This is a genomic window from Nocardia cyriacigeorgica (genome assembly GCF_005863245.1).
Taxonomy (GTDB): domain Bacteria; phylum Actinomycetota; class Actinomycetes; order Mycobacteriales; family Mycobacteriaceae; genus Nocardia; species Nocardia cyriacigeorgica_C.
Genome location: NZ_VBUT01000002.1, coordinates 228,181 through 285,851, shown reverse-complemented (window position 1 = coordinate 285,851; position 57,671 = coordinate 228,181). Strand labels below are relative to the sequence as shown.

Below are 57,671 nucleotides of genomic sequence, written 5' to 3'. Positions count from 1 at the left end.
CATCACCAGGTAGTTGTGCCCCGCACCGTGCGTGGCCGCGTGCGCGGTGAGCTTTTTGACCACATCCCACTGGTGATAGCGCGGGAAGATGATCGTGCGGCTACCCCGCCCACCGGGACCTTTCGATTCGTGGGTGTGCACGAACCGTTCCAGCAGGTCCAGCCAGTTGTCCGGATGCCAGATCTGCTCCCACAGATAGGAGGTCGCATGCTTGCCCTCGACCGTCGGCGCCGGGTTACCCGCACCGCCGGCCCTCCCCGGCCCCTCCGAACCAGTATTGAACGGCAGAAACCGGGTCTTCTTCCCCTTCAACTGGGTCGCGACGAACACCAGATGCGGATCGACCGCGAAGTTCGCGATCACTCGCCGGGTGAAGATCAGCTCACTAGGATCGCGTTCGCTGCGGTACTGCTCCTTCGCATGCTCCACCGTCTGCCCGGTCAGCGGATTCTTCAACTCGGCCGTCGCGACCGGAATGCCGTTGAGCAGCAACGCCAGATCGAGCCGATTCTTCGCATCGGCTTGCTTTGTCGCGTACGGCAACTCGCGCACGACCGTCAACCGATTCGCGTGGTAGTCCCGCAGATCATCCGGCGAAGTCACCAGATTCGGCTTGAAATACGCCAGCCGGATCCGCACCCCCCGGTCCTTGACCCCCGACCGCAGGGTCTCGATCAACCCCTTGAGCCCGATCTGCTGATCCACCGCCCTGGCGAACCCCAACTCGGCGGCACGCTGATCGCCTCCATAGAAGGAGACCAGCTCATCCCACTCCTGCTGCTGCGTCGCACCGATGAAGGCGAGCAATTCGCCCAGATCCAAGCCGAGCTCAGGCTTGTACTCGTGCGGATTGCCTTTGTACCAGCCGTTGGCGCGCATGGCGGCGACGATGGAGTCGCCGAAGGTGAGTTCGTCGTGGACCGGGCTCATTGCGGTTATACCCCCTGGGTTGTGTTTCGGCCGCTGGCGGTTGTTACGTCGAATTGGCCGGTTACGGCGGCGGTGATGAGAGCCTGGCGGCGTTCAGCAAGGAGAGCCATCTGCCTGTCGAGAGCACTCTTAAGTAGGTCTCCATTATTCGTTACAGAGTCCATCTCCCTAGCGATCGATCGCTGAACCTGCGGCGGCGGACAAGGAACCGCGAGATCTAGGAGAGTTCCGATGTTCACGCGCGTAAACGTGCTTCCCACCTGCAATGAATTGAGCTGGGGCTTCACAACGACATTAAGCACGTAAGTCAGGTATAACTGATCTTGTTCATCGCTCGTTATTCGGCAAACATCTTGACCCATCGTAAATGGCGCCTCGGTGTCAACATACGATGCTGTCCCCACTGACGCATTTCGGCTGTACACAATATCCCCGCGACGCGCACGACGGAGGTCGTCAGCGAGATCCTCGTAGTCTTCGAGATCGACAAAGCGATGGCAACGCGAAAGATCCAACCGGCCTTCCGATATATCTCCAGGGCTCACAACGGGGTAGCCCGAAGGTACATAGTTTGGCGTCCTGTGCTTGCAGTCGATAATTCGCCATCTACGCTTCAATGACAAGACCTGCCAGTTCGCAGGTATCTCCGGAATCCATGTATTGCCTGATGGTTCGGTCGCGGCACGACCTCCAATCGCGAGATAACGTATAACCCCAAGTATCCGTTCCTCTGCAAGGTCGCGTTGTCTAATGCGTAAAGCGAGCAGCCGGTCGATGCGGGAGGTTTCGGCGTCAAGGAAGTCGGCGATGCGGCGCTGCTCCTCCAGTTCGACCACAGGGAAGCGCAGGGCTGCCACATCCTCAGCTGTTACCGCCCGATAGGTGGAGCCCACAGAAACGGCATCCAGATACTTACGCTGAGAATGCATCCACCACCAAAGGAACCCGGGATGGCAGCTTCTGGCAGTGATTGCATTTAGCCCTCGACCAATCCCAACGGTTTGATTCGAAATATTCAACTCACCAACCGGCGCCCGAACAGACAACAGGATGTCCCCTGCTGAAGCACGTTTTGGCGCGGCATTACACTGGAAGCGAGGCTCCGGATACTGCCTGCCGAATTCGGCGTTACCCTGAAGAAACGGCAGACCATTGGTCAGATCGTCAACGTCGGATGATGATGGAGACTGGCCTGCATTAATCGATGCCACATACTTGAGCGGTACGCTTTTCATTGCGTAACCTCCCCCAACAATTCCTGAATCTCCGCCTCCAACGCCTTCAACTCCGCATCAATCTCCTCCAGCGGACGCGGCGGCGTGTACACGTAGAAGTGTCGGGTGACAGGAATCTCGTACCCGATCTTCGTCTTGCTGTAGTCGATCCACGCGTCGGGTACGTGCGGGAGCACCTCACGGGCGAGGTATTCGTTGACGTCCTCTTCGAGGGGCACGTTCTCGTAATCCCGCAGTTCGGTGTCGGGTTCGGGGGAACCCTTGACGAGTTGCAGCTCACCTTCGGGGTCGCGGACGCCGAGGGCGTCGCGGAAGGCTTTGGCGAAGGGTGCGCCGGTGGGCCAGGGTTCGCCGGCGCCGGCTACCGCGTCCTTGAGCGCGGTGATGGCGTCGGTCTTGGTTTTCCAGGTCGAGCCGACAAGCGGGCGGAGCAGGTCGGTGAAGACGGTGGGGTCGGTGTACTGCTTGCGAACGGGCGCTGAGGCTGCGAGTTGGTCGAGGGCTTCCTCGGTGAGTTCGAAGCGCAGGCGCAGCGGGCGTTCGACGGTGATGCGCTGATAGCCGAAATCGCTGTTGGCGAAAACCTTCACCTTGCTGCGCAGGGGGTGGTCGGGGTCGGCGGCGACGTCGATGGCGTCGCGGTAGAGGCGGGTGATTTCGCCGATTTGTTCGGTGCCGATCCGCTTGCGTTTGTCGCCAAGGGATTTGCGCATCTTCTCCCAGTAGTCGCGGGCGTCGAGCAATACGACTTTGCCTCGATGCTCAGCGGACTTGCGGTTGCTGAGGATCCAGAAGTAGGTGGAGATGCCGGTGTTGTAGAACAGCTGGTCCGGCAGGGCGACAATGGCTTCGAGCCAGTCGTTTTCGATGATCCAGCGGCGGATCTCGGATTCGCCGGACCCGGCGGCGCCGGTGAACAGCGGGGAACCGTTGAAGACGATGGCGATGCGGCTGCCGCCGCCGTCGGTGCCGACGGGCTTCATCTTCGAGATCATGTGCTGCAGGAACAGCAGCGAGCCGTCATTGATACGCGGCAGGCCCGCGCCGAAACGGCCTGCGTCGCCGAGGTTTTTGTGCTCCCATTCGACGGCGTCCTTGACCTTTTTCCACTCCACACCGAACGGCGGATTGGCCAGCAGGTAGTCGGCGCGCAGGTGTTTATGGCCGTCGTCGCTGAACGAGTTACCGAAGACGATATTGTCGGGGTCCTGGTCTTTGATCATCAGGTCCGAACGGCAGATCGCCCACGATTCGGGGTTCAGTTCCTGGCCGTAGACCTCCACGCGCGCATGCGGATTCAGTTCCTTGATGTGTTCCTCGGCGGCACTGAGCATGCCGCCGGTTCCGCAGGCGGGGTCGAGCACTTTGCGCGTCACACCAGGGGTGCCGACCAAGTCGACATCGGGCGCGATCAGCAGGTTCACCATGAGCTCGATGACCTCGCGCGGGGTGAAGTGCTCACCGGCGGTCTCATTGGACTGTTCCGCGAATCGCCGGATCAGCTCCTCGAATACATAACCCATGTTGTGGTTGGGCACCACTTCGGGCCGCAGATCCAAATCAGCGAATTTGCCGATCACCTGATACAGCAGCCCGGCACCGTCGAGCCGCTTGATCTGCTGAGCGAACTCGTACTTCTCCAGCACCTCACGCGCGTTATCGGAGAATCCGCCGACATAGTTCGTCATGTTCTTCGCCACCTGCCCCGGATCGGACAGGATGGACTTCAAGGTCAGCGGCGTGACGTTGTAGAAGCGGACACCGGAAGCTTTCTTCAGGAACGGATCGAGGTCCAGATCGCTGCCCTTGCGCGCCTCCACCACCGCGAGCACTTTCTCCCGCGTCGGCTCCAGCACACACTCCAGCCGTCGCAGCACGGTGAACGGCAGAATCACCTTGCCGTAGTCGGACTGCTTGTAATCCCCACGCAGTAGATCAGCGACCGACCATGCGTGGTTGGCCAGCTCAGTGTGCTTGTTGGTGTTCACTTCCTACCTTTCCGAGATGTCGATTCCGCGGCGTCGGCGGAGTGTTCGTGCGGTTCGAGCGCGCCGACGGTGAGGCCGGCGGTGATCAGTTCGGTCAGTCTGCCCGCGGTGTCGTCGGCGCGGCGAGCCGCGGTGCGCAGTCGGTGCAGCTGCCGGAAGGCCGCGCCGTAGCGTTGTTGTTGCGCCAACGGCAGCAGCGGGATGCGGAGCCGGCTGGGGATGACGCGGACCGTGGTCGCGCCGACCATAGCCGCGGTGTTGTCGGGTCCGGCGGCGAATCCGGCGAGGAACCAGGGATCGACGCGGGTCGGGTCCGGGCGCAGCAGGAAGGTGTTCGGCCCGAGGACGGCCCCGGCGTCGGCGGCATCCGCGACCCTGGTGCCCAGCTGATTGCCGCGCGTACCGCGCAATTGCGGGATCACCACGTCACCGGGTTCGACCACCACTACGGTGCCGGTCCAGTCCGTATCGACTACCGCCGACCCAGCCGTGCCATCGACCAGGTCGCGCCCGGTCAGCACCGGCCTGCCGAGATCCGACTCGGACACCGGCTCGGCGTCCTCACGCGATCGGTAGGTGAGCACCCGCAGCGCCCCGCCCTTGTCGAGGTCGGCGACGGTTGCGGTACGCCATGGCTTCTCCTCGGCACCGGCGAGCTCCGGCAGCTCGTCGAACGCACCGCGCAAGGCCGCGATGTCTCCCGCCAGTTCGAGCACCGTGGTCTCGACCGCATCCACCGTCCGTTCGGCGTCGACCGCGGCGCGGACGTACCGCCCGGGAGTCAGGTCCACATCTTCGTCGAGCACGTCCATCACACGCACCACAGCCGCTACATCGGCGGCAGCAGCCGTTTTGATATCACCGTGGTCGAACGCGCGCCACGACTCGACAGCGGTCTCAGCGAATTCCCGCCACTCACTGGGTGTGGTCACAGCCGATTCGTGGCTGGTGGCGTCGATGAACAGCACGTCGCCGGCACTGTCGCCACCCCCGGGGGCCCGCAATACCCACAGCTGCAATCCCAGTTGGCGGGGCGGCGCCGCACCCGCCGGTAGTCCGACCACCGCACGCAGCGCGCCCTGACGCAGCAGTTCACCGCGGATCCGGCGGCCAGTGGCACGGGAGGCGACCGCTGGCGGCAGCAGCAACACACCCGTTCCCCCTGGTCGCAGATGTGCCAGAGCATGCTGCACCCACGCCAGCTCGGACTCACCACGGGAAGGGACGCCGTACTTCCAGCGCGGATCGAGCGCCAGCTCGTCGGCTCCCCAGTCGCGCTGCTGATATGGCGGATTGCTCAGCACCGCATCCACTTCGAGCCCGGGGAAGGCATCGCTCACCAGGCTGTCGCCGGCGCGGATCGCTACCTCCGCGTCGGGAGCGTTCACCGACAATAAGATGGCGGCTCGTTGCGCTTGCACGGGCAGGATGTCCTGGCCGAAGCAGGCGCCGGCACCGAGGCGCGATGCCACGGCCAGCAAGCGGCCGCTCCCACATGCCGGATCCAGCACTCGGCCGATGGACGCGTCCGCCGCAGGACGGGCGAGCTCCGCCATCAGGTCGGCGACCGCCTCCGGGGTGTAGTAGAGGCCCGTCGTCGGGCTCTCCTCCAACCCGCGCTCGGCCAGCGCCTCCACCGTCTGCGCCACTCCCGCGTCCGCGACCGCGGCGCGCATCGTCCGCAGCAGCTCCGGATCGATGACACCGCTCGCGGAGACGCCGGTGTTCGCCGAGATCGCGCCGAGTTCATCCAGAAGTCGGGGAATGTCGCGCGGCGCGACGTGCGTCCGGAGCACGGTGCGCAGTTCCTGCAGCGGCGAATCCGCCGATTCCACGCCGTGCTCGCGCAACCAGTTCCGGACATCGCCGAGGTCGAAGACCGGCCGCGACTCACTGCCGCCCGCGGGAGGCGGGAAGTCGGGATGCCGCCGGCGCCAGTTACTGACGGTGGCTCGGGTGACACCGGCCAGCCGGGAGATCTCCGCGGCGGTGACCAGTGGGGCGGTGTCTGACATACGCCTCCTCTCGTGTGCAGACAGCTTCACCCATCACTGCGTTAAAGTCAATTATCGAATTGTCGCTTGACAATGTTTTCAGTACTGATCTAGCGTTGCGTTACATCAGCGGAGTCGCCCTGGTCGTCCGCAGGTTCCGAACTAATCACGCTGCGTCACAGGAGGTTTGCCATGCGCCATCGTCGCGACCAGCTCGCCGATCGTGAGCATTGCCGCGGCGCCAGGCGTCGCCTTGCCGCCCGAGACCCACATCCGCCACTACTCTGGCTACGACGCCGAATGGGCCTGCAATGCCGATAAGGCGGCCATGGGCAGCGTGCCCGGGTCGGTCGTGCTGTGCGATCGGCTCAACAGGGGGCGTTATCGGCTGTCGGTGGTGCCGCACGCCGAGATCCCGCTGCACCTGCTGACGCTGATGGCGACCGGAAGCTTCGACGGACTGTCGTAGCCCGCTGACACTTCCCTGACGGCCGCTGCCGTCACTTTTCGCCGACCGCGAGCCCAACCTCTTGGTTCGCGGTCCGATCCCCCTGCTCGGACGAGGTCGAGCCGCACCGTGGCCGGTCTCTCCTCCTCTCCATGCAGCCACCCATACCGGCCAGCCGCCGACCCCACCCCACTGGAGATCATCTGATGACAAAGAACCTGTCCTTCGCGGCTTTCGACGTCGAAACCGCCAACCCGAAATACGGCAGCATCTGTTCGATCGGCGTCGCGATCGTCCGCAACGGCGAACGGGTGAGCACGCAGCAATGGCTGTGCCGGCCACCGGAACCGGTGTCCGCGTTTGCGCCACGCAACATCGGCATCCACAAGATCACGCCCTCGATGGTGGCCGACCAGCCGAGCTTCGGGCAGCGGTGGCAGGAGATCCGCTCGGTCATCGGAGACCTTCCGGTCGTCGCACACAACGCGCAGTTCGACATGGGTGCCGTGCACCAGGCATGCGGGCACAGCCGGGTTCCGGTGCCGACCTGGGTGTACGGGTGCACGAAGGTCTGGGCGAAACGTCAACTCCTGCTGGAGAAGTACCAACTGAAGACCGTCGCCCACGCCCTCGAAGTCCGGCTCGACAACCATCACGATGCCGGCGCCGACGCGACGGCCGCCGCGGACATCGCGATCCGCCTGGCACAGCTCGGCGGCGCGGACGATCTCCCCGGACTCGCCCGCGCCACCCGCACCCAGCTCGGCCATCTCAGCCCGGCAGGCAAGCGCGATTGCCGATGACCATTTCCGGGCCATCACAGGAGGCACCATGCATTCTCTCGAATCCCTGAACTTCTCCGGCAGACGAAATGTGCTGCGCCTCATCGAGAAGTTGGCGGCAATCGAACCCGGTACCGTCGCGACGGCGGCATTCCGTTCGAACATGTACGGACCCCACCTCGTCACCGGAACCATCGTGACGTCCGGAGCGACCGGTGGGTATCTGTTGGGTGGACAGCCGCTCGATACCAGTGGGCAGCAACGGCGTCCGGTTGCCGAGCTCTTCTCGCTCGAGGTGTCGAGCGAACCGCTACCAGGTCGGACCGGCACGTCCGGCTCGACAGTCGATCCGACCCACGGCGACATCGTGACCGCTGTGTTCGACCAGGCGCCCTATGGCTTGTTCACGATCACCGGATTCGCGGTGGCCACACCTGCCGCCGGCGTCTTCGCGACCGGCGGCGGCTGGTTCCTGACCAGTCGCGACCGGCACACCCCTGCCGCGCGGCTCGTCGACATCGAGGTCGTCGCCGAAGCCGGCTCGCACAACGTGCCGATTCCCGCACCGATAGTCCGATGGCCCGAGGCTACGGCGCCTACCGACTGAAACAGGTCGCCTGAACAGATTCGAGGTTCACCATGCGCACACTCGTGCACCTTTTCGCCCTGCTGGCCATCAGCTCCGCCTTCGGCGTCGGCGGCACACAGACCGACGCGTACTGCCCGTGGCATCGCCTCTGATCCGTCGCCCGACCTACCTCGCCGCACACGCCCCGAACCTTATGGAGTCACCATGACCTACCCGACCGGCCCCCAGCCCTACCCGCAACCCTTCCAGCCCCAGCAGCCGCCTCAACGCAAGAAGCGCATCTGGCCGTGGATTCTGATCGGCGCCGTCATCCTGCTGTGCGGCGGCTGCTTCGGGCTCCTCGGGGTCGCGGCCAATGAGGCATCCGACAGCGACGCCACCTTCACCTCCGTCGCGAACCCGGAACCGGGTGAGCCCAGCGAACATGGTCAGCCTGCAGGGCAGGATTCCGACACCGCTCCCGTAGGCGCATCCGTCCGCGACGGCAAGTTCGAATTCACTGTCACCGCAGTGGATCCCCCAGTATCCACCATCGGAGAGAACCCCTACATGCGGAAGACCGCCCAGGGCGAGTACATCCTGGTACACGTCACCGTCACAAATATCGGCGACCGCCCGCAGACTTACTTCAGCAGCAACCAGAAGCTGTTCGACGACCAGGGCCGCCGGTACGAGAACGACACCATGGCCGAGTTGAACGTCAACAACAACCTCTCGACACCGATCAATCCGGGCAACTCGGTGGACGTCACGATCGTCTTCGACGTGCCGGTCGGCACCGTGCCCGCGGCGTTGCAGCTACACGATTCGATGTTCTCGGGCGGGGCGAAGGTCGCCTTGCGATGAATGCGAAAAGACGGTTTCCCTCCGGCGTGCCCCGGCCGAACATGTGCTCCGACGGAGCCGGCCGGCAGGCGCTCGGCCGGCCGAAGGCAGTAGCCGGTAACGAATCCACCTCTCACCGCGGTTCATTACGATGGACAGTCGGGCACGCGGACGCATCGGGTACTTCTCCGCGGCGGCTCGGGGTGGCGCGGGATCTCAGGAGCGAAGGGGCGCAGCGATGACGAATGCGACGGTCGTATTGGCGGCCAACACCAAGTCGATGCCGAAGCTCGATGGCTCGATCAAGAACAAGGTCTACGACTTCTTCGAGAAGGTGCGGGCCGACCACACGGCACCCGGACTGCATATAGAGCCCATCAAAGGCGCCGTCGATACGCGGGTGCGCACCGGCCGGGTCGATCTGAACTTTCGCGCCATCATGTTCCGGATCGACGGCAAACTCGGTGACACCACCTATATCTACCTCGGCACCTGGAACCACGACGTAGCCAACAAGCTGGCCCAGCAATCGACGCTGCGCGTCAATCCGGTCAACGGTGTACTCGAAGGAATCGTCGGTGAGCTGGATGGCCGCGACGATCGCAAGAAGCGGTCCAGGGTGCCCGACCCCACCGGCGAACTGGCCGAGCTGGCTGTCCACTCTCCGGTCGGCTATCTGGCCCATGTCGGGTTCACGATGGCGGAACTGACCGGACGGCTCGGTCTCGACCCGGATCTTGCCGAGCGCGCGCTGGCCGCCCCTGATCAGAACGGCATCCTGGATGTCGCACAGTCGACCGATGTGATCTGGCAGCAGAACGCCCTGCTCGAGCTCTCGGTCGGACGTAGCATCGACGAGATCCGCGACACCCTCGGCTTCACCGAGCGGCCGGTCGACCAGAACCTCGACGACGACGAGCAGGTCCTGGCCGCCCTCGACCACCCGGCGACCAAGATGCAGTTCACCCTGGTCGACGACAACGACGAGCTACGCCGCGTCATCGAAGGCGGCGACTTCGCCGCGTGGCGCACATTCCTGCATCCGAACCAGCGCAAGTTCGTCGAAAAGGATCAGCGTGGCGCGTTCCGTCTCTCCGGGGGTGCGGGCACCGGAAAGACCGTGGTCGCACTGCACCGTGCCCGCCACCTCGCCCGGCTGAATCCCGACGCGAGGATCGTGCTCACCACCTTCAACAAGACGCTGGCGCAGGATCTGCTCGCGAATCTGCGGTTGCTCGATCCGTCGATCACCATCGCGAACCAGCCGGGTAAGCCGGGCGTCTATGTCGCCGGACTGGACAAACTGGCCGCCGCCGTCCTGCGGCAGGGCGGCGATCTGGGCCCGGCTCTGGAGTCTGTCTTCGGCGCGGGTGATACCACCCGGCGGACGAAGCGGGTCTACAACGACGACAATGCCTGGGCGGCAGCGGTCCGCGAGGCGAACACGCCGCTCGACTCGCGGTTGACGCACCCCTCGTTCCTGGCCGGCGAATATCTCGGCGTGGTGCTCGGTAACCGGATCACCACGCTCGAGCAATATCTCAAGGTCCCGCGGGCCGGGCGGGGCGTGCGGCTGTCCCGGCCGCAGCGTTCGGCCGTCTGGCAGGTGATCGAGCAATATCGCAAGCAGAACCGCACCAAGGGTGCGATGACGTTCCCGGAAGCGATGGCCGTCGCCGCCGCCCATCTGCGGAGCGGGATCAACACCGGCGTGCGATATCTCGCCGATCATGTGATCGTCGACGAAGCCCAGGATCTGCACGCCACCCATTGGCAGCTGCTGCGGTCGCTGGTGGCGGATGGACCGAACGACCTGTTCATCGCCGAGGACTCCCATCAGCGCATCTACGGCCAGCCGGTGGTACTGCACCGGCTGGGAATCAATATTCGCGGCGGGCGGTCGAGCCGGCTCACCCTCAACTACCGGACCACCGCGCAGAACCTCCATTTCGCGGTGAGCATTCTCGAGGGCGCCGACTACCACGACTTGGAGGAAGGAGCGGAATCAACCGCCGGCTACACCTCGGCCCGGCTCGGCCCCAATCCACGACTGGTGGAATGCGGTTCCAGTGCACAGGAATTGGATGCCGTGGTCGATCAGGTGGCCCAGTGGCTCGATAAGGACGATATGAGCCCGGGCAGTATCGCGGTCCTGACTCGTGGTCACAAGGAACGCGACAATGTCGTCCGGGCGCTCAACCAGCGCGGAATTGCCGCACAGGTGCTCGATGACGACCCGGCGACACCCGATCATGTTCAGGTACTCACCATGCATCGCGCCAAAGGTATGGAGTTCCGGTGCGTGATCCTGGCCGGCGTGGACCAGGACCATGTGCCGCTGCAGACCGTATTGCGCAACGTTCCCGAGGAGGATCAGGCGGAGGCACATCAGCGGGAACGTTCGCTGCTGTATGTCGCGGCCAGCCGGGCCCGTGATCAGCTCGTCGTCACCTGGTCCGGCCAGCGCTCCACGCTCTTGCGCTGAACTGATCACATATCCGGTTGTACCGGCGCCCGCACATCCGACCGGAACTGTGCGGGCGCCGGTGCCTTTCATTGTCTGGTCAACAACGCGCCGAGCTGGTCGGCGTCGGCCTGCTCGACGGGCACCACGCGGTAGCCGTCCGCAGCCAGCTCGGCATCTCGCTCGACATCGAGACCCTCCACCACAACCACCTTGGCGCCAGGCCACGCGATCTCCACCGGCCAGTAATACTTTCCTGCTTCGGTGCCGACCTCGGGTTCGGGCACGCGGTGTCGGGACAGCTCGGCGAGCAGGCGCCGCACCGCGTCCGACACGAAGACCGCGTTGTCGCCCCACTGTTCGGTGACAGGGGCGGCCTCGGTGTCGACCAGCTCGAGTTGTTCGAAGACCTCCAGGGCGCCGGCCCGCGTAAGCCGGTGATGAAAGCGTTCGTTCCGGAATGTACGCAAGCAGCCGTAGCAGGAGGTTTCGATTCCACATTCACACCGATTCACCCTGTCGGCGGCGACCGGCAGAACGCGTTCGAGTTCTTGGGCGATCTGCTTGGCGGCACCGGCGCCCGCCGGGACCGTATCGAACAGCACGATACTGCGCCGCCCGTCCGCACTCCAGGACAGCGTGCCGTCGATATCGTCTCGGCTGATCTCCAAGGCCTCGGAGGCCCCTTCGAGCAGGGCGTAGAGCGTCGACAGCCACTTCGATTCCGAGTCCTTGTCGTAGCGGAGGAAGTCGGAGAAGGTGAACTCGGCGACGTCGGTTTCGTAGCGGTGCACCAGCGAAACCACCTGAAGTGGTCCGTCACATGGCTTTCCGGTCGCCGGACGCTGATGCGGCTTACCCCTCGTTCGTTCCTTGACATACGGGTCCGCCCACCCACACCAGTCGCACAGCAGGAACCCTCCGCCCGTGCCCTCGCCGATCACAGCGAGCCGGGCCCGGGTACCTGCCCGCGCGTACACTTCCACCCCGCCGGCCGATGACCACGGGAAGACATCGGAACTCTCACCGATGGATTCCACATAGCTGGCACCGAACCAGGATCGCTGCGGCGGTTCGGACCGCACGTCCTGCGGTGTGCGGTCGGCGACGAAGCCGAACTCGGGCAGCACCGCCGTGCGGACGGAACCGAAATCCTGCTGACAATTCGGGCACACGGCCCCCACCTCGAGGACATGCCCGCACTCGAAGTGATTGCATTCCCGGCACACCCGGTACTGCAACTGCTCGAGCTCACGTTTGGGCACCTTGTGCAGGCCTCGCGAGGTCCACAGCTTGCCTCCGGCCACCACTTGATTGCCCGGGGCGTAGTCGTAGATGGCCTGGCTGAGATCTCTGGACAGCTCGAGGCGGGCTCCGAGGTCACCTTCGCAGTGCGCGGTGCGCAGCTCGACGGTATCGACCGGGAATCCATACTTGGGCAGGATGTTCTTGTTGGCGAGATAGCCAAGCAGCTCGCGGCCGCGAATGGTGTTGATCGTATTCTTGAGCTTCGAGCAGGCCGAGTACTGCTGCGCGTCGGCCGCCTCGTCGAGCAACCGCTGAAAGGTCGCGATATCGGCGCGAATATCACGTTCGGCGTCATCGAGCAACGCACACAACGCGTCCACCCAATCATCAGTGCCGATGCCCAGCTCATGGGCTGTGCGGGCGGGCAGCACCGCACGAAGCGCGGTGCGAACCGCCGGAGGCACCGGAGTGAGGAAGGCGCGCACCGCGGCAGCCGCGGAATCTCCCTCGCTGCCGGTCGCGCCGAAGAACGATCCCGCATCACGCCAGGTGCTGCCATCGGCGTCGAAACGCTCACGCAGATATGCGGCCAAGGCCACCGAATGCGCATGCCGGCGCCCGATGCGGGCATTGTCGATCGGGATCCGCGGGATGCGCATCCGACCGGCGATCATCGACTCCGGCTTCTGGAACTTCGACAGATCATGTGAACTGCGTTTGGCATAGGTGACGACCAACGCCGCCGCGGCCGCGCGCCGACCGGCCCGCCCGGCCCGCTGCACATAATTCGCCGTCTTGGGCGGCATGTTCCGCAGCATGACCGATTGCAATTCGCCCACGTCGACACCGAGCTCGAATGTCGTCGAGCATGACAGCACGTTGATCTGGCCGTCGACGAACTGACGCTGCACCTCCGCTGCTTGATCGGCAACCCATTGCGCCGTGTGTTCATGCGCCGACAGCGGCACCAGCTCCAAGGTCCGGTAACTGGTTCGATAGTGGTTGGTGTCGCGGTCGAGATCTGGTATGGCGTATTCCTTCACGGTGCCGTCACAGGCACCGTGCGGACACAGTTGCAGGATGTTGTGCGTGGTCAGCCGGCGGCAGGCCGAACAGCGGTACCACGTGCGCTCCGATCCGGGCAAAATGCGCAGGCAGGCCTGGTCGAGCCGATAGACGGTCCCCCCACCGGCACGATCGTTCTCCGCGGCGAAGAACGTGTGGCACGGGCACGGTTTCAGCAGGAAATCCCAGCACTTGTCGAGCACCGTCTCGGCGTCGACGGCGCTGCCCAGCGCCGCGAGCACCTTACGCACCAGCAGGATTCGATTATTCGTCGTCCCCGGCCGGTGACCGGGACGCCAGCTGATGATCCTACGGGCACGGTCAGAGTTCATCGACCGGATCCGGACAGTGATGTTGCGCGGCTCGAATATCGAGTCTCGAATATCGACGCCGTCGAGCACGGTCATAGCACCCTGCAAGCGGATCGTCTTCACCAATTCTTCGAGCAGGCCCCAGAACTGGTCGCCGCTCAATCCCAGCCCGGTGAACCCGCGGGGAATCTGCGCCTTGCGGCAGCGCACCAACGTCACCGCCATCAGGCCGAGACCTTCCAGCGACTGACGCTGATCCATCGACATGAGTTCGGCCATCACCCAAGGGTTCACTTCGCGCAACTTCGCGACTCGTGTTGCCTGCTCGTCGAAATGCCCGGCAGCCTGGGCGATCGCGCGCGCACCATCGGCCAGGTCCTCGGCAGACAGTGGCTCCCCGCTATATCGGGGATCCTCGAGCGCCCGGAGCAGATACCGGCGGACCAGCATGCGGCCGTAGGTCGCGGCCAAATATGGCGCGGCGAAGGCCGCCGACTGGCGCGAGTCGGAGAACATCAGCAGCTTCCGGCCACCGCCGACGAATTCGGCGGATGCGTCATCGGCAGCCGGCAGATGCTGATACAACGCCGTCGTGATCACCGCGGGCGCGGCATTCGTATCGGTGCGCAGCCTGCGGATCACCTGAGCCGAGCGAGCGCCACATTCGGTGCAGGTGCTCATCACCCGCTGTGCGGCTCGGTGCTCACGAACGTGCAATGCAGGGCCGCCCGGACACCGCGGTGAGCAGCCCGACGCACCACGATCGAGCGCACCGCACCCGGTGCAGAGGGTGCGCCGGCCGGTCCCCCCACCAGATTCCTGATCCGCCGCAAGGGTCGTTTCGTCCTCGTCGATGGTGTCGTCGGTGGCACCATCGGTCAGCACCAGCCATTTGACACTTGAATCCTGTTTGGCCGGCCGGAAGTAATGACGGCCCTCGACCGGCAAGAGCTCGCCGGCCAGGTGCACGGCGCCACATCGTCCACAAGCACCGAACTCGAAGACGGCGCGGCCCGTCTCCGGGTCGACCTCATGCCTGCTGAGCAGTACGCGCGGCCCCTCGTCGGTGAAGCTGACATAGGCACCTTCGGTGGCGCGGACGAACAGATGGTAACGCGCCGACAGCACGGGATTTCCGTCGCTGCCGAAGACCTTGGAGCCGAGGGCTACCAACGCTTCCAGTTTCGGCTTGGCCAGCTGATCGCCGGACCACATCTTGGCTGCCAGCTTCGCCACGTCCACCGGGCCTGCCAGTGCTGCGGCCTTGACATCGGCGATCCGGCGCTCCCGGTGCAGCGCTTCGGCAAGGTCCGCACAACCGGACGCGGTGGTGATCCAGCCGAGATCGGCGTCCGCGTCGGCGAGTTCGAGCAGCTTCTCATCATCGATCGTCCAGGTCGGCGCTTCCCGCCGGCGCAAACGGGTTGCCGTCACCAAGTCCTGGCGGTCGGGATCGTCGTCGACGAACTCGAAATCGGCATCGAAGAGCTTGCGGGCGAACGCGGTCGCCTCCCGGCCCTGCTCTCGCTCAGAAGTGCCCGACAGCGAGGCCGATGTCGCAATGCACTGGACCCCTCGGTCGCGGGCGACGCGATCACGCAATCTGCGCAGCAGCAAGGCCACTTCGCAGCCTTGGGCGCCGTCGTAGACATGCGCCTCGTCGAGCGCGATGAACCGCCAGTTACCGGCATATTCGCCGTCGAAGAGCTCCATATCATGTGGACGCAGGAGCAGATACTCGAGCATCGCGTAGTTGGTGAGCAAGATATGAGGTGGTGACTCGCGCATCTCCTCGCGGCTGAGCAGTTCATTCGGCAGCCGGTCGATGCCCGGATATCTGGTCCGGAATGCCGATTCCGCATCGGCCCGGCGTTCCCTGGTTTCGCCGGTGTACCGGCCGAAGGTGATGCCCGGACTCGCGCGCAGCAGATCGCGCAGACGCTGGAGCTGATCATTGGCGAGCGCATTCATCGGGTACAGCAGCAGCGCCCGTACACCGGGGCCGAGCCGGCCCGCGGCCTGCTGGCCGACCAGCTCATTCAGGATCGGCAGCAGAAAGCTTTCGGTCTTACCGGAACCGGTGCCGGTACTGACGACCAGGTTTCGTCCGGCCACCGCTTTCCGTATCGCCACTTCCTGGTGGCGATACAACGGCCGATCCAACGACAGCGTGGCTGCGAACTCCGCAAAGGACGGATGCAGCACGCCCTCGGTGATGAGCTGTCGCAGCGAGGCGCCCGGCTCGTACGGCGGGGTGAGCTCGAGCAGTGGGCCTTTCGTCAGCAGCGAAGTCTCATCGACCGCTTGGTCGAAGGCCGCCGCGAGAGCGGGATCGCGCGGACCGATCAGTGTTTTCAGATACCGCTTGTAGGCTGCCTCGATATCGGCGGCAGCGGCCAAGGGATCGAGGCGGTCGGTCACGGCTGCACTCCGATCAGGTTATTGTTCAGTTCATAGCTTGCGAGAGCATCGGCGATGAGCACATCCGCCCCGACCATCGCCGGACAGAGTTCAGCCAGCCGCGCCCAAGCCTCGCGCGTCGAATCTGAAACTACCGATGAGGGAAGCAGCCCGCGGGCGGTGAGCCGGGACAGGGTCGCGAGCAGCAGGGATTGCAGTGACATCAGCAGCCAGCGGTGCGTGGTGCAGTCGGCACCGTCCAGTACTTCGTTTCTGGCCTTGACGATGTCGTGCACCCGCGGCGAAGCCCGCCACAGTGGAGTGAACAGCCCGGCCGTGCCGCTTGCGAGCGTCATGCAGTGGGGATCGCTCTGCCAGACCATGCGTTGCGCGAACGCCTCGAACATGGCCGCCTGCCGAGTGCTGTCATCCAGCAGCGCCTCCGGCACGATCTCGAGCTCCTGCTTCATCTCGTCGATCCGCTCCGGTTCGAGCGGGTGCAGCACCACGCTCTGCGCCTCGAACACACCTGTGCGCAGGCCACTCCGATCACCGGTCAGTAGGTTCAGCAAAGTTTGGCCACCCAGATTCCGCAGGATGTCAACCAGCTCCCCGATCGCATCCGGGGACCGCATCTTCACCCAGGGCAGGTCGGCGATATCCATCAGGCACCCCAGCCACGGATTGGAATGGGCCGTGCCGAGCCGGATCGGTGAGCCGAAATCCTGTTCCACCAAGCCGGTTCGGATCAGCAATGCCGGGAAGGATTCCTGGGCGATGGTGCTTCGTTCCAGTGCCTCCAGCGACGACCGCGGATCCGCTAGCAGCGCCCTGACCAGACCTGCCCGGAGTGTCCGCCCCGCATGATCGTCGTCGACCGGGCCTGCCAGTACAGTCCACACATCGGTGAGCGCCGATGACCCGGCCGGTGGATCACCCCGCCCCGCCAGGAATCGCGACAGCTGTTCGCGGGCTGGATCGGGATCGGTCACCCATCCGGGCTGGTCGATATGAACCGCGGTGGAATCGGGGCGCGCCGGCGTCGGCGTCACCGACCAGGGGTCGTCGATGAACACCTGCACCGTCAACGGACCGGCGTCTACCAAGTCCACGGGAAGATCGCCATACCCGTCGGGAGCGATCGGGACGAGTTCCGGTGGCCGCCACGGCGCGGTATCGGCCCAGATGTGGGCGGCGAGATCGTCGGTGCCGCGCACACCGCTGCATGCGAGGCGTCCGCGGTCGATCGCGGCACCGGTGCACAGCAGTGGTGGCCGGATCACGGCCACGATCACTCGATGCGTTGTCTTGTCGGCCGTATCGATCCGAGCCAGCAGCGCGGTGTGCTGAAATCGCCGAGCGGTATCGACGAATGCCCGGGTGGGCACGTGAAAGACGTTTCCCCTGCTGACCTGCGGTTGCTCGATCTGGACCAGCTCGCCGGCCTTGTCGGCCAGCACGATATCGACCTCGACATCGCCCGGCACCCGTACCGCGACGACCGCGTGCTCGGTCAGGTCCTCCGGCGCCAGTACCGTCGCCGCGGTCTGCCAACGGGCCGGCGCACCGACCTCATCGACCCGCATTGCAATATGCGGCGGGCGAACCACCAGCCGCTCCTCCCTGGCACCGGAGCGCACCCGCACTTCGGCTTCCCGGGTAGTTCGATCGAATTCGAGCACGTCCCGGTCCAGCATCAGCGGTGTCAACCCGGCCAGCTCGGTCCGGCTGGGTGTGAGGCCGTCACCTTCCGGCAATCGGAATTCGACCCCGTGGTCCACCGTCAACCCCTCGGCCAGGAACAAGGTATGGCGCAGGTCCGCCCCGAGCGGGCCGCTGACCACCACGTCGAACAGTCCGAGCAGCCCGTTTTCGAGGCCCTCGAACGGGTCGAGCTCGGTCGGCTCGTCAGAAGACTCCCATTCGTCATCGGCCAGCCAGTCACCGGTCTCGGATCTGCGCACCCGGACCCGCCACACCGTGGGTTCGGCGGCGCTGCAAGGTAGCGCGACGGCCGGTCGTTCGCCATATACCGGCAGGCCGCTGCGCGTCATCACCCCGTCGACGGGCTCGGGGAGCTCCAGTTCCGCCGCACCGGTCGGCCGGGTCTGCCGTACCGGTCCAAGCTTCCCGCGCTCGGGCTTCAACCGAACTTCGTCGACTTCGCGTAGATCGCAGACTTGCGCCCGCCATTCCTTCCATCCGGCCGGTGTGCATTCCTCCAGCGCCGGGACAGGACGGCGCCGGCGCACGTCCAGCAGCTCCGCCGCGCGCGGGTAGACGGCGATCACCTCATCGCGCGGCAGGAGCGAATGCGCGGAGATCTGACGACCGGCGCTGTCGAACAGCAGCAGCGGGTTGTCCTTGTCGATCAGCGAGATCCGATGGTGAGCACCTGATTCCGGATGATCCAACACGATCTGACGAACCCGACGAGGGACGGGCACCACCGTGGCGGGCTGGTCGTCCTCGTCGCCGTATCCCCACTGACGTTCGGCATATACCTTCTGCGCATCGCCATCGAAGGACACCAACCACGGAGTTTCCGGAGAATACGCCGGATATGGGATCCCGAGAACGATCGCATCGTCGATGCGTGAATACGAAACAACCGGCCGCCGCTGCCGAGCCACCGCAGCCGGTTCGACCGTCGCGGATCCGAACGGACGCACCTTCAGCCGATCGATCAATTCATCGAGCAACAGGTTCGGCAATCCGGTCGTCGACGTGTCCAGATCGAGGTCGTTGGCCACCTCGGGATGGTCGAGCATATAGGCCGCGAAATCGATGATTCGGTCGATGATATCTACCGCGACCTCGCCGACGTACCGCAGAAAATTGCGCACGGGAACATCGAGCGGGCCGAGCCGATACTCCATTCCCGGCTCGGTCAGCCATTCGAACACCGCGGCACCGCTGGGATCGCGCCCGTGCGCGATATGGTCTTCGATCACATCGACCAGATCGCCCAGGCAGTGCGCCGGTACCCCGGCATGCACCGCCATCACCTGGACATACTGGTGTCTCAGTTCTGGGAACTCCCGGAGGCCGAAATTGCCGAGCAAGGCCCTGAGTTTGGACCGCAGCAGATTTTCGAACTCAGCATCGTGCGGGAGGTCCAGTTCGGCCCAGAATGTGTCCCAGTACTTGTTCTGCTCATAGGCGAGTGCCGCATGCCCGATGAGGGTGACCAGTGTCAACGCCGGGAACCGATCGATGAGTCGCTCGACCCCGAATTGATGCCGGTACCGATGAATCAGCCGGCCGAACAGCTCCCTCGCCCGCTCGATATCCTCCGCGAGTAGGTCCAGCTCGATGAACAGAGATACCCGGCGCAATGCGGTAGCGAGACGGAATTCCTCGTCCTCGGCCTGTTGCCACACGAACGACTCGGGCACCCACCGCCCCCTCCACAACACCGCACCGATGCCACGGTGCCTACTCGACACGACAGCTCATCATCGCACCAGAACCAGCACCGAGACAGCGAATCTCGGCGGTCCATCTGCCGACCCTATCGTCATACCAGGGCGCTAGGCTGCTGTGCAGACCAGGCTGGGGATCAGGAGGTGCCGGAGTGCGGGATCGGCTGTTGCGGCGAATCGTCGAACTGCTCTCGGCGCAGCCGTGGCTCACCGCGCTCCAGCTCGTCACAGCGATCGACGATACGAGCGTTACCCGCAGCGATGTGAACAGCGTTCTGCACCGCCATCGCGACGATCTGTTCGACAAGGACGACAGTCACACGCCCCCGCGCTGGGCGCTGCGCAAGGGTGCCGCCATCGACCCGGTGCCGCAGCCCGATCCGGCCGCGCGGCCCACCTCGGCCGGTAAGCCGGCATATGCCGGTCCACCGCTTCGCGATTGGCAGCGTGCGGCACTCGACGAGTGGAGCGACAGCGGCCATCGCGGGATCATCGAGTCGGTGACCGGATCGGGCAAGACTCTGGTCGGTGTCGCGGCAGCAGGGCGCGCCGTCGAGGCCGGGCACCGCGCAGTCGTCGTCGTATCCGGCTCCGAGGAGCAACACCGCTGGTCGCAGGCCTTACAAGCGGCCTTGCCTGGCCACCGGGTCGCAATGGCGGGCCTCGGCAAGGCGACAGCCGCGGCGGATGTCCTGGTAGGAACCGCTGCCTCGGTAGCCGCGGCACGGGTCGGCCGGGCCGGCGATACCCCGACCACCGTTATCGTCGATGACGTTCACAGTTACGGTCCCGGAACGTACGCCAAAGCACTCGCCGAGCATCATCTGTGGCGGCTGGGACTGACCTCGGCACTCGAGCGCACCGACGATCTCGTCGAATCGGTGCTGGTCCCCTACTTCGGCACGATCATTCCTGGCTGCGACTATGCGCGTGCAGTCGCCGACGGGTTCCTGCCGAAGATCCGCCTGGTTCAGGTCGAGGTGCAGTTGACCGACGACGAGGCCGGCAAGCTGCACAAACTCGAGGCGGAGATCGAGCATGTCACCGACATGCTGGTCGGCAGTTACGGTGCACCCGACCCGCACGACAGTGGTTTCGAGCCCTTCGTTCGGTCTCTGGCCGCCGGCCGCTACACCGCGGCGCAATATGCCAAGAAGTACTTCAACGCCGTTGCCGCGCATACGGCTTTGCTTGCAGAGTGCCAGGCCAAGCTGGACCTGGTGCGTGCGATCCCCGCAGTACTACCGACGAATAGCCAGGCGATCCTGTTCACCGATCGTGCCGCATCAGCCGGCCAAATCGCCCGGGTACTCGAGGAGGGCGGGCTCACCACGGCCACCAGCGGTGTCGGGTCCGCAAAACCTGACCGCGACGCCATCGCGGCCGGCCTACGCGAGGGCGCAGTGCGTGCGCTGGTCGAATCACGTGCCCTGGACGAATCGCTTACCGTGCCGCGAGCGCGGCTGGGCGTGTTCTTGAGTTCGGCTCGTTCGACCGGGCAGATTGTTCAGCGTATGGGCCGGCTGATCAGACCGGATGCCGACCAGCCGATCGTGTTCTTGGTTGCGATTGTCCGAGGCACCCCCGAGGACCCCGCCCAAGGGTCCGCGGGGACGCATCTGCGCCAGCTCTGGCATATCGCCGAGCGGGCGGCTAGAACCGATGAGACACGAGCGATCGATGTCTTGCGCCGTATGCTGTGGCCGGATGAGCCGGCCGCGCCTGTACCCGTAGCGCAGCGATCGGCAGCAGCACCGGCGATGGCTACTGATTCAATTGGTGTGCAGCAGGTTTCGCATCCTCAGCCGGTTCAGACGGCAGACCATGCCTCGACCGCACCGCCCATCGGCGCTGCGTCCACGCAGGATACCGGCGATATGGTCCTGTCCGACGATCTGATCGGCGAGCTCCGCGCACAGGGAGGCATAGCTACCGCCGACGAGCTCGGTGATCTCATCGGTCTCACCGATCCCGACGACATTCTCTCGGCCGTCACCGCAGCCGCCGACCACGGTCGCCTCGACTTCAGCCCGATCGACGGGGCAGGCGAAATGATTCTTTTGTCGGCCGACGCCGGGGGCACACCAGCGCAGCGCCGGGATGCTGCGGCGGCGGTTGCTGAGTGGGCTGTGCACTCCGACGACCCGATCGATGAATTCCACAGCCTCGTCGGCCGATTGGGCTCACTTCGGATCGCACCGCATCGATTGATCCAGATCGCGGCTTTTCTGCGTGGAACAACCCCCACCGCGCTGCTATGACCGCGCGGGGGCGAGGTCCGCGGATAGGTCCCGAGCCAGGGGCCACACAAGTGCGAGCGCAGCGATAGCCCGATCAGTCAGTTGCGGATGACCAATATCCGCCAGCACCGTTTTCATCAGCGCGGCACGGTCGTGCCAGCCGTTCCGTTGTGCACAGTGCGCTGTCATCTCGGCCAGTTCCCTGGCCGGCACCTCCTCGATCGACCGCGCACCCAGAGTTCGCCAGCGGGTCAACGGTTGCTCCGGAAGCCGGTAAGCGAACCGGAGCGGATCGTTGAAGCCGAGCGGGTCGTCGTGGCGGAGCGCGCCGGTTTCGACGGCGCGCCGCAACCCGTCGAGAAGCGCCTTCTGCTGGTCGCCGATGTCGCCATCGCGATTCTCGCGCAGGTAGATCGCGACAATTCGTCCACCGGTGACAGGTCCTTCGACCCCCACCACGCTGACCAGATCGGCGATCAACCGGGAGTAGTCGTCCGTAGTCGATTTCGCGTGGGCGAGCAATCCGGTGAAAGCCTGGTACTCGGTGATCGACGGTGCCGACTCTTCATCGGGTACCTCTGTCAGCGCATCGTCGGCGACGTTTCCGTGCTGCACCGGCATTGCCGGTTGATCGATGGCATCGCCGGTGTCGGCTCCTGGGCGGATGACACCCTCGGCGATCGGCAGCGCAGCATCGCTGACTACCGACGTGGCGACTGATGGTTGCAGCGCTGGCTCCGGCCGATCCGGGAAGTCCGTCGCTCCCAACGGAATAGTGTTCTCATCTGCCGCGGCGTAGTTACCGCGTTCACCGTCCACTCCGTCAGCGGCCGACGCTGTACCGGCTGCCGGCGACGCCGTACCGGCAAGTCTCGACTCGTCGCCGGGCTCGGTGGATCGCTCTGCGGCCGCCACCGGGCTCTCGGCGTGGATGGGCTCCGCCACCGGATCCGGATCATCGGGCAGCGGCTCGATGCTCAGCTCGTCGAGCAGCTGCCACAACGGGGCAAGGCAGGTGTCAGGGTCTGCCGCGAACCTCGATTGGCGAATCCGGAAGAAGGGCCAGCCGCACCGTTCCAGGTCACGCTGTTGAGCGAGGTCCCGATGGAATTGTTCCGCGCCGTTCCAACGGTCGCCCTCGCATTCGATTGCGAGCTTGCGATGGTCACCGATAACGACGAGATCGAGGTCATATCCAGCCGCGTCGTAGTGGGCGCTCACCTGATAGCCCCGGTCGACCAGGCAGTTGTACACCTGCTGCTCGAACAGCGATTCGAACGGCGCGACGATGCGGTCCACGGGCACGGGCTGTGGCCGGGCCGACGCCACAGCTCGATCGGATTGCTGAGTCTCGATGCAGTACTTCAACAGCTGGTATCGCATATCATCCGGATTGGTCAACTGCTCCAGCGTCACCGAGTGGAACAGCCATAGTTGATCTCGTGCCCTGGATACCGCGACGTTGTAGCGCTGCACGGTCTGCTCTCGCGTCTGCGCGACGAGACGGGTATCCGGGCCAGGCGCCTTCACCATCGACAGGAAAATGACGTCGCGTTCGGCGCCCTGGAAATCGGCGGCGTCGCCGCAGCGCAGTTGCCGGCGCGCGATCTCCTCGGGTTGCAGTGTCTGCATCAACCGGTCCCAGATCAGTTTCGCCTGCGCCTGGCCGAGCAACGAGATCACGCCGAAGGACTTGCCCGCATACCGCGGGTTCGCGACACATTCGGCCACCTGCTCGACAATGCGCTCGGCTTCAAGCACATTCACGTTGTTCTTGGTGCTGTCCGCGCCGGCAACGTAGACCGTACGAATGGGTGGCAATCGGTCGGCGCCGTACAGGCGCACGGGTACCAGCCGGATACCCTGTGGTTCGTAGGCGATCTTGTTGCAGAACTCGATGATCTCGGGCACGCACCGGCGATGCTCCACCAGTGGGAGACGACCGGAAAACCGCATCGCCGCCTCGTCGAACAGGCTGCGTTGGGGTATCTCGAACGACGCACGGAACCGATCGTCCGGCAGGTATTGAGCGGCCAGGGCACGCAGCTGGTTCTCATCGACACCGACGGCGGCCGGCGATACCTGCCGGTCGTCGCCGATGACGACGATCCGCGGCGCGAGATACTGCAAGAAGACAGCTTCGAGACCGGCCTGCGACGCCTCGTCGATCACGACGACATCGAACATGTCCTGCTCGATATCGAGCTGTTCGACCACCCGGTAGATCGGCATGATCCAGGCCGGTACGGCCGGTCGGCACCGCGCAAGCGTCTGCTGGATATCCGCCTTCCGCCGTGCCGCATGCTGGCCCTTGCCCTTACCCAGTTTGCGAACCAGCTGCACGTACTGGCGCAGATCCGATCGTGCGGTCAAGGTCAGCCGTCCGACCGCACGCTCCCAGGACCGCGCGACAGCAAGCACCGTGGCTTCGTCCCGCAGCGCGGACTCGACTCGGTCCAGGCGTTGGAAGAGGTTGTTGATCTCCTCATCGGCGTGATCGGTGAGCCAGCCGGCCACCCGTGCCCAATTCCATGCCTGTGGCAGATCGGCGATCCGGCCGGCCCAGCGTTCCTCGCCCGGATCCGCCGCGATCGCGTCCCGAAGCCGCGGCAGCGCACTCATGCGAGCATCGAGCTCGAGGCGCCTGCGGTACCGTTGCCGCAGATCATCGAGTTCGGCCAGCCGGATGTACGCAGCGCGATACCTACTCAGATCGTGGTGCTCGATCGCTGAATAGAGCTCGCGGACGTTCGAGGTGCTGCGCGGATCGTGGTACGCCGTCCCCAGCCGGTGCTGTAGGCGGCGTATCGGTTCCTCGCTCGCCCGCTGTTCGTCCATGGCCGCGACCGCATCGAAGGCGTCCATAAGGGTGCGCACGGTCCGCGGTTCGGACCAGTCCGGCTCGGGCAACCCGAACTCGGTGAGCTTGCGTCCGGCCTGCATGAGCTCAGCACCGAATCGCAGGACCTGACCGAGCTGAGCCAGCCGGTCCCGGTGCCACGCCAGCCTCCCCCGTAACGGACCGCCCGCCGGTGGGGTCAGCCGCTCGTCCCACACTGCGTCCAGCCGGGCGAGCAATCGAGATGCTTCGGCGTACTGCCAGAACATGTCGAGCTGTTCGGCCGAGGTGGGGATGCGGCCGTCGACGCGCACACGTTCGAACAACGGCGCCGCGTCCTTGACCACCCGCGGCGCTGTGAGCCCCATCTTCGGCGAACCGTCGGCGTTCGTTTTGATCTCGCCGTGGGACCGGAGGCGGGCCAGCAGCGCCTCCGCCAGCGAAACCAGCGGCCCCAGATCCTCCCCGGACACAACGACATCGGTCATGCCGAGCTTTGCGACGCACTGTTCAGCCGGGACCAGCAGCTCCCCGAGGTGTTCGGCCCGCGTGTGCCATTCGCCTGCGCTGCCGGCGCGAATATCGGCGACCGCAGCGCGATACCAGGGGTCACGAGCCTGGGACAGGTTCGATCCCGCCTGATCCAACCGGGCCACCAGCGCCCGGAGTTCGCTCCTGGTAGCAGGGGTGAGTTCAACGATTCGCCGTACCAGCTCCGTGCGGCCCACGTGGTCGTATTCCCGGCACCGCTGCGTCGCCGCGCGATGCCGGGCGAACCATTGCTCGACATCTGCCAGCGGCGCTACCTCGCCCACGGTGAGCAACGGCGGTGCGGCAACCTCCGGATCCCGCAGTACATCGTCGACCAGGAGTCGGCGCCACTGATCGATGTCAGAGGGCGCGATCGGCAGCTGCTCGTCCGCACCCGGTGTCACCAACTCTGCCAGCCAACCGTATCGCGACGCATCGTCACGGTGACGCAACACGATCTCGGTCAATGTCCCGGTGTATCCGGCACATTCGTGAAAGGCAACCTCACGCTCTCGCGAACGGAGCAACTGTTGCCTGATCTGCGCGCGCTCCTGGCGCAACGCGGCGATCCGCTGACCGGCCGCCTCGATCGTTCTGCCGGTCCGCGCCCGGTCCTGCTCGTGATCGCTCGCTGCGGCAGAGATCTTCTCCACCGCTGTCTCGAGATCGGTGAACGCATCGCGGGAGGTACCGACCACCGCGACACACAGCGGTTTGATCTCGTCACGGAGTTTGCCGCGCACCTCTTCCAGCGCACGGTCTGTCTGTGCGGTGACCAGGACCCGTTTGCCCTGTGCAAGAAGATGAGTGATCAACGCGGCGGCGGTATGGGTTTTTCCGGTGCCCGGCGGGCCCTGCACGATCGTGTGCGCACTCGTATCGACATGCTCGAGGATGCTCAACTGCTTAGGGTTGAGTTGTATCGGCAGGAACGAGTCGGTGCCGTCCCGGACGATCGCGCCATCGTCGGCGGTGGGCGTCCGCTCCGGAATGTAATCGGGATCAACCAGATTCCGGATGCCCTCGGGCACTTCGCGGTGTTGACGAATCTGCGCGCCAATGGTTTGCAGTACCCGCACGAGCCCTCGCCTGCCACGCTGGCGCAGGATCAGTGCGGGTGCGTACGCGGCCCACGGCTGCGACGACGGTGCCACGACGGCCATATCGTCCTGGTAAGTCGCCGCTGGATCGATGCAGTGGATGAGCCGGCGCACCAGGCTGGCAATGCCCGGCCGATCGAACGGGTCGATGCCGTCATCACGAGCGGAGTCCTGGGCCGCGCGCACCAGGCCCGGTGCGGCGAGTTGAGTGTTCTCCAGGAAATCCAACAGCTCGACAGCCAGACCAGTCGCACTGACCTCGGCGGTTACCATGATCGTGCCCGAATCGGTGTCGAAGTCGACCTTGACCGGCGCAGTGAGGACATGCCGCCGCACTGCGCTGTGATTCTTCGGCTTCCAGCTGAGGCACCCGAGACCGAGCACCGCCTCATGGGTCTCCGACGACCCACTCAGGGCCGTGTACATGTCGTAGAGGCTGTGGTAGAGCTTCGATGCCAGCAGGTCACGACGGGTCTGAGCCGCCCACAGCCGCCACGTCCGGATCCAGCTCTCGAACTGTTCCACCACGTCGGGATGATCGAGGATACTGAGCTCGCGCTCCCCGTCCACGCGCGTTTCCCGCAGATACGGCTCGTTCTCCGGATCATCGAGCCTGCCTGGCTGCAACCATGCTCGCACCGCGCGGTCCACCAGCCGAGGCGGATCTTCCAGGCGCACCTTCTCGACAACCAGGAACGGGGCGCCGGCAGACTCCGGCTGATAACGAATGGCCTGGTGAATCGGCAGTTCCGACAACCAGATCACCGAACCCAGGCCGGCGGCATCATGGGTTCGGGCAGTACCGATATCTTGAACTCGGGTCAGGTACTCGAACAGGTTCGCCGCCCGATTCACCATGCTCGGATCCGATGCCGCAATCGACCTGTCACCCACGCCCCGCACCCACGCCTCCTCGCCAGCCGATAAGCACCCGTCTCCGACGCTATCGTGGCTGCGTTCCGTTCCGCTACACAGCGGACCGCCCAGTACACTGCGACACGGCTGGACGAGACAGGACCTGTTCGCGGGCGACCGACATCCCGTGGACGCATTCAAGGGGTGGGAGGACAGGTTGCCCGAGTTCAAGAGCGAGATCCGTCGCAGCCAGATCGACGGTCTGGCGGCCAAGGTGGCCAAACGAAGCTACCGAAAGTACCTCGAGCGGATGACGCTGCGGCGGGTACGAGGATTCGTCGATTGCGAAGTGACCTTCGACTTCCCGGTGACAGCGCTGGTGGGGCCCAACGGTGGTGGGAAGACAACCGTGCTCGGTGCCGCTGCCCTGGTTTATCGGAGTGTGCCACCGGGACGGTTCTTCGCCAAGAGCGGCAAATACGACTCGAGCATGCAGAATTGGTCGATCGAGTACGAGTTGATCGATCGCAGTCTCAACACTCGCTCTCCGGTCTCGCGTACCGCGAGCTTCAAGCGGCTCAAGTGGAACCGCAACGCCGTCGAACGCGATGTCCGGCTCTTCGGTGTGGACCGGACTCTCCCCGCCACCGAACGTCAGAATCTTCGAAAAGCAACAGCCGGGTCGTTTCTCGCGGTCAAGGAAGAGCAGCTGCCCGTGGACGTCACTACGCACGCCGAGAAGATTCTCGGCAAACCGATCTCCGGGTACCAGCAGCTCTATCTCGATGCCGAGGACCGGGTCAGCATGTTCACCGGGCTGACATACCGCGGTGAAGCGTATTCGGAGTTTCACTTCGGAGCGGGTGAAGCGAGCATCATCCGGATGATCGCAGAGATCGAGGCCGCGCAAGACAATGCGATCGTCTTCATCGAGGAGATCGAGAACGGCCTCCACCCCGTCGCGACCCAGCGAATCGTCGAGTACTTGATCGACGTCGCAGCACGAAAATCATGCCAGGTCATCTTCACCACGCACTCCAACGATGCGCTGGCACCCTTACCTCCGATCGCGATCTGGTCAGCACTCAGTGGCGAAGTGATCCAAGGTAAGCCGGATGTGCGAGCGCTGCGCACGCTCACCGGGCAGATCGACGCACAATTGGCGATCTTCGTCGAAGACTCCTTCGCCGAATCAATGGTGGCGACCGCGCTCCGCACCCATGGTGGTGTCGAAATGGACGCCGTCAAAATCCACGCGATGGGCGGTGCATCACCCGCGGTGAAGATGACCGAGCATCACAATGAGAATCCGACGACCAACTTCCCGGCGGTGTGCCTGCTCGACGGCGATCAAGCCGACCGAGTCGCTCCGGCCAAGCGCATTCACATACTTCCCGGCACGGAGTCGCCGGAAGAGCATGTTTTCCAACGCGTTTCGCAACAACTCGATGAGTTGTCCGCCAAACTCACTGTCGCACTGCATCTCCCCGTCCATCGGCAGGAGGAAGTGAAATCGGTGATCCAGCGACGTGGACTGACCAACCGCGACCGGCATGTGATTTGGGAGCAGATCGGCGAGGATCTCGATTTCACCTCGGGCCACACCGTATCGACCGCGTTTCTGGCAACCTGGGCGCAGGCTTATCCGGAAGAAGTGACTCAGATCGTCACGGCGCTCGGCGATCTGTTGCCCATCCGTGCCGCAGGAACATAGCCCGCGGCCGCGGATCGACTGCGATCACAGACCGTGCATCGACGCCGGCCGGTGGACCGGTGGACCGGTACTCGGACGGCAACCCGGCAGATGACAAGGTGTCAGGTGCGGCAGTAACAGTGGTGGAGGTGTGGTGACATGGCCGACATAGTTCTTGCCCGCATCACGGGCGCCCGGCAACTCAGCACGGCCGCGAAATCCAAGATCTACGACTTTCTGGACCACCTCCGCACCGCTGACGGCTCGGCCGCCGCCAGCTACCTCGAGCAGGTCGACAACGCACGCGACCAGCGGGTCCGGCTCGGCCGGATCGACAGCCACCACAGCGCGATCGTGTTCCGTATCGACCCGGCGGAAGGTAACACCACCTACATCTTCACCGGTGCGTGGAAGCATGAAGACGCAAGAGCGGCGGCCCAGAACTCGATCCTTCGGGTCAACCCGGTATCCGGTGTGCTCGAGTGCGCCGTCGACGGCAGCAGCGTCCGCGCGAATATCTCTGCCCGCCCCGAGTACCGCGATCACGACGCGGTTGAGGTGGCACGGCCACCGACATCGATTCTCACCGGCTTCGGGCACACGGCCGGTGATCTCGTCGACCACCTCGGCCTGGATCGGGCAATCGCGGAGCGTGCGCTCGCCGCTACCGACCACACCACCCTCGCCGATATCGCGCACTCCGCCGGAGTCGAAGCGGGGAGCTGGCAAAGCGATGTTCTACTGGACCTGGCTGCGGGGGGATCGGTCGCCGATATCCGCCAGCGATACCACCTCGGCACGACTGGCGTCGATAACGCGCTGGACGAAGAGCGGCAAATCGTCGCCGCGCTCGACCATCCGACCTCGAAGATGCACTTCGCCTATATCGGCGACGACACCCAGGAATTGCGCCGAGTTATCGAAGAGGGCGACTTCACGGCATGGCGAACCTTCCTGCACCCTGTGCAGCGCCGCTACGCCGAACGGCACTACAACGGCGTTTTCAGACTGTCCGGTGGCGCGGGCACAGGTAAGACCGTGGTGCTGATTCATCGCGCACACCGCCTGTGGAAGCGCAATCCGAACGCGCGCATCCTCTTGACAACGTTCAACACAGGGCTTGCGCAAGTGCTCGAACAGAACCTGCGAATACTCGATCCGGATGTCGCGCTTGCCCGGTCTGTCGGCAGCGCCGGAATCTATGTGCGGAGTATCGACAAGCTCGCCCACGATATCGTCAACCACGCAGACGACCTGGATAACGCGGTGTCGGACGTGCTCGGGACGCGGACCTCAGCGGCATTGCGCGCCCGAGCCGGCAACCGCACGATCCACGATGCGTGGTCCAGGGCTATGAAATCGACTGGGCTCGACAAAGATCCGGATCCGCAGGTCCGGTCCGCCGAATTCCTCGACAGCGAATACGTCAATGTGTTTCTCGCCCGGCGAGTGCGTACAAAGGCCGACTACCTGCGCCTACCGCGACGCGGCCGCAAGGTTCGTTTGACTCGCGCGCAACGGATCCGGGTATGGCAGACCGTCGAGGAATTCCGGGAGATCTGCAGGCGACGGCGCTTCTCCAGCTATCCGGAGGTTCTCGCGGTAGCTGCGGAGTGCCTGCGACTGCGTGCGGAGACAACCGCGGAAAGGATCGCCGATCACATTCTGGTGGACGAAGGGCAAGATCTCACTGCGACGCATTGGATGTTCCTGCGCGCGATGGCCGACGAGGGCCCTGACGACCTGTTCGTGGCAGAGGATCCACACCAACGGATCTTCACCGAGCCGCTGTGCCTGAGCGATCTGGGCATCAACATCGTAGGGCGATCACGCAGGCTGACCTTGAACTACCGGACTACCGAGCAGACCTTGCGTTTCGCGGTCAATCTCCTTGCGGACGGGTCGTACCTCGACCTCGAAGGCGAACTGGACTCGACCACCGGATACCGGTCGGCGCGCCTCGGACCTCCGCCGGTCATCCTGACGCTGCCTGCCTCCGAGGAGCTCTCGGCCATCGCGGCCCGCCTTCGCGAATGGCTTGCGGCCGGCCATGCACCGAATACGCTGGCGGTCCTCACTCGTAGTCGTCAGCGCCGCAAGACCGTGACACGGTACCTGTGCCGACACGGCATCGATGCTGCCGAATACGAAGAACACTCCATCAGTGCCGGATATGTTCCGGTGCTGACCATGCACCGCGCGAAGGGAATGGAGTTTTCGCGAGTCATCCTGACCGGAGTCGGACCCCAGTTCACGGTCGCCCCTGGAAAGGATGTCATCGAGCAGAGCGAGAACCCAAACGCTCTGTTGCGTGAAAGGTCGCTCCTCTACGTCTCCGCGAGCCGTGCCCGGGACGAGCTGGTGGTGATCCAGCGCAGCCACACGCCGTAAATCGTCCTTCCTCGAATGCGATCCCGAGGGAAGCACGGCCGGGCCGCAGCCAGAAGTTAGGCTGACCCGAGTTCGCCGCGCCGGATTGCCGCGGTGAAACCGTCCCATTCCGCCGGAGTGAAGACGAGGGCGAGGCCAGTGGGGTTCTTCGAGTCGCGCACTCCCACACCCGCCGAATCCAAGAACGCAACCTCCACGCAATCCTTCGTCGGCGCGCTCCGGCTGCTCTTGAACCAGCGGGCGTGGGATAGTTCAGCCGACACGGTCGCACTCCTCTACAAGATCGAGGCTTATCGCACGGCATTCGGCCTCGTCAAGAAGTTAGGCTGACCCGAGTTCGCCGCGCCGGATTGCCGCGGTGAAACTGTCCCAGGCTGCCGGAGTGAAGACGAGGGCGGGACCGGTGGGGTTCTTCGAGTCACGGACACCGACTGCGGAATTCACCAGGTACGCCACCTCCACACAGTCGCGACTTGCCGTACTCCGGCTGCTCTTGAACCAGCGGGCTCCGGATAGATCGACACTCACCGGGACAACTCCTCACTCACTGGACAGCTCATCGGCTAGCTGCTGGATCAGCCGACGGCTGCCCTCCTGATCCAGCGACACGCGCTGAATGTCAGCATACGCAGTCCGGTATTGCTGCACCTCGTCCGGCTTTTCCAGGTAGAGAGCGCCCGTGTACTGCTCGATGTAGACGACCGGCGGCTCAGTGAGGTTCGCTGTCAGGTGGCGAGGGAACTCCAGCAATACGAACGCACCGGTCAAGATGCCCTTATGTCGCCGGGTCGTCATCGGGACAACCCTGATGGACACGTTCGGCAGGAGATCAAGCTCCAGCAGATGCTGGAGTTGGCCGACCATCACCCCCGATGAGCCAACCATCCGACGAAGGAGCGCCTCATCCAGGAACGTGTCGACAGTGAGCGGCCGGTCGGCGTCGTAGAGCCGCGCCCGCCGTTCGACATGAAGCTGGAGCCGTTGTTCGATCTCGTCCGAAGGCATGCCAGGGAACTCCGCCCAGTGAATCTCACGGCGGTACTCGGTCGTCTGCAGGATCCCCGGCAGCAGAATCGTGTGGTAGGAGCTGAGCCGCTTCGCCGCATCTTGGAGCCCGATGTAGAGATCGAAGTCTCGCGGGATGCTGTCGCCGAATGCGTGCCACCAGCCCTTGGCATGCGTTTCCTCGACGAGCGCCATGAAGATGTCGGCGGTCTCGTCGTCCACCCGGTACATCTGCGCCAGGTGGCTGATAAACAGCGGGTTGATCTTCGTCGGCTGCCCGGTCTCCATCCTCCAGAAGGTCTGCTTCGAGACGCCGATCGCTTGCCGGGCTGCCTCCACCGAGATCCCGGCGGCTATTCGTTTCTCGCGGAGTAGTCCCGCGAGGATGCGGCGCGGGAGCGTGGAGTTGGTTGTGGTCGAACTCGCGGTCATCGTGGTGCTCCGTAGTGGGTTGCGCGGACGATTCGGGTTCGTACTGGAACCAATTGTGACGGCGCTCGGGAACTTTCGCCGCGGGATCGAGAAAACTCCCTCAGGAATGTTCCCGATGGCTGTCGATGGTGGTCAACTGGATCTGCGCCCGGTAGGGAGACGCCCCGAATCCGTTCCGTAACTCCCGCTCCGGTGTCCGTCATCGCACCGGGCCGGGCGCTTCCAATCCACCCTCGAAACACCGAAGGTCCTTGCAATGGAGCATGTTCCATTCGGCGACACGCCACGCACTCGCTGCCGGTACTACACGTCGTCTGCGGTCTGCCGGCCTGGATACACCCGACCGAACTCGGCCGCATCGTTGTGCCGGCAGAGCAGGTTTGGGCGCTGATGATGCCGTCGGCGCTCGGGCTCGCCGTCAAATCCGACCTCGAACGCTGTCGCAACCATGACGCCGGTTCCGGTGCCGGGCCGATCATCTCTCACGTCCGGTCGGGCCGCTGGAGCTTCCTCGTCGAACCCGACATTCCCGACGAGACCGCCCTATTCGCCGAAATGTTCCGCCTGAACGTATCCATCGTCCGATCCGGCGCCACCATAGCGCTCCCCTCCCCCAGCGACCGCGGCGAACTCTTCCGCCGCTGGATTCACCTCCCGCCCTGCACGATCCGCCCTTCCGGCCTGGCGGTTATCGATTCAATTCGCGCCTGCACCGCCCGCACAAGCTGTCGAAGCGTCCCGACTTCCGCGCCGGCCCGATGACGTCACCGGGCATGTTCGGACTGTCCATCACCGAACACCGCCGCGTGCCGACCATGACCATCGAACGAGCGCACACGGTCATGCAGCAGCACATCGAATGCCCGATCTCCGTGTGCCCGATCAAACAACAAGCCAAAGCCCGCCTGGTGGCCGCGCGCCGCATGGTGCCCGCCGACCGGCCGCATATGGGCTTCTGACCAAAATCTGGAGGAACGCATGCTCGAGGAATTGCCGCGGCGAGAGCCCGGCCGAACCCAGATCCCCTCGCCGAGAGTCCGTCTGGTGTGCCAACCACCCCGTGACCTCACCGAGTTGACGCGAATCGCCGAGGCCTTGCGCCAATGGCAGACCACGACCAACAGGAGGCCGCAGTGACCGACGACCATCGCGTCGCCCCGGACACCGCCCGCCTGCGCTTCCTGATGGCCCGAGCCCGCCGCGCCGGATACCAGCTCATAGCCGAACCGAAGGAACCCTGCCGATGGACGCTCGTGGACCTCGAGGACGGCGAGCGGCTGTTCGAATCCGCTTCCCTCGGCGAGGTCGAGCGCTACCTGAACGAATAGGTATCCGGTGTGTACGGCGTTCACAAGCCAGAATGCCTGGACGCCCACACTGATCCTCGGCGTCGAGGTTCCTCAGAACTTGCCCTGACTCACTGAACCGCTTCCACCACCTGCACGTCCCGCGCAGTCAGGTAGTGCGCGGGATCGAGTCCGAGTGCATCTCTTCTCGGCGATGCCCAGTACCGCGCATTGGCTTCTTCGAACGTATCGTCGCCGTCATAGGAGATCAGCCAGATGAACTGGCTGCGTTCGTAGTCCAGCCAGGCGCCACCGATCTCGAAGCCGAGTTCCAGACGCAAAGGCACTACCAGATCCCGCCACTTGGCTGCCCACTCGTCGAGGAGCCCCTCGCGGATCGTGTATGTCCGCAACTGCGTTGTACGCGGCATATCCGCTCCCTTCATCGTTGGCATCGGGATCGATCTGGGTGGCGTGGCATGTTCTCCCAACGAGAGTCGAGCCCGTGTGCACCGCAGAACAAATCGTTGTCCGTCAGCAGGAGGCCATCGCATGGTTCGCTGATCACACGCCATTCCTGCATGAGGACGCGATCGCCGAGGATACAACCCACGCCGCCGCCACTTCTGCTGATCCGCGAGATTGCTGTGGGGACCGATCCGAGTAAGCGATGTGTTCGATGCAGGGCTCGCTAGACGGCTTCCAGGACGAAAAACAGGAAGCTCAGGAACCTGCCGGAGGATGACTTCGGCAGGGCGCCGGGGAACAGATCCCGAGCTTCCGGTGCCGGTGGTGGTTCGCTGATCACCGCTGTGCGGAAGCCAGCAGCAATGAATGCGTCCGTCATGGCGTGCAACGGGCGATGCCAGTAGGTGAGCACGGCTTTCTGACCGTCGAAGGTGTACTCCTCGGAGTGCTTGACGGTGGCGAAGTAGTCGGCTTCGGGATAGCCCAGTTTGAAGACGAAGGGATGGTTGACGGCCACGATCAACCGACCGCCGAGCCTGAGCACGCGCCGCAGCTCGGCCAGCGGTGCGGTCCAGTCCTCCAGGTAGTGCAGGACCAGTGACGCGATCGCGTCGTCGAATGCGCCGTCGGGAAACGGTAGCGGACCGGCGATATCGGCGACGTGCAGGGCAGCGTCAGCGCCGAGTCGCCGCCGTGCCAGCTCCACCATTTTGGCGCTGGAGTCGAAGCCGGTCATTGTTGCGCCTCGGTCGCGCAGCGCTGCGAATATTGGGCCGGAACCACACCCTGCGTCGAGGATCTGCCTGCCGGCCACATCTCCGGCCAGGGCGACGATCGCCGGTCTCGCGTAATAGCCGTTGATGAGGTTGGTCTCGGTTTCGGCTGTATAGCCCTCGGCAAAGCTGTCGTAGTCGTTTTCCACGGGCGCATCAGTGGACTCGACAGGGCTCTCGGGAGTAGCGGGCATGCGGACCATCCTGCCGACTGGCCGATCAGGACGCCAGGACGCGACGCCGGGGCACCAGGAGATCAACGTCGAACGGCGAACGCGTGGTTTCGGCACACCGCACATCGGCTAGCAGTGCGGACCTGCCTGACCGCTGTGGCGCGGCAGCAGCGTTTCGGCGATTCATCGGCACACACTACGGACGAACGGAGACACAGAACTCGAGCTGAGGGCTCGGTGGTCAAGACTCGTTCAGCCGAGCACCCGAACCGTTTTCACACTCTCGCTGAATCGATTCCGCTAGTTCTACCGCGAGCGGAGACGGCCCCCCGGTGCGAGTGAGCAGTTCATCCCACGTAGCCGCTCCGGTGTTCGCGCGAGCCGTCGCATCCCGGACAACGGCAGCCGCCAACCCCGCCGTCCTCAGCAGGACCGGCACGTTCACATGCCGGACCGCCGCGTACTTCTTGTCGCCGTCCAAGCTGAGCGCTCGGGCGACGGACTTGCCGACAGAAGCCGCACCGACCATCGAGTGGGCTGCGAGCAGAAGCTCTGATCGGCGAGCTTGCTGGGCCTGATCCAGAGCTGTCGAGCCGGTGAGCTCGTAGGCGGCGGCGTGCACGTGTAGCCGGATGATCACCTCGGTGCAGATCGCGGGCAGTCCAGCAGAGAGGAGGCCGGAGCGCAGATTCAGACCGTTTCCGGTGGAAGTTCCCTGATATGCCTGGTGGATGAGCTTTCGCAGCTCGCGGTCGTTGAGGTCATAGAGCAGTGATGAGCCAGGCATGGGCAGGCCCATGGGGGTGACCATGTCGGCGGCGAGGTGTTTGAGAAGGACTATGAGGGCGTCGGCGAAGTTGTCGAGGTCGCCGCGGAAGCGGTCGGAGACTCGGACGGTCGATTTCTTGCCGTCTTTCCAGCGGATGCCGCGGAATTCGGCGTCCATGATCTGCTGTGTCGACTCGAAGATCCGGAAGAGGTCGTGGCCGGCCGAGCGCACGCGGTGGGCTTTGCCGCCGAAGCCGGGGCCCATGTAGTCGATGGGTAGACGTTTACCGGCCTTGTCCCATGTGCGGAGCAGTTTCGTTCGACCGAGCTTCTGGAGTTGCCCGAGAACGACGCCGTCGACTCCGGTGTCGAACCACGTGGCGGTCATTCCGATGAAGCTGGCGACGCCGACCGCCGCGAGATCGGCTGTGCTCCATTCGATCCGGGTGCTGGTTCGCCAGCGTTCGAAGGCGTCTCGTTGTTCGGCGGTCAGTGCGGCGTCGAAATCGATCTCGAACCAGCCGCGGTCGGCTCGGAGGCGGTCGTTGTCGCGGGTCAGTTCGTCGTAGCTCTGGGGCCCTGCGGTTTCCGGGACCGGGAGCGGGTCGACATCGCGGCCTTCGAGCAGAGCGTGGATGGTCGATTCGATGTCGTCGAGACGGCGATTCTGGGTGTCGAAGTTGCGTTCGAGGTGCTCGTCCATCAGGCGTCGGCCTCGGTCAGCGCGGCGTCGGGATCGGTGTCGTCGTCGGCATCGCTGGGGTCGTCGGACAGCCTGTCCACCACTATGTCGAGGGCGGTTTCAGCCAGCTGCGTTTGCTCGTACTGCTGGCGCAGGCGTTTGCGGAGTTCGCGGTTCTCGGCGGTGAGTCTGGCCTTGTCTTTGGACAATTCGCGGATCTCGTCGGCGAGGCGGTTGGTGAGGGTGGCGAGTTCGACGATCCGCTGCTGGAGGCTCTCGGCTACTCGACGTGCCTTCTCATCATCTTCATCGAAGATCATGCGCGCCACCAAGTCCAGCTTGATGGCATCGGTGATCACCTGCCCCGCTGTCCGCTGCGACAGACGCGCGCCCGCGGCACCGACGCTTGCCCCCGCGACACCGCCCAATCCGGTCAGGAGGGCGGTGCCACCGGCGACACCGAAACCACCGGCCGCGAGCGATCCGCCGCCGAGCGCGGCCAGCCCGGCGGAAGTCGCGGCGGCGCCGGACAATCCCATGGCACCGCCGACCGCCGCGCCGATCGCGGGCGCCGCCCAGCCAGCGGTGAGCAAGCCGGCACCGAGCCCTGCGACGGATACGACCGCGACACGACCCCATTTGAGCGACGCCCGGCGCAAGCGGCGCATGATCGCGGCGCTTTCCCGCTCCATGACCGGCAGGTCGTCGTCGCGCAGGTTCGGGAACATACCTGCGGCAACCCGGAGCGAGTGACGGCGCTCCTTCTCGACCCACTTGGTCTTGCCGTCTGCCCACGGCGAGAAGAGCAGTAGTTCGATCATCAACAGGACGGCCCGTTCGCGGTCGATGACGTTGCCGCAGAGCTCAGCGGGTGCGTCGGGCACCGATTCGATTGTGATGGGGTTACAGCTCTCGACGTAAGCGCGGATCCACGCCGGAGCCGAGTCGGAGAGCTGGTCCAGGAGTCCAACGGCCGACACTGCTGCCGAGTCGCGAGCCGCGATCTTGGCTTCGGGCGCGCGCTTCTCGGCTGCGATGTCGCGGTCGAGCATCATGAGTTGCAGGGCTGCGAGCAGGAAGGTTTCGCCCTCGTCGAGGTGCAGTTCTGCCGCGATGTCGCCGTCGTTGATCATCGTCACAGTGGCACTGTCGGTTTCCGGGCCCGGTTCGTTAGGCGCCGGTTCTGAATGGTCTGCGGTGGAACCCAGCGTGCCGCAACGATCTCAGTCCATTCAGGAGTGGCGCGACGCTGGGAATCGTCGGTCTGGGCTCCCGACCGGCCTCGGTATGACTCTGAGGTCCGATCGCCCGCACGCGCGCCCGCTCGACCATGATGAACCCATGTCGGAATTGAAATGGGACGACGTAAAGAACCTCTTCGACCCCGCTGTCATGGGTGCGCTGCCGGACATCTACGTGCATGACACGACCGTCGAGGATTGGCAGGCCGTGTTCGACCTGGTCCGGTCGAGTGGGTGGGAGTGGGTGTTTCGGGAAGGCGATGAGGTGAAGCCGTTGCCGACGGCGGCGGAGGTGTTGGGGCGGGGTGAGGATGAGGAGGTGGTCAGTCTGCATGTTCGGGCGGCGCCGGAGTTGTTGGCGATTTTTCGGCCGTGGAGTGAGTCGCAGGTGGAATTCGATGTCGACCTGCAGGAACTGCAGGGGCAGGTGGGACTTGATGTGCTGTCGGGGTTTCTCGGCACGATTGGGCGGCTGTTGGGGAAGGCGGTCGTGATGAACGCCGAGGGGGACATCGGGCATCCGGTGCTCGGGTACACGCCGGCGGAGGATCGTGTGGTGGTGATGGCGGATCCGGAGGGCTGAGCGGTTGGGGCACCAGGGTGGTGGGTGCGGATCTACACTGGTGGCGTGTTAGTTCGACGGCTGCTCGCAGCGTCCATGTTCGCCACTCTGACCGCGTTCGGGGCGGGTGCCTGCACTATGCAGGGTGACGGGTACACGAGTGAGTGCAAGGTCGAGGGATGCGTCATCACGTTCGAGCGCGGGGTCGACGCTGAGGCGAACGTCCTCGGGCTGAAGGTCAAGGTGGTCTCGGTGGAGGGGAATATGGTCACCCTGTCGGTGGGCGGGCAGGAAGTCAGCGTTCCCGTGGGTGAGTCGGGGTCGGCCGAGGGCAACACGATCACGGTGCGCGAGGTGACCGACCAGCAGATCGTGGTCGAGATTTCTTCCGGGTTGCAGCCCGGGGGGTGAATCGGCCGAGGCCTCGGGTCCGGACCACGGACCGGACCCGGCCGATCAGGAATCAGCTGTTCTCGCAGCCGATTCCGTTCCCGTCGCGGTCGAGGTCGTACTCATCCGGTCCGATCACCCGCACCCGCCCGGTGTACTCCGGCCCGTTCCCGCTCCCACCGGCGCAGTCCACGTCGGAGGTGATCGGCACGCACGGGTCGTAGGACTCATGGCATCCCGGCCCCGGCTGAGCCGAGGCCTGCACCGGAACCGACAGGACCAGACCGACAGCGACAGCGGACGTCCCGAGAACAGCGGCGATTCTCATCTTGCTCCATTCACTTGTGAAACGCCGATGATTCTCTCATGGGGTCGGTGGTGCCTGTGAGGCGGTCGACTGCCGACGTAATTCGATTGCGCTGAGGTTCGGGCGGCTGTCACGATCGGGCCGTCATGGATACCTCAGCGATCGTCATCGGCGCCGGTCAAGCCGGTATCGCCGCGGCACTGGCCCTACAGGAACGTGGACTGCGCCCACTGGTTTTGGAAGCCGGTGACGATACCGCGGGCTCGTGGCCGCACTACTACGACAGCCTCCGGCTGTTCACTCCGGCGCATCTCGACAGCCTGCCCGGCCGGCCTTTCCCCGGCGACCCGAACCGCTACCCGACCCGCGACGAAGTCGCCGCATACCTGCGCCGCTGCGCCGAAGACCTGACGGTGTGCACCGGACAGCGGGTACGCACGGTGTCACGCACCGACGGCGGGTACCGCGTGCGGACCACGGACGGCACGGAATTCACCGCACCGGTGGTGATCGCGGCGTCCGGCATGTTCGGCAATCCGCACCGCCCGAACCTTCCCGCACTGAATTCCTACACCGGCGAGGTCCGGCACAGCGCTGACTACCGGTCACCGGAACCCTTTGCGGGACAGCGTGTCGTCGTGGTGGGTTCGGGGAATTCGGCGTTCCAGATCGCCGTGGAACTGGCCACGCACGCGGAGGTGATCCTGGCCTCGCGCACCCCGCTGCGATACGCGACCACCGAGCCGATTCCGGCTGATTCCCGGTTCTGGCGGGTGCTGTCGCTGGCCGCGCGGCTGCCCGCCGGACGGTTCTTTCACAGCGGGACGATCCCGATCATCGATACCAACGGTCACCGTGAGCTCATCGACGGCGGACATCCCGAGGTCACCGAAATGTTCACCGCCGCCGAAGGAACGGACCTGCGCTGGGCGGACGGGCGAACCACTCGGGTCGACGCCGTCGTCCTCGCCACCGGGTACCGGCCGGCGCTCGCGTACCTGGAGGGTCTGATCGCCTTCGACGGCACGGGGTTCCCACAGCATCGCAACGGAATGTCCACAACGCACCCCGGCCTCGCGTTCATCGGACTGGAGTATCAGCGATCCATCCTGTCGGGAACATTGCACGGCGTCGGGCGCGACAGCCGTTACCTGGCACGTCGGCTGGCTCGGCATCTGTGACCGGCTGGTGTGGAGGCCAGACTCGCGCATCGACCCGGACTGTTCCGGCTGCGACAGGGAGCTCCAGAATTCACCCCTCCGTCGCATTCACGCCCACCGGGTCTGGCACCGTCGGAGCGCATGAGCGTCTGTCATCGCATCGTCGCCCTCTGCGCCGGACTGCTCAGCGTGAGCCTGCTCGCCGGATGCGCCGCCGAGCAGCCGACATCGTCCGGCACGGCCAGGCTCGTCTCGACGGAGGATCTGCCCGAACCCCAGCCGGGTGACGTGCACCTGTTCGGGTTCAACGATCTGCACGGGCATCTGCAACCACCCGAAGGGTCGAACGGGCAGATCGCGGGCGAGGCTGCGGGCGGGGCCGCCTACTTGGCGACCCATCTGTCGCGGCTGCGCGCCGCCTACCCGGACAGCGCGGTGCTGTTGGCGGGCGACAACTTCGGGGCGAGCCCGCTGGTGTCGTCGCTGTTCCACGACGAGCCGACGGTGACTTACCTGAACTCACTGCGGCCTGCGGCGTCGGCGGTCGGCAACCACGAACTCGACGACGGTGTGCGGGAACTGACCCGGATGCAGCAGGGCGGATGCGCGCTCGACGGATGTTCGCCCGGAACACTGTTCACCGGGGCCGCGTTTCCGTATCTCGCCGCGAATATGACCGACGCCGACGGGCAGCTGCCGCCGGGGCTTCGGCCGTGGACGATGGCCGAGGTTGGCGGGCACAAGATCGGCGTGATCGGTGTCGTGACGCCGGAAACCGCGCAGATCGTTTTCCCGGAGGGCATTCGCGGAAACACGTTCGGCGATCCGGCGGACGCGATCAACCGGCACGTGCCGGAGATGCTCGGCGCGGGTGCCGAGGTCATCGTCGGGTTGGTGCACGACGGCGGGAAGCAACAGGTGCCCGATGCCGACTATAACGGGTGCGCGAACATCACGCCGAACGTGCCCGAGCTGGCCCGGCGCACAGATCCGGCGGTGCGGGTGCTGTTCACCGCGCACAGCCACCAGTCGTATGTGTGCGAATTCGACGGCAAGATCGTGACGCAGGCGGCGTCATATGGCCGGCTGATCACCGACGTGACAGTGCGTTTCGGGGACGCTGGCGTCGACGTGCGGGCGGTCAACCGGGTGGTGACCCGGGACGTGGCACCCGACCCGGCGACGGTCGAGCTGATCGACTTCTTCGCCGCCGCGGCCGCGCCGAGAGCCGAGCGGGTGGTGGGAACCGCGGCCGAGCCGTTGCCGAAATCGGCGGCTCCGGGTAGTGAATCGCCGCTGGGCAGCCTCATCGCCGACGCCATGCTCGACACCACCGACGGACCCGCGCAGGCGGTGGCGGCATTCATGAACCCGGGTGGTGTGCGCGCCGATATCGGGGCGGGGCCGATCACGTTCGGCAGCCGTTCGGCAATCAGGTGGTGACCGTCAGCCTGACCGGCCGGCAGATCGTCGACCTGCTCGAACAACAGTGGAGCAAGCCGGACAAGCCGACCATCCTGTCGGTGGCCGGTATCTCCTACGCCTATGACGACGCGGCGCCGGCCGGGAACAAGGTCGACAGAAGCAGTGTCCGCATCGGCGGTGAGGCGTTGAACGAGGTCGCGGTGTATCGGGTGACGACGAACAACTTCCTCGCCTCCGGTGGTGATGGGTTCAGCGTGTTCGCGCGTGGGACCGATCTGACCGTGGGCCCGATGGATCTCGATGTGTTGGAGGCCTACCTCAGCGGTCGTGGTCCGGTCGCACCACCCGCAGTTCGGGTCGAGCGCCGTTGATCTGGTTGCGCGCGCTCGCCAGTGTGGTAGGGCGGGGCATGTTGTGGTCGGCGGTCAATGTGTGCTCGGGGCTCGACCGGATCTGATCAGCCGATGCCCTGGTCCACGCTCTCACCCCAGCGAACGAGTCTCAGCCGCCCCTGATCCTGGATCCACTGGGAAACAGAGGCGTTCGGAACCGGCGGCAGTTCGTCGGGCAACTCCGGACCCGGACCGGCGAAGATGCGGCGTAGCGCGGCGATGGTCGCGTCGTGGGCGACGATCAGGATCTGAACTCGTGCGGCCGGGCTTTCGAGATCGTTGATGAGATCGCGAACGCGCAGGGTAACGTCGGCGAGCGACTCGCCACCCGGCGGCCGATAGAACCAATCCCCCAGTCGCGCTCGACGTTCGGCTTCTTCAGGCGCACCTCGTCGGATCGCGGCGGGTGACGACAGCTCGAGCGCACCCATTTCGCGGTCCCGCAGGCGCTCGTCAACCACGACAATCGGATCGGCACCGGAACCTCGCGCCGCCTGCTCCATCGCCGCCCATGTTTGCCGCGTGCGCAGATACGGCGAGCAGAGGACCAGGCCGGGGCGGTCGCCGTCGAACCCGGCCCACCATGCGCCGAGAGCGGCGGCCTGCTGCCTGCCCAGCGGGGACAGCTCGATGGTCCAGTCGGGGACGCGGGTGCGGGTCTCGGCGTCGGGGCCGCCGGAGGCCGCGTTCACGGTGCTCTGGCCGTGCCTGATCGCCCAGACACCGGCGATTTCGGTCGGCCGGGGAAGCGGGTAGGCGATCGCTTCGCGCACCGTCTCAGTCTGTCAGATACGCGACCCACAGGTAGTCGCGTGGACGGCTCACCGCCACCAATCGCTGACGGGCGAGCAGTTCCGCGCGGTCGCGGGCGCCGCCGGTCAGGTGGGTGGTGTCGATGGGTTTGTCCGCGATGTGGAAGACGGCGGCGAAATCCATGCCTTTGGCGCGGTAGACGGTGCCGACCTTGATGCAGTCGAGTTGGGTGCCGTCGTATTCCTCGAGCGAGAGCACCGCGAAGTTGGCCTGTTCCAGGACTTCTTGGAAGTGCTCGGCCTGCTTCCTCGTATTCACGATGACGGCGATATCGGTGGCCGGCAGACCGGAGTCCTTGATGGCCCGGACCAGCACGGTGTCGATTTCCGTCCGGCCGACGAATCGGTCCGTGGCCTCGCCGCCGGGCAGCACGGAGTCGCTGTCGCGCAGCACGAATCCTTGGCCGCCGTCGAGATCGTCGACACTGTTTCCGGCCTCGATCTGCTGGGTGTAGCGCAGGATCGCCTCTCGATTGCGGTAGTTCCGCCGCAGAATTCGGCCGCGGCCCAGCAGCGGAATCCCGGCATCGGAGATTCGCCAGCCACCGGCATAAACCTGCTGCTGCCCGTCGCCGACCATGAGCAGGTTCGCATCGGGGCCGCCCCCGGCGATCTGATGGACCAGCCGCAGCTGCATCAAGGTGAAATCCTGGACCTCGTCGACGACGACCATCGCGTAATCCTCGGTGCTGTCCAACGGCCGGGCCCGCAATTCGTCGATGGCCTTGCGGATGATGTCGTTGAAATCGTCGGCGCCGCGGTTGGCCATGCGCGCCTGGTACGGCCGATACAGGTGCTCCCACACGTAGTCGCGGCGGCTGCCGTGGAGTTGAATGCCGTCGCGGCCGGTGCGTTTGATCGCTTTGTACGCGTCGCGCGTCTCCAGGCCACGGCCTTTGATCGTGCGGTCCAGTTCGTCTTGCCAATACTGGTAATCGGTGCCTTCGATCCGGCCGAGCACCTCGCGCGCCCGGCTCCAGGCGCGGGCGAAGGCATCCTCGCGAATGGTGGAGTCGAGGTAGTAGGGGACTTCGCGCCGCTTCAGGAAGTCGATCGTCCACGCATGCAGGCCGATGAATTTCGCGCGGCCGCGCGCGTGCGGCGCCAGGTGGGCGAAGCTCTGCTCGTGATAGGCGGGCAAGGTCTTGACGAAGCTGGTGAACAGCAGCCGGCCGGGGTTGTGTTTGGCGAAATGGGCCATCCGGTGCAGCGCGACGACCGATTTCCCGGTGCCTGCCGGGCCGCTGAATCTGGCCGGGCCGTTGAAATTCGCGTGCACGAGAGCGAGCTGTTCCGGATCGAGGAAGGTCATCCACTCGCGGAACGGGCGGGCCAGTCCGTTCGCTCTCGCATCGTCTGCCAGCGACGATTCGCCGAACAGGCCGTCGGCCGCCACCGCGTCGGCCGCAGGGGCCGAATCCGTGGAAATCCGTTGATACCAGGTCAATCGGTCCGATACCGACAGAGCGATATCACGTGCACGACGTTTGGACAGTTTGGACTCGCCCGACAGGAGCGTTTCCCGGATCGTCGATTCGTCGACCGCGAGGAACTGATCATGCGCCTCCACCCGCACCGCCGACGTCATCAGCAGCATGATGTCGAGCATGTGCGGGACGAACTGTTCACGCCCGAACAGCAGGCCCGCGAAGGCCTCCTCGGCATGTTTGCGAATCCGGGCCAGGTAAGCGCGTGAGGGCACCACATCGGTGAACACCAAGGCGTACACACCCGTACGACCGATCGCGAACCCTGATGCTCGACCCTCGTTGTCACCGGCGCGATCGACCAAGAGATGCCAGTCGCGCTCGGACAACGGAACCGAGAGAAACCGCCGCTGCGCCGCCGTGAGCCGCGGCAGATCAGCCAATGTGCGCTCGACCCACCGTCGCCTGCGCTCACGAGCAATATCGGTCATGAGTGATCCCCTGCTTTCGGATGATGTTTGCATCCGAGGAGGAAGTTTACCGGAACATTGTTGCTTCAACAGTGAATTCTGCTTGTTTCCAACATAATTGGCGAATGTTCTTGCAGATGTCGTTGCATTTGTGTCGCACGGCTTCCGCCCGGGTCTGCGCTGGTCCACGCGAGCCGACGACTGCGCCGACGTCGATCCACCGCCTGATGCCCCCAGCCACCCGCACCACCCGAGGCCGCATCGACCACCCCTACCGCGATGTCGTGCGCCGCCGGAGCTCGGCGACTCGGCGTGCAGTGACTTCCCGCGTGGATGGTCACCGCTGACAGCGTGCTACGCGGCCCCGACCGCGACGGCAGCCTTCGCGACGGTCCGGGGCAGCCAGTGCCGAGGCGGCGCAGCAGAGTCCGGCGTGCGGATTTCTCGCCGATAGCACGCTCGACTCGACACGCCGTCGACTTCCGAAAACGCCGATGCGACAGTGCGTGTGCGACGAATCCCGCGCGAAACGTGGCGCACAGATTTCCTCGAATGCCATGCTGGTTTCCAGCCGATCGCGCTCCGGCGATCATCTGCGAGGGGGATACCGATGGATGAGTTCCGGATAGAACTGCTGCCCATTCCCATGTACGAACCGCCGTCGCGGCCGTACACGCCGCACGCTTCGCGGGAACCTCTACAGCGGGAACCCCTACGGACGGAACCCGAAGCGGCGCCATGCCGACGTCGCTTACGACCTCGGACGCCACCGGCCACTCATCGAGTACCCGCAGGAATCCGCAGAGCGGCGTGCTCGGCGACGAGGTCGAATCACGGCGGTGAGGCGTTGGAACAGGCACGGCAAGCCGCCGAACGATCACTGCGGGTGGCGCTGGAAGTACTCGACCATCGGCGCCCGGTCTCCCAGCTGTCCGGAATCGCCGACGAACGCACCGTTGCCGCGGTCGGCACGTTGGTGCGGGCCGACCTGGTGCCGAGCAGAGAACTCGGCGCCGCTGTCCTGGCCGGACTCCACGTGGAGATGATCGACGACCAGGCAGCGGAGATCTGCGCCCGATACCAGCGCGGGTCCCGTCGGCTGGCCCTCGCCGCCCGCATCGAGCGATCCGTTAGCCGAGACTGGCACCTGACCGCACTGCGGTTGAGCTGATCACCCCGGGCACGGATCGGTCACGCTGATGGCGGCCACAGCGACCGCCGCGACCGAACCCGCGACGGCCTCAGCCGCAGCAGACGGCGGCGGACATGGTGTTGACGGACGTAATGGTCATGGCGACTCCGGTCGAGGGCGTGGAAGGAGCGCTCGGCGCCTTCGTGCCGGATACCGCTGGGCAGCACGGCAATCGCTGACCACGCCGATGCAGCCGCCGGGCGCACCGGCGCCGACTGGGCGGTCGCGGTGCTCGGCCGGCGGCCGATGCCGTGCGGACGTGGGCGTTGCGGGCGACCGGCGCAGCCCGAGCCGGCCCCCTGCCGCGGGCCGCCGCGGCCGTCCACGGATTGGTTACATTCTGGTCTCCGTAATCGAAACACGCACGGCTGCAACGGATTAACCGTACTGTTGATTGCTGGAAGTCGAGCGGCAAGGGGGTCTGCGATGACCAACAGCGATTCGAGGCGGAGCAGGATCTATCAGATCCTTCGGCAGATCCCAGACCTCACCCCGCGGCACCGGAACTTTCTGAGCGTGCCGTTGAACGACGATTTCTGGCACGTGCTTGTGCACCGGGACCTACCCCACCAACCCGTGAACGAGGCTGCCGCCATCGTGATCGGGAGCCGCGGAGTGCACCTACTGGTCTTCGTCGAGCGGGGCCAGCGGTTTCTCCGCACCGACGAGATCGCCCGCAAGGCAAAGCCGTTCGTCGCGGGACTGCACAATGATCGGCATTACCTCGTCGCACACCGCATGCGCACGATCCTGCTGTTGCCGGACGGCATCGAGGTAGCGGCCTCCGGTCAGCACCTCTCGACCCGGCTGGCCGACTTCGCCGCGAACTTGTCGAGGCTGACCCCGGATTTCAGCCCGGCACGAGCCAGAGCGATCGCGGACGAGATCGAGTCCCGGGCGTCGAACTACCGGCGGATCCGCACCGACGTTTCGCCGCGCAGTCCGTCGGAGCCGGCATTGATCGACCGGGCAGATCTGGTGGCTCACCAGCGGGCACAGGCCGCCGCTCGCCCACTCGACGATTGGAAGACCTTCCGAGACCCGGATCAGATCGGCCTGATCAATCGGAATTTCCGCGGCCCGGCATGGATCAGCGGACCCGCGGGCACCGGGAAGACGGTGGTCGCGCTACACCGGATGGCGCGGCATCTGCGGCACAACAGCGGGCCGGCGCTGTACACGACCTTCGTCACAACCCTTGCGGCCTGCCAGCGAACACATTTCCGTCGCCTCGCACGCGAGGTGAGCGACCGCGCCGAGTTCGTCGGACTTCATGCGTGGGCGAATCAGCTGATCATCGATCGTGGCGGCTACATCAAGGTGGAGCCCAAGCAGACCGATGCAGCCTTCCAGCAAGCCTGGCGTCACGCCGGGGCCACCCTCTCCGCCATCGATCCCCGCGCCGATTACTGGCGCACCGAAATCGATCGGGTCATCAAGGGACGCGGTATCCCCGACCTCCCGCACTACTGGGAACACGACCGCAGCGGCCGCAGCGGACCCGACCTGGATCGCGACCAACGCGGACTCGTCTGGAACGAGCTCTATCTCCCCTACTGCGAGATCCTCCGGAAACAACGGATCTCCGACTTCAACGACATGATCTCCCTCGCGCTCGAGATGTTGAACGAGAAGCCGTACGACAAGCCCTACGGCATGGTGGTCGTCGACGAGATCCAGGACATCACCCTCAACGGGCTGCGCCTGGCACACGCCATCGCCGGGGGCGGTGACGACGCACCACTGCTGCTCGTCGGCGACGGCCAGCAACAGGTGTACGAGGGCGGCTGCCGACCGGCCGATGCCGGCATCGACGTGCGCGGACGCACGGCGCTGCTCCGCGTGAACTATCGCAACAGAGCGGCGGTCTATCGCCGGGCCGCGACGGTCAACGCGCTGAACACCCTCGGCCGGCTCGAAGGGTTCACCGGATGTGCACTGCACGAGGCCCGCGTCGTCCTACCCGGCGGCGACACCGTCGACTGGCAGGGCTCGGTCGACGAACTCGACGCCGCGCTGGTCACGGCCATCCGCCGCCGATCGGCCCCATTGAGCGAACTCGCTGTCATCACCACGAGCCGTCAGCTCGGCAGCACGGTCGTGGACGGACTGCGCAAGGCCGGCATCGCCGCCACCGCGCTGGAGGACTACCGCGGCGAGCGCACGGAAGCGATCAAAGTGGGCACCGTTCACCGGGCGAAAGGTCTCGAGTTCACGGGGATCTTCTACGTCACCGAACCGCCGCGGCCGTCGGCGCGCAGTTCCACGGGAGCCGATCGGCAACGGTCCGAGCTCTGGGACCGTCAGACGATGGTCGCCATCACCAGAGCACGCGACTTCGCCTGGGTAGGGTTCATCGCCCCTCGTGCGGCGGACCGACGCGATCACGGCCGGGATCGCGTCAACCGGGCGACAACGCTCGGACCGACCGGTTGGACCCGCACGTGAGCTCGGCGAATTCGACTCCTGACCTGTTCACCAGAACCATGGACGTGAGTACCTCGACGGTGGGAAGCTCGATATAACCGCGTGTCGATTCCCGAGGACGGTGAGTCATGGTGGACAGAGCGAACGGGGTGGGGCGGCCGGAGGCCATCCGGAATGTGGTGCTTGTCGGGGGGAGCGGATCCGGGAAGACGACGTTGGTGGAGGCGTTGGCGCTGGCCACCGGGTCGGTGAACCGGGCGGGGCGGGTCGAGGACGGGACCTCGCTGTCGGATTACGACGAAATCGAGCAACGTCAGCATCGGTCGGTGCAGTTGTCGGTGGTGCCGGTGCAGTGGGAGGGGGTGAAGATCAATCTGATCGACACGCCCGGATACGCGGATTTCGTCGGTGAGCTGCGGGCCGGTTTGCGGGCTGCGGATGCGGCGTTGTTCGTCGTGTCGGCGGCCGAAGGGGTCGAGGGAGTCGCCGGATCGACCCGGGCGTTGTGGGAGGAGTGCGCGAGCGTCGGAATGCCGCGGGCCATCGTGCTGACCCATCTGGATACCGCGCGCGCCGACTTCGACGAGATGACGCGGACCTGTCAGGCGCTGCTCGGCGGCGAATCGATGGAGAATGTGCTGCCGCTGCACTTGCCGGTGTACGGGCCCGCCGCCGCCGACGGGCATCGACCGGCGACCGGACTGATGGAGCTGCTGGAGCAGCGGATCGCCGACTATTCGACCGGTCGGCGCACCTGGAAGGAGCCCTCCGACGCAGAGCTGGAGATGATCGGACCGGCCAGGGATCGGCTGATCGAGGGCATCATCGCCGAAAGCGAAGACGAGACCCTGATGGAGCGGTATCTGGGCGGAGAGACGATCGAGCTGAGCACGCTGATCAGGGACCTGGAGCGCGCGGTGGTGCGCGGCAGTTTCCATCCGGTGCTGTTCGCGGCGCCCGCCGCCGAGGAGGGGCTGCAAGGGCTCGGCACCCTGGAGATGCTCGAGCTGATGACCGCCGGATTCCCGACCCCCGCCGAACACGAGGTGTCGGCGGTGCGTCTGGCGAATGGCTCGAAACCCACTCCCCTGCACTGTGATCCGTCCGGGGAACTGGCGGCCGAAGTCATCCGGACCTCGTCGGATCCGTACGTCGGCCGGGTCTCGCTGGTGCGGGTGTTCTCCGGCACCCTGCACGCCGACGACACCGTACACATCTGCGGCCACGGCTCGGGCACCGACCACGACGCCGACGAACGGGTCGGCGGGATCACCGCGCCGTTCGGCAAACAGCAACGCCCGCTGCGCGAGGCCGTCGCCGGCGACATCGCCTACGTCACCAAGCTCGGGCACGCCGAAACCGGCGACACCCTGTCCGGCACCGGCTCGCCGCTGCTGATCGAACCGTGGCAGATGCCGGAACCCTTGCTGCCTATCGCGATCCGCGCGCACAGCAAGGCCGATGAGGACAAGCTCTCGCAGAGCCTGTCGCGGCTGGTCGCCGAGGATCCGGCGATCCGGGTGGAGAACAACGACCGCACCCACCAGCTGGTGCTGTGGTGCCTTGGCGAGGCGCATCGTGACGTCGCGCTGGAACGGTTGCGCACCCGGTTCGGGGTACAGGTCGACACCGAAGAGCACAAGGTCGCGCTGCGGGAAACGTTCGGGGGCAAGGCAACCGGGCGCGGCAGGCATGTGAAGCAGTCCGGCGGGCACGGACAGTACGCGGTATGCGAGATCGAGGTCGAGCCGCTGCCGGAGGGATCGGGGATCGAGTTCGTCGACAAGGTGGTCGGCGGTGCGGTTCCGCGCCAGTTCATCAGCTCGGTGGAGAAGGGGGTGCGCGCGCAGGCCGCGCGCGGGGTGGCGACCGGATATCCGCTGGTCGATGTGCGGGTCACGCTGCTCGACGGTAAGGCGCATTCGGTCGATTCCTCCGACGCCGCGTTCCAGACCGCCGGTGCGCTCGCCCTGCGCGAAGCCGCGGCCGCCGCCCGGATCGAACTACTGGAACCCATCGCGGAGGTGCGGGTCACAGTGCCCGACGACTACCTCGGTGCCGCCCTCACCGACCTGTCGGTGCGCCGCGCCCGCATCCTCGGCACCGAACCGGCCGAGACCGGGAGAACCCTGATCCGCGCGGAGGTCCCGGAGCTGGAACTGTCCCGCTACGCCGTGGACCTACGCTCGCTGACTCACGGTGTCGCCCACTTCAGTCGCGACTATCTACGTCACGATCCGATGCCCGCGCAGCTGGCCGAACGGGTGCGGAAGGAGTCCGTGTCCGCCTGATAAACGTCGTGCCGGATAGTCGACCACTGTGACGGCTGTCGCTAGTGGGTTGCGGGGCGCGCTGCCCGAGGCGTTTACTGGTCGACGCTAGGTGCCATCGTTCGCTGAGGCTCCTTCACGGAAACAGGCCGGCGACCCCGAACGTCGAGAGACGCCCCGGGTCAGGACAGGTCTCCCCGGCTTAAGGGGTGGCCCCGACCGGCTCCCGCCGTACACCGGCGGGTTCACGCCGTGGAGTGCCAAAGGTCTGACGAGGAGTGGTGCCCACCGGTGATCGACACCGGTCCACTCCCCCGGCGCAACGGAAGGAGGTGGACGTCGTGCCTGACGGTAGTCATTCAAGCCGTGTCATCACACAGTCACCACGCCGCCACCTGCGCCGTCCCGCGATCGGCTGAGCCTGCCGATCCGCCCGCCGGTGCGAGGTGTCGCGCCGAGCGGAAGAGGTCTCCCATGACCACCATCGACATGCTGCTACGCCTCGGGACCGGAGTAGGGCTCGGCGCCCTGATCGGGATCGAACGCCAATACCGGGCCCGCATGGCCGGGCTACGCACCAACGCACTGGTCGCCGGAGGTGCGACCCTGTTCGTTCTGCTGTCCGCCCACGGTTTCCACGGTGAGGTCGCCGACCCGACACGGGTCGCGGCGCAAATCGTTTCCGGAATCGGCTTTCTCGGGGCCGGCGTCATCATTCGCGACGGGCTCAACGTCCGCGGGCTCAATACCGCCGCGACGCTGTGGTGCGCCGCCGCGGTCGGCGCGCTCGCCGGGGCAGGCATGTATCTCACCGCGGCCGCCGGAACGCTGGCCGTGGTCGGGGTGAATATCGCGCTGCGCGCCGCCGGCCGGGCCGTCGATCGCCGGCCCGACGCGGGGGCCGAACGCCCGGCGCGGTACGTGTTCACCGCTGTCACCGACGATTCCAACGAACCGCATGTGCGGGCACTGCTGGTGCAGGCCTTGACCCGCACCGATTTCCGTCTCGTCGCGGTGTCGAGCGCCAATGCTGACACCACCGGGCTCGTGACGGTGCGGGCCGACCTGGTCGGCGATCAGCGCGACGACCGGGAAATGGAGTCGGCGGTGAGCCGGCTGAGCCTGGAACCCTCGGTCACCAGCGTCGGCTGGCGGATCGCCGGGGAGCCGACCGAGGTACGGGCATGAACTCACGGCACGGCTGAACGGCGTCTGGACACGCTGGTCACTGGTCGCCAGTGGCCGCGATGAGATCGAGCAGGCCGGGGAACCGCTCGTTCAGATCCTCCGTGCGCAGGCGGCTGCGGCGTTCGAGTCCGTACTGCCGTTGATGGATCACGCCGGCCTCGCGCAGGGCCTTGAAATGGTGGGTGAGGCTCGACTTGGGGCGGTCGAAGCCGAACCAGCCGCACGGGTGGTCGAAGTCGTCGGACTCGAGCAGGAGCTTGCGGGCGATGGTCATCCGCAGCGGCTCTGACAGCGCCCCCATCACGCGCTCGAGGCGGATCTCGGCCACCGCGGGCTCCGGCAGCAGCGGGGGCAGTTCCTCTGACTGGTCGTGCATGCCGCCACTCTACCGTCTTGTACGAGTTTTCTCGTACTGCTAGCTTCCAGTACGAGAAAACTCGTACAAGGAGGTTCCTGTGGTGACACTCGCGGCCGTGGCCGACGACCGGGTCGGATCGAGGTGGCATCTCGCGCGAGCAGCCTGGGCGGTGACGGCGGTGTTCGCGCTGTCGAACTCCCCGACACCGCTCTACGTGCACTGGCAGCACGAACTGCGGTTCTCCTCGGCAACGCTCACCGTGGTGTTCGCCGCCTACATCGCGGGCCTGGTGGCCGCACTTCTCGTCGCCGGGCGGGCAGCGGATATCTTCGGCCGCAAGCGCGTGGTCGTCCCCGGGATCCTGATAGCCCTGGTCTCGGCGGTGTTGTTCATGGTCGCCGATACGGTCACGGCGCTGATCGTGGCCAGGCTGCTGGTCGGGGTCGCCGTCGGGATCGTGGTGTCCGCGGGCATGGCCGCCGTGGTGGATCTGGGTGGTGAACAGCGGCGCGGGCTGACGTCGATGCTCGCTTCGATCGCGATGGTCTTCGGCGCCGGGCTCGGGCCGCTGCTGGGCGGCGCCGTCTATCAGGTCACCGACTCCCCCGTGCTGCCGGTGTTCACGGCGAACGTCGCGCTGCTGATCGTGGCGCTGATCGGCTATGTGCGGCTCCCGCTGGCACGGCCGGCGCAGCAGCCGTCCCTCCGCACGACCGGGTTTCCGTGGCCGCGCCTGCCCCGCGTCCCGCGCCGGAATCGTGCCTATATCGCCAGCGGCGCAGCAGTTTTCGCTCCGGGCCTGACGGCCACCTCCTTCGTGCTGGCGCTCGGGCCGTCGCTGCTGGTCCTCGCGGTGGGCACTACCTCACCGCTGCTGGCGGGCGGCGCCGCGAGCCTGATGTTCCTCGCCGCGACCGGGTCGCAACTCGCCCTCACCGGGCTCACCGTCGACCGCTTGTTCGCGCTCGGCGCCGCGAGCACCGTGTTCGCCATGCCGGCCGTCATCCTGACCGTCCTCACGAAGAGCCCGGCAGTGTTCATCGCCGCCGCCGTCCTCGCCGGCATCGGCCAGGGGCTGGGACAACTGGGCGGCCTGCGCCTCATCGCCCAGCACGTCGAGGCGCAGCGGCGAGCCGAAGCCAACGCGGCTCTCAATATCAGCGCGTACCTTCCGGCCGCGATCCTCACCGTTGCCACCGGATACGCCGTCAGCGGGTGGGGTATGCCGGCCGCGGCTACGGCGCTCGCCGGCCTCCTCGCCGCGCTCGGGGTCACCCTCGGACTTGCTGCTTACCAATGGAATTCGCGTCAGGCGTGAGCACACCGCGCCGCCGCCGAGATCGGGCTGCCGTCGACGATCCCTATCGCTACGCCGTCGCCCGGCGGATCGTGGCCCACGCACCGGCGGTGCACGCCAGCGCGAGCACCGCGGGCAGCAGCACCATCGGGACGGCGCGCGGGGTGTCGGCGAACCAGCGGCCGACCTCGGGCCACCAGCTCTGCCAGGTGATCACGATCGCCGCCACGCCGAGGCCGAGCAGCAGCGTGGCGAGAAAGGTGTACAGGCCAGTGACGCGCCAGCGCTGGTATAGGGCGCCCGTGACCAGGCCTACGCCGCCGATCAGCGCAAGGATGGCCAGGTAGGTGGCGAGCTGGATCAGGGGGTTGCCGGTGAACTGGCCCGGCACGTCGAACATCACCATCTTCACGCCCCAGCCGTCGGTCGCTTCCTCGATGAGGCCGAGCCCCCACAACACCACGGCGGTGCCGAAGATCTGAGCGGCGGCGACCAGCAGGGTGGCGGCGAAGTAGTCACGGCGGGTGACGCTCATGCCGAGTGCGAACGGGAAGGTCTGCGTCATGGCGCCGGTATAGAACGCCAGGGTGAAGCCGAGGACCGCGGAGACACTGCCCGTGATACTCGTTTCGTCGGTGTCGACCAGCGCGAAGATCACCCACGGGATCAGGAACGCCACCAGCAGAATGCCGACGGGCCAGGCGATCAACAGCGGCCAGGCGACGGTGTGGATCCGCGATACGGAGACAGCTCGGCGCAGCATTACTGGTCCTTTCCGCGCAGGTTGGTGGTTTCGACGATGAGCTGCTGCAACGAGACCGGCTCGACCAGCAATCCGAGCGATTTAGCGTGCGCGATGTCGTCGGCCCGGCGCTCGGTGCGCAGCATTACCCTGGCCTGGTTGCCCAGGGATTCGCGGCGCAGTTCCGGCCGTCCACCCACGAAGGAGTCGACGTCGGCGATGGCGCCGGAGACAGTCATCGCGGTCTCGCGCAGTTCGTCGGCGGGGGCGTCGACCACGAGGCGGCCCTTGTCGATCAGCAGCACATGCTCGAGCAGGTCGGCAACCTCATCGATGAGGTGGGTGGACAGCACGACAGTGCGCGGGTGTTCGGCGTAATCGGCGAGCAGCCGGTCGTAGAACCGCTGCCGGGAGACGGCGTCGAGACCGAGATACGGTTCGTCGAAGAACGTCAGCGGGGCGCGGGAGGCGAGCCCGATGATGACGCCGAGCGCGGAGGTCATACCGCGGGATAGCTTCTTGACCTTGCGATCGGTCGGTAGATCGAAGTCGCGCACCAACTCTCGCGCGAAATCCTCATCCCACTCACGCAGCAGATGACGGGCCGCAGACAACACATGCTCGACCTTGTAGTCGGCCGGATACGCCTGGCTTTCCTTGATGAAGGAGATCCCCCGCAGCACCTCGGTGTTCTCGTGCGGGGTGTGGCCGAAGACGCGCACCTGCCCCACGGTCTGGAACGCCTGGCCGGTCATCACCTGCATGAGCGTGGTCTTGCCCGCGCCGTTGCGGCCGAGCAGACCGTAGATGGTGTTCTCGCGCAGGTCGAAGGTGACGTCGTCGAGTGCGGTGACGGAACCGAACCGCTTGGTCAGACCGCGCGCGGATGCGACGACGACGTCGGTGTCGAGCACGGCCGGTTCGATGGTCGCGGCGCTCATCGTGTCCCCTCTCGATGGTCGAGCATGGCTTTGAGTTCGTCGATGCCCATGCCGAGCTTGTCCGCCTCGGCGATCAGCGGGTCGATGAACTGTTCGGCGAACCGTTCCCGTCGGCGCAACCGCAAGGCATTGCGCGCACCGGCTGTGACGAACATTCCGATCCCTCGCTTCTTGTACAGAATCCCGTCCGCCACCAGCTGATTCAGCCCTTTGGCCGCGGTCGCCGGGTTGATCCGGTGGAAGGCGGCGAGCTCGTTCGACGATGGGGCCTGTGACTCCTCGGGCAGCGATCCGTCGACGATCGAGTTCTCGATCATCTCGGCGATCTGCAGAAAGAGCGGCCTGCCGTCTTCGAGCACGGTCACCTTCCCCGGTTGAGTGGTTCACTACTCATGTAATGAACCATAGAGGTGGGCGGCGCGCTACGCAAGGGTGGCGGCGTCATGGCCACGGAATGACCGGCGCGCTCGCCATCGACCTGCCCGGCGGCGACAGTGCGCCGAAGCCCCGCTCGACAGAACCCGGATTCAGAGCGCCGCCCACCTGCGTGTGGAGGCGCGAGTTCGGCCGAGGGTGTTCCGTACGGCGTAAAACCCTCATAAGGTGGCGGGTGATGTCAGTCCAGCGGAAGGAACCCGGCATGTCGGTCGGCGCGGCGGTGAACCCCTACATTCAGCAGCTCGGCGGAGCGTTCATGTTCTCCAGGGAGGGAAAGGAATACGCGGCAGAAACCGGGGTCGACGCCTTCTTCGGCCCCTACACGCGCGGGCGCGGTGGCGTGCTCGGCGACGTGGACGCCTCCGTGGTCACGGCGGCGTTCGGATTCTTCCCGGACCATTCGATCCGCACGGCTTGGGAATCGGTACAGATGCCCGCCGCCAAGGCCGCGGAGCGGTACGCGCGCGTCTGCCAGGACTTCGGCCGGCGCAAACTCGCCGGGTTCGAGCAGGCCGGGCGGCTCGCGGAATTGCTCGAAGCCGTTGCCGCGGCGGCGGATCCGGCCGGCGTGCCCTTGTTCGCGGGCTGGCGCGCCATGCCGCTGCCCGAGGACGCACCGGCGCGCGTCCTGCAACTGACCCACGTGTTGCGGGAACTGCGCGGCGGCCTGCACCTGCTCGCCGTGCGCGCCTCGGGCATCACTCCGTTGCAGGCCGTGCTGATCTCCGGCTCCCCCATCAACGACGGCCCCGGCCAGGCCCGCTGGTACGGGTGGCCGGAGCCGTTCGAAGAGATCACCGACGAGGTGCGCGAGCGGTGGCAGCGGGCCGAAGCGGTGACCGACGAGCTGATCGAACCGGCGTTCGCGGTGCTGGACGAGGGCGAGCAGGCAGAGCTCACCGAACTCGTCGCCGCCGCCCACGCCAAGGTCCTCGCGCGCTAGCGCGCCCGCCGAGTGCTACATGAGCGAGGCAAACGTCGAGCAGACCCCTCGCTCATGTAGCACTCGGCAGCGCGTTACGGCTTGATGGCGGTGAGGATGCCGGTGGAGTATCGGCTGACGGAGAAGCGCGGGTTGGTGAAGCCTGCTGCGCGGAGGGTTTCGGTGTAGCGGCGGATATCGACGTCGGCGAACGGGTCATCATGGCCGCCGTTGCCGGTCAGGCGCATGATCCGGGCGAATATCGCGCGGAACCGCGGTGAGGGATGGGCGTCGGCGAGCAGCAGGCGGCCGCCGGGTCGCAGGACGCGATACATCTCGTCGATGGCCGTGGCGCGATGCTGATCGGGGATGTGGTGCATGACGAAAGTGCATGTGATGACATCGAATTCGGCGTCGGCGAAGTCGAGCTGCTGGGCCGCGGATTGCACGTAGCGGTGATTGGGCGCCGAGTCGTGGGTGCGGTTGTGCTCGATGGCGGTGCGAGAGGGGTCGACGCCGGTGGCCGAGCCGGTCGGGCCGACCACATCGCCGAGCGCGCGCACGAGTTTGCCCGGGCCGCAACCGATATCGAGTGCCCGATCCCCCGGCTCGGCGCCGCTGGCCGCGGCCAAGTCACGGATGAGGCGGGGGTGGCGGCCGAGGAAGAACACGGCGGTGAACAGGTTGTAGCGGCGCAGGCCGGAGATGACGAGACCGGTGTCGGCGTCGTCGACGAACATGGTGCGTGCTGACTGATCGTTTCCTGACAT

At 65.6% G+C, this 57,671-nt stretch carries 44 protein-coding genes, 1 pseudogene and 1 riboswitch (1 of these 46 running past the window's edge); of the genes and pseudogenes, 22 read left to right on the top strand and 23 right to left on the bottom strand.

Annotated elements, in window-relative coordinates; translation table 11 throughout:
• The 4 genes in view from FEK34_RS04575 to FEK34_RS04560 are tightly spaced (at most 5 nt apart) and all read right to left on the bottom strand, a layout consistent with a single transcriptional unit that may run on beyond the window.
• Nucleotides 1–930: the 5' end (the start) of a type I restriction endonuclease subunit R gene (locus FEK34_RS04575; RefSeq protein ID WP_138446594.1), read on the bottom strand. It extends 2,238 nt beyond the left edge of the window; 930 of the gene's 3,168 nt are visible here — the first part of the coding sequence; the start codon lies at nt 928–930; the stop codon falls past the left edge of the window.
• A 5-nt stretch (nt 931–935) separates the two neighbouring features.
• Nucleotides 936–2,165, bottom strand: coding sequence for a restriction endonuclease subunit S (locus FEK34_RS04570; protein ID WP_138446593.1), 1,230 nt, complete (start codon nt 2,163–2,165; stop codon nt 936–938).
• Nucleotides 2,162–4,153 (bottom strand): type I restriction-modification system subunit M, encoded by a 1,992-nt coding sequence (locus tag FEK34_RS04565; RefSeq protein ID WP_138446592.1) that lies wholly within the window; start codon nt 4,151–4,153, stop codon nt 2,162–2,164. Before FEK34_RS04565 ends, FEK34_RS04570 begins: the two co-directional genes overlap by 4 nt.
• Nucleotides 4,150–6,168 (bottom strand): N-6 DNA methylase, encoded by a 2,019-nt coding sequence (locus tag FEK34_RS04560; RefSeq protein WP_138446591.1) that lies wholly within the window; start codon nt 6,166–6,168, stop codon nt 4,150–4,152. Before FEK34_RS04560 ends, FEK34_RS04565 begins: the two co-directional genes overlap by 4 nt.
• Before the next feature lie 202 nt (nt 6,169–6,370).
• Between FEK34_RS04560 and FEK34_RS04555 the strand changes: the two genes are divergently transcribed.
• The 5 genes from FEK34_RS04555 to FEK34_RS04535 all read left to right on the top strand — a co-directional run bounded on the left by FEK34_RS04555 (nt 6,371) and on the right by FEK34_RS04535 (nt 11,276).
• Nucleotides 6,371–6,616, top strand: a complete 246-nt coding sequence (locus tag FEK34_RS04555) for a hypothetical protein (RefSeq protein WP_138446590.1) — start codon at nt 6,371–6,373, stop codon at nt 6,614–6,616.
• A 185-nt stretch (nt 6,617–6,801) separates the two neighbouring features.
• On the top strand, nt 6,802–7,398 hold the full coding sequence (locus tag FEK34_RS04550; RefSeq protein WP_138446589.1) for an exonuclease domain-containing protein: 597 nt from the start codon (nt 6,802–6,804) through the stop codon (nt 7,396–7,398).
• 28 nt (nt 7,399–7,426) lie between these two features.
• Nucleotides 7,427–7,984: a hypothetical protein gene (locus tag FEK34_RS04545; RefSeq protein ID WP_138446588.1), complete on the top strand. Its 558-nt coding sequence runs from the start codon at nt 7,427–7,429 to the stop codon at nt 7,982–7,984.
• A 186-nt stretch (nt 7,985–8,170) separates the two neighbouring features.
• The gene (locus FEK34_RS04540; RefSeq protein ID WP_138446587.1) at nt 8,171–8,812 is read left to right on the top strand and encodes a DUF4352 domain-containing protein; all 642 of its coding nucleotides are present in this window, start codon (nt 8,171–8,173) and stop codon (nt 8,810–8,812) included.
• A gap of 217 nt (nt 8,813–9,029) precedes the next feature.
• A complete protein-coding gene (locus tag FEK34_RS04535; protein WP_138446586.1) occupies nt 9,030–11,276 on the top strand; it encodes a 3'-5' exonuclease in 2,247 nt (748 codons plus the stop codon).
• Between the two features lie 68 nt (nt 11,277–11,344).
• Here the strand turns inward: FEK34_RS04535 and FEK34_RS04530 are convergent, their stop codons facing one another.
• The 3 genes from FEK34_RS04530 to FEK34_RS29885 all read right to left on the bottom strand — a co-directional run bounded on the left by FEK34_RS04530 (nt 11,345) and on the right by FEK34_RS29885 (nt 20,024).
• The gene (locus FEK34_RS04530; protein WP_138446585.1) at nt 11,345–16,300 is read right to left on the bottom strand and encodes a DEAD/DEAH box helicase; all 4,956 of its coding nucleotides are present in this window, start codon (nt 16,298–16,300) and stop codon (nt 11,345–11,347) included.
• The gene (locus FEK34_RS04525) at nt 16,297–19,677 is read right to left on the bottom strand and encodes a hypothetical protein (protein WP_138446584.1); all 3,381 of its coding nucleotides are present in this window, start codon (nt 19,675–19,677) and stop codon (nt 16,297–16,299) included. The genes FEK34_RS04530 and FEK34_RS04525 overlap by 4 nt, the downstream gene beginning before the upstream one ends.
• Before the next feature lie 164 nt (nt 19,678–19,841).
• Nucleotides 19,842–20,024, bottom strand: a complete 183-nt coding sequence (locus tag FEK34_RS29885) for a hypothetical protein (RefSeq protein ID WP_171048044.1) — start codon at nt 20,022–20,024, stop codon at nt 19,842–19,844.
• Between the two features lie 45 nt (nt 20,025–20,069).
• Between FEK34_RS29885 and FEK34_RS04520 the strand changes: the two genes are divergently transcribed.
• Nucleotides 20,070–21,965, top strand: a complete 1,896-nt coding sequence (locus tag FEK34_RS04520) for a DEAD/DEAH box helicase (RefSeq protein ID WP_171048043.1) — start codon at nt 20,070–20,072, stop codon at nt 21,963–21,965.
• On the opposite strand, the gene FEK34_RS04515 is transcribed toward FEK34_RS04520, so the two are convergent.
• Nucleotides 21,960–27,500, bottom strand: coding sequence for an AAA domain-containing protein (locus tag FEK34_RS04515; protein WP_212748695.1), 5,541 nt, complete (start codon nt 27,498–27,500; stop codon nt 21,960–21,962). The genes FEK34_RS04520 and FEK34_RS04515 overlap by 6 nt on opposite strands.
• Between FEK34_RS04515 and FEK34_RS04510 the strand changes: the two genes are divergently transcribed.
• Nucleotides 27,487–28,983, top strand: a complete 1,497-nt coding sequence (locus tag FEK34_RS04510) for an ATP-dependent nuclease (RefSeq protein WP_171048026.1) — start codon at nt 27,487–27,489, stop codon at nt 28,981–28,983. The genes FEK34_RS04515 and FEK34_RS04510 overlap by 14 nt on opposite strands.
• 138 nt (nt 28,984–29,121) lie before the next feature.
• On the top strand, nt 29,122–31,353 hold the full coding sequence (locus FEK34_RS04505; RefSeq protein ID WP_138446580.1) for a 3'-5' exonuclease: 2,232 nt from the start codon (nt 29,122–29,124) through the stop codon (nt 31,351–31,353).
• A gap of 56 nt (nt 31,354–31,409) precedes the next feature.
• Here the strand turns inward: FEK34_RS04505 and FEK34_RS04500 are convergent, their stop codons facing one another.
• On the bottom strand, nt 31,410–31,550 hold the full coding sequence (locus FEK34_RS04500; protein ID WP_349292411.1) for a DUF397 domain-containing protein: 141 nt from the start codon (nt 31,548–31,550) through the stop codon (nt 31,410–31,412).
• Between FEK34_RS04500 and FEK34_RS31255 the strand changes: the two genes are divergently transcribed.
• Complete coding sequence (locus FEK34_RS31255) at nt 31,492–31,683, top strand: hypothetical protein (protein ID WP_349292417.1); 192 nt, start codon at nt 31,492–31,494, stop codon at nt 31,681–31,683. The genes FEK34_RS04500 and FEK34_RS31255 overlap by 59 nt on opposite strands.
• Here the strand turns inward: FEK34_RS31255 and FEK34_RS04495 are convergent.
• Both FEK34_RS04495 and FEK34_RS04490 read right to left on the bottom strand, forming a co-directional pair.
• A complete protein-coding gene (locus FEK34_RS04495) occupies nt 31,675–31,881 on the bottom strand; it encodes a DUF397 domain-containing protein (RefSeq protein WP_138446578.1) in 207 nt (68 codons plus the stop codon). The two genes, FEK34_RS31255 and FEK34_RS04495, sit on opposite strands and share 9 nt — an antisense overlap.
• Nucleotides 31,882–31,893: 12 nt before the next feature.
• Nucleotides 31,894–32,790 carry a helix-turn-helix domain-containing protein gene (locus FEK34_RS04490; protein WP_138446577.1) on the bottom strand — a complete coding sequence of 299 codons (897 nt, stop codon included), beginning with the start codon at nt 32,788–32,790 and terminating at the stop codon, nt 31,894–31,896.
• Nucleotides 32,791–33,180: 390 nt separating this feature from the next.
• Here FEK34_RS04490 and FEK34_RS04485 point away from each other — a divergent pair, with 390 nt between their 5' ends.
• From FEK34_RS04485 to FEK34_RS04475, 3 genes are all read left to right on the top strand, one after another.
• Entirely contained in the window at nt 33,181–33,552 is a 372-nt protein-coding gene (locus FEK34_RS04485) for a DNA-directed RNA polymerase subunit beta (RefSeq protein ID WP_249358793.1), read from the top strand.
• A gap of 11 nt (nt 33,553–33,563) precedes the next feature.
• Nucleotides 33,564–33,749, top strand: a complete 186-nt coding sequence (locus FEK34_RS04480; protein WP_249358792.1) for a hypothetical protein — start codon at nt 33,564–33,566, stop codon at nt 33,747–33,749.
• A gap of 174 nt (nt 33,750–33,923) precedes the next feature.
• Nucleotides 33,924–34,118, top strand: a complete 195-nt coding sequence (locus FEK34_RS04475) for a hypothetical protein (RefSeq protein WP_138446575.1) — start codon at nt 33,924–33,926, stop codon at nt 34,116–34,118.
• Nucleotides 34,119–34,207: 89 nt separating this feature from the next.
• Here the strand turns inward: FEK34_RS04475 and FEK34_RS04470 are convergent, their stop codons facing one another.
• From FEK34_RS04470 to FEK34_RS04455, 4 genes are all read right to left on the bottom strand, one after another.
• The gene (locus tag FEK34_RS04470; RefSeq protein WP_138446574.1) at nt 34,208–34,507 is read right to left on the bottom strand and encodes an NIPSNAP family protein; all 300 of its coding nucleotides are present in this window, start codon (nt 34,505–34,507) and stop codon (nt 34,208–34,210) included.
• Between the two features lie 260 nt (nt 34,508–34,767).
• Entirely contained in the window at nt 34,768–35,520 is a 753-nt protein-coding gene (locus FEK34_RS04465; RefSeq protein ID WP_171048042.1) for a class I SAM-dependent methyltransferase, read from the bottom strand.
• A gap of 211 nt (nt 35,521–35,731) precedes the next feature.
• The gene (locus FEK34_RS04460) at nt 35,732–36,961 is read right to left on the bottom strand and encodes a hypothetical protein (protein ID WP_138446573.1); all 1,230 of its coding nucleotides are present in this window, start codon (nt 36,959–36,961) and stop codon (nt 35,732–35,734) included.
• On the bottom strand, nt 36,961–38,073 hold the full coding sequence (locus FEK34_RS04455) for a hypothetical protein (RefSeq protein WP_138446572.1): 1,113 nt from the start codon (nt 38,071–38,073) through the stop codon (nt 36,961–36,963). The genes FEK34_RS04460 and FEK34_RS04455 overlap by 1 nt, the downstream gene beginning before the upstream one ends.
• Before the next feature lie 208 nt (nt 38,074–38,281).
• Here FEK34_RS04455 and FEK34_RS04450 point away from each other — a divergent pair, with 208 nt between their 5' ends.
• Together FEK34_RS04450 and FEK34_RS04445 are read left to right on the top strand one after the other, a co-directional pair.
• Nucleotides 38,282–38,764 (top strand): hypothetical protein, encoded by a 483-nt coding sequence (locus tag FEK34_RS04450; RefSeq protein ID WP_138446571.1) that lies wholly within the window; start codon nt 38,282–38,284, stop codon nt 38,762–38,764.
• 45 nt (nt 38,765–38,809) lie between these two features.
• Nucleotides 38,810–39,154: a hypothetical protein gene (locus FEK34_RS04445; protein ID WP_249358791.1), complete on the top strand. Its 345-nt coding sequence runs from the start codon at nt 38,810–38,812 to the stop codon at nt 39,152–39,154.
• A gap of 52 nt (nt 39,155–39,206) precedes the next feature.
• On the opposite strand, the gene FEK34_RS04440 is transcribed toward FEK34_RS04445, so the two are convergent.
• Nucleotides 39,207–39,461: a hypothetical protein gene (locus tag FEK34_RS04440; protein WP_104361210.1), complete on the bottom strand. Its 255-nt coding sequence runs from the start codon at nt 39,459–39,461 to the stop codon at nt 39,207–39,209.
• A gap of 125 nt (nt 39,462–39,586) precedes the next feature.
• Here FEK34_RS04440 and FEK34_RS04435 point away from each other — a divergent pair, with 125 nt between their 5' ends.
• Together FEK34_RS04435 and FEK34_RS31250 are read left to right on the top strand one after the other, a co-directional pair.
• The gene (locus FEK34_RS04435; RefSeq protein WP_138446570.1) at nt 39,587–40,621 is read left to right on the top strand and encodes a flavin-containing monooxygenase; all 1,035 of its coding nucleotides are present in this window, start codon (nt 39,587–39,589) and stop codon (nt 40,619–40,621) included.
• Between the two features lie 120 nt (nt 40,622–40,741).
• Nucleotides 40,742–42,396, top strand: a pseudogene (locus tag FEK34_RS31250) (bifunctional metallophosphatase/5'-nucleotidase).
• An 86-nt stretch (nt 42,397–42,482) separates the two neighbouring features.
• Here the strand turns inward: FEK34_RS31250 and FEK34_RS04425 are convergent.
• Entirely contained in the window at nt 42,483–43,190 is a 708-nt protein-coding gene (locus FEK34_RS04425) for a histidine phosphatase family protein (protein WP_249358790.1), read from the bottom strand.
• Between the two features lie 4 nt (nt 43,191–43,194).
• Nucleotides 43,195–45,147 (bottom strand): UvrD-helicase domain-containing protein, encoded by a 1,953-nt coding sequence (locus FEK34_RS04420; protein ID WP_249358789.1) that lies wholly within the window; start codon nt 45,145–45,147, stop codon nt 43,195–43,197.
• Nucleotides 45,148–45,973: 826 nt separating this feature from the next.
• Here FEK34_RS04420 and FEK34_RS31245 point away from each other — a divergent pair.
• From FEK34_RS31245 to FEK34_RS04400, 4 genes are all read left to right on the top strand, one after another.
• On the top strand, nt 45,974–46,297 hold the full coding sequence (locus FEK34_RS31245; RefSeq protein ID WP_138446569.1) for an Rv3235 family protein: 324 nt from the start codon (nt 45,974–45,976) through the stop codon (nt 46,295–46,297).
• Between the two features lie 597 nt (nt 46,298–46,894).
• A complete protein-coding gene (locus FEK34_RS04410) occupies nt 46,895–48,766 on the top strand; it encodes a UvrD-helicase domain-containing protein (protein ID WP_171048041.1) in 1,872 nt (623 codons plus the stop codon).
• Nucleotides 48,767–48,873: 107 nt separating this feature from the next.
• Entirely contained in the window at nt 48,874–51,036 is a 2,163-nt protein-coding gene (locus FEK34_RS04405; RefSeq protein ID WP_138446567.1) for an elongation factor G-like protein EF-G2, read from the top strand.
• 89 nt (nt 51,037–51,125) lie between these two features.
• Nucleotides 51,126–51,302: riboswitch (M-box (ykoK) riboswitch) on the top strand.
• Nucleotides 51,303–51,489: 187 nt separating this feature from the next.
• Nucleotides 51,490–52,203, top strand: coding sequence for an MgtC/SapB family protein (locus tag FEK34_RS04400; protein WP_138446566.1), 714 nt, complete (start codon nt 51,490–51,492; stop codon nt 52,201–52,203).
• Nucleotides 52,204–52,240: 37 nt separating this feature from the next.
• Here the strand turns inward: FEK34_RS04400 and FEK34_RS04395 are convergent, their stop codons facing one another.
• On the bottom strand, nt 52,241–52,579 hold the full coding sequence (locus tag FEK34_RS04395) for an ArsR/SmtB family transcription factor (RefSeq protein ID WP_138446565.1): 339 nt from the start codon (nt 52,577–52,579) through the stop codon (nt 52,241–52,243).
• Between the two features lie 79 nt (nt 52,580–52,658).
• Between FEK34_RS04395 and FEK34_RS04390 the strand changes: the two genes are divergently transcribed.
• Nucleotides 52,659–53,879, top strand: coding sequence for an MFS transporter (locus FEK34_RS04390; protein WP_138446564.1), 1,221 nt, complete (start codon nt 52,659–52,661; stop codon nt 53,877–53,879).
• Nucleotides 53,880–53,928: 49 nt separating this feature from the next.
• Here the strand turns inward: FEK34_RS04390 and FEK34_RS04385 are convergent, their stop codons facing one another.
• Genes FEK34_RS04385 through FEK34_RS04375 form a run of 3 tightly spaced genes read right to left on the bottom strand, consistent with a single transcriptional unit; the run spans nt 53,929 to nt 55,900 of the window.
• Nucleotides 53,929–54,621 carry an ABC transporter permease gene (locus FEK34_RS04385; RefSeq protein WP_138446563.1) on the bottom strand — a complete coding sequence of 231 codons (693 nt, stop codon included), beginning with the start codon at nt 54,619–54,621 and terminating at the stop codon, nt 53,929–53,931.
• The gene (locus FEK34_RS04380) at nt 54,621–55,541 is read right to left on the bottom strand and encodes an ABC transporter ATP-binding protein (RefSeq protein WP_138446562.1); all 921 of its coding nucleotides are present in this window, start codon (nt 55,539–55,541) and stop codon (nt 54,621–54,623) included. Before FEK34_RS04380 ends, FEK34_RS04385 begins: the two co-directional genes overlap by 1 nt.
• Complete coding sequence (locus FEK34_RS04375; RefSeq protein WP_036532330.1) at nt 55,538–55,900, bottom strand: GntR family transcriptional regulator; 363 nt, start codon at nt 55,898–55,900, stop codon at nt 55,538–55,540. Before FEK34_RS04375 ends, FEK34_RS04380 begins: the two co-directional genes overlap by 4 nt.
• Nucleotides 55,901–56,181: 281 nt before the next feature.
• Here FEK34_RS04375 and FEK34_RS04370 point away from each other — a divergent pair, with 281 nt between their 5' ends.
• Nucleotides 56,182–56,922, top strand: a complete 741-nt coding sequence (locus FEK34_RS04370) for an SCO6745 family protein (protein ID WP_138446937.1) — start codon at nt 56,182–56,184, stop codon at nt 56,920–56,922.
• A gap of 74 nt (nt 56,923–56,996) precedes the next feature.
• On the opposite strand, the gene FEK34_RS04365 is transcribed toward FEK34_RS04370, so the two are convergent.
• Nucleotides 56,997–57,671, bottom strand: coding sequence for a class I SAM-dependent methyltransferase (locus tag FEK34_RS04365; protein ID WP_138446561.1), 675 nt, complete (start codon nt 57,669–57,671; stop codon nt 56,997–56,999).

Coding starts and splice junctions, on each gene's coding strand:
- FEK34_RS04550 (WP_138446589.1), top strand. CDS start 6,802: ATGACAAAGAACCTGTCCTTCGCGGCTTTCGACGTCGAAACCGCCAAC.
- FEK34_RS04480 (WP_249358792.1), top strand. CDS start 33,564: ATGTTCGGACTGTCCATCACCGAACACCGCCGCGTGCCGACCATGACC.
- FEK34_RS04450 (WP_138446571.1), top strand. CDS start 38,282: ATGTCGGAATTGAAATGGGACGACGTAAAGAACCTCTTCGACCCCGCT.
- FEK34_RS04420 (WP_249358789.1), bottom strand. CDS start 45,147: ATGACCGATATTGCTCGTGAGCGCAGGCGACGGTGGGTCGAGCGCACA.
- FEK34_RS04380 (WP_138446562.1), bottom strand. CDS start 55,541: ATGAGCGCCGCGACCATCGAACCGGCCGTGCTCGACACCGACGTCGTC.
- FEK34_RS04505 (WP_138446580.1), top strand. CDS start 29,122: ATGGCCGACATAGTTCTTGCCCGCATCACGGGCGCCCGGCAACTCAGC.
- FEK34_RS04485 (WP_249358793.1), top strand. CDS start 33,181: ATGATGCCGTCGGCGCTCGGGCTCGCCGTCAAATCCGACCTCGAACGC.
- FEK34_RS04535 (WP_138446586.1), top strand. CDS start 9,030: ATGACGAATGCGACGGTCGTATTGGCGGCCAACACCAAGTCGATGCCG.
- FEK34_RS04365 (WP_138446561.1), bottom strand. CDS start 57,671: ATGTCAGGAAACGATCAGTCAGCACGCACCATGTTCGTCGACGACGCC.
- FEK34_RS04370 (WP_138446937.1), top strand. CDS start 56,182: ATGTCGGTCGGCGCGGCGGTGAACCCCTACATTCAGCAGCTCGGCGGA.
- FEK34_RS04455 (WP_138446572.1), bottom strand. CDS start 38,073: ATGATCAACGACGGCGACATCGCGGCAGAACTGCACCTCGACGAGGGC.
- FEK34_RS04400 (WP_138446566.1), top strand. CDS start 51,490: ATGACCACCATCGACATGCTGCTACGCCTCGGGACCGGAGTAGGGCTC.
- FEK34_RS04560 (WP_138446591.1), bottom strand. CDS start 6,168: ATGTCAGACACCGCCCCACTGGTCACCGCCGCGGAGATCTCCCGGCTG.
- FEK34_RS04490 (WP_138446577.1), bottom strand. CDS start 32,790: ATGACCGCGAGTTCGACCACAACCAACTCCACGCTCCCGCGCCGCATC.
- FEK34_RS04440 (WP_104361210.1), bottom strand. CDS start 39,461: ATGAGAATCGCCGCTGTTCTCGGGACGTCCGCTGTCGCTGTCGGTCTG.
- FEK34_RS04540 (WP_138446587.1), top strand. CDS start 8,171: ATGACCTACCCGACCGGCCCCCAGCCCTACCCGCAACCCTTCCAGCCC.
- FEK34_RS04385 (WP_138446563.1), bottom strand. CDS start 54,621: ATGCTGCGCCGAGCTGTCTCCGTATCGCGGATCCACACCGTCGCCTGG.
- FEK34_RS04435 (WP_138446570.1), top strand. CDS start 39,587: ATGGATACCTCAGCGATCGTCATCGGCGCCGGTCAAGCCGGTATCGCC.
- FEK34_RS04545 (WP_138446588.1), top strand. CDS start 7,427: ATGCATTCTCTCGAATCCCTGAACTTCTCCGGCAGACGAAATGTGCTG.
- FEK34_RS04465 (WP_171048042.1), bottom strand. CDS start 35,520: ATGGTCCGCATGCCCGCTACTCCCGAGAGCCCTGTCGAGTCCACTGAT.
- FEK34_RS04405 (WP_138446567.1), top strand. CDS start 48,874: ATGGTGGACAGAGCGAACGGGGTGGGGCGGCCGGAGGCCATCCGGAAT.
- FEK34_RS04460 (WP_138446573.1), bottom strand. CDS start 36,961: ATGGACGAGCACCTCGAACGCAACTTCGACACCCAGAATCGCCGTCTC.
- FEK34_RS04470 (WP_138446574.1), bottom strand. CDS start 34,507: ATGCCGCGTACAACGCAGTTGCGGACATACACGATCCGCGAGGGGCTC.
- FEK34_RS04395 (WP_138446565.1), bottom strand. CDS start 52,579: ATGCACGACCAGTCAGAGGAACTGCCCCCGCTGCTGCCGGAGCCCGCG.
- FEK34_RS04570 (WP_138446593.1), bottom strand. CDS start 2,165: ATGAAAAGCGTACCGCTCAAGTATGTGGCATCGATTAATGCAGGCCAG.